A 48,276-nucleotide genomic window follows, 5' to 3' on the forward strand; every position below is an offset into this window, starting at 1 on the left:
CCCCTACGGGCAGCCTCCTCCGGCCGCCCCCGCCCGGACGAACAAGTGGGCGATCGCCTCTCTCGTCACCGGAGTCCTCGGCCTGGTGGTGCTGGGGGTCATCTTCGGCATCGTCGCGCTCCTGCAGGCCGGAGGGCGCGGGGAGAAGGGCAAGGGCCTGGCCGTCGGCGGCCTCATCGCGTCCGCCGTGTGGACCGTGGCGGGGGTGGTCGCCCTCCTCCTCACCGCCGGTTCGGTCCTCATCGTCGACCGCGACGAGTCCGGGCAGGTCACCGGGGAGGGCCGGGTGCTCGTCGTGGCCCTGCGGACCGGTGACTGCTTCACCGGGTTCGACGGGGACACGACCAAGATCCTGGTGACGGCGCTGCCCTGCTCGCAGCCGCACGACGGCGAGGTCGTCGCCAAGCTGCGGCTGTCCGGCGACGGGTATCCCGGCGACGACAAGGTGTCCGAGCAGGCGGACAACGCCTGCTTCGAGAAGAGCATCCAACTCCAGAAGAGCCGGCACTCCAAGGACCTGGAGCCCTACAACCTCTGGCCCAGCCGGACGACCTGGCACGACGGCGACCGCGAGGTGGTCTGCCTGATGCGCTACACCGGCTCCGGAACGCTCACATCACCGCTCCGCGAGACCATCGACGCGAGCCGGAGGCTCTGGGACGAGCTGACCGCCGGGGACTGCCTCGGGAAGTGGGACGACGAGTCGTACACGCAGCGCACCGTCTCCTGCACCGAGCCGTACTGGATCCAGGTGTACGCGACCTTCGCCCTGAAGGCGGGCCCGTATCCGGGGCAGAAGGCGATGGACCGCACCGCCCAGCGCGGCTGCGAGCGGCGGCAGGAGAAGGTCTTCCGCGGCCACCGCCTCCCGGACCTGATGTGGTGGCTGTACCCCGAGGAGGTCGAATGGGACGCCGGCCACCGCACCGCCGTCTGCTTCGCCGAAAGCGAAGGCCGCCCCCTGAAGAAACCAATGCTCCCCAGCTGACCTGCCCCGACACCAGCACGCCGGGCAGCCCGAAACCAGCGTGCCGCCGGTGCCCGTGAAGGGGCACCGACGGCACGTGGTTCCGGCGGTGGCGGCGTCAGACGACGGCGCCCGAGCTGTCGGAGGTGCGGTGGACGGGTGCCTTCGGCTTGTCCTTGGGCTGGGGCGGCGGGGACTTGGCGTACTTCTCCAGCACGATCGCCACCGGTGTCGCGGTGAACACGCTGGAGTAGGTCCCGACCACGATGCCGATCAGCAGCGCGATGGCGAAGTCCATCAGCGAGTCACCGCCGAGGATGGCCAGCGCCCCCAGGATGAACAGCGCGCCCATACCGGTGTTGATCGTCCGCGGGACGGTCTGCAGGGTGCCCCTGTTCGCGATGTCGGCGAACTTGCCCTTCGGGTTGTCGCCCCACAGTTCCCGGATGCGGTCGAACACCACCACCGAGTCGTTCACCGAGTATCCGATGATCGTGAGCAGCGCGGCCAGGAAGACCCCGTCGATCGGTTTGCCGAGCCAGGCGAAGACACCCGTGACGATCATGATGTCGTGGAACATCGCGACCACCGCGCCGGTCGCGAACGTCCAGCGGAATCTGATCGTCAGGTAGGCGAGCTGGGCGAGCAGCGCGACGCCGAGGGCGATCAGCGCCTTGGTTCGCAGCTCGTCGCCGAGGCTGGGCCCGATCAGCTCGTCACGGACCTTGGTGGCCCCGCCGCCCTCCTTGCCGAGGGCTTCCTGGATCTTCTTCTCCTCCTCGTTGGTGAGGTCGCTCGTCCGGACGGAGATGTCGGACTCGCCGGAGCTCTGCACGACGGCGCGCGGGAACCCGGCGTCGGAGACGGCCTGGCGGGCGTCGTCGATGTCGAGCGGGCGGCTCGTGGAGTACTCGACGATGCGGCCGCCGGTGAACTCCACCCCGTAGTTGAGGCCCTGGGTGAAGATCCCGAGCGCGGCGGCGGCGACGGCGGCCCCGGAGATGGCGAGCCACAGCCGGCGGCGCTTCATCAGGTCGGGGCCGCGTTCGTTCAGCCACCGCCGGATGCGCCCGGCGCCGCTGAGGCCGCCGGCCCTGCCCTTGGTGAGCTTGGGGAACCGCGCGGCGGCGGCGTCGGTGAGGACGCGGCTCACCAGCATCGCGGAGATGAGGGAGCCGACCACGCCGATGGTGAGGGTGACACCGAAGCCCCGCACCGGCCCGGACGCCAGGAAGAACAGCAGCGCGCCGGCGAGCAGGGTGGTGACGGCGGTGTCGGCGATCGCCGACCACGCCTTGTTGAACCCGGTGGCGAGCACCGTGCGCGCCCTGCGGCCCGGGGCCGCCGCGAGTTCCTCTCTCGCGCGTTCGAACGCGAGCACGTTGGCGTCGATCGCCATGCCGATGGCCAGGACGAACCCGGCCAGGCCGGGCAAGGTCAGTGTCGCCCCGATCGCGACGAGGGCGCCGTAGGAGATCAACGCGTAGCCGGCGAGGGCCACGGTCGCGAGGAGGCCGACGAGGCGGTAGACCGCGACGATGAACAGCCCGGTCAGGATGATCCCGATGACGGCGGCCTTGGCGCTGGCCTCGATCGCCTCGTCGCCCAGCGTCGGGCCGACCACCCGCTGCTCGATGATCTTCACGGGCACGGGGAGCGCGCCGCCCTCGATGAGGGCCGCGAGGTCCTTGGCCTCGTCGGCGCCGAAGTCGCCGGTGATCTGGGTCGATCCGCCGGTGATGCCGACGCCGCAGGGCACGCTCTGGGTCACCTGCGGCGAGGAGATCACCTTGCCGTCCAGGACGATCGCGATCCGGCGCTCGTCGCCGACCGCGCAGGCGGCCTTGGCCGTCAGCTGCTCCCAGGTCTTGCCGCCGCTGCCTTTGAAGTCGACGTTGACGGCCCAGCCGCCGACGTTCTGCGGGTCGAAGGAGGCGTTCGCCTCGCCGATGCCCTCACCGGTGAGCGCGGCGGGCCCGATCAGGATGGGCTGGCCGCTCTCGTCGGGGAGGACCTGCTGGCCCTTCGCCTTGTCGGGCTGCTGGCCGGTGTTCGGGAGCACGGGGTGCGCGGTGAGCTGGGCGGTCTTGCCGATCGCCTCGGTCGCCCGGGTCGGGTCCTGGACGTCGGGCAGCTCGACGATCAGCCGCCGGTCGCCGGACCGCGTGATCGACGACTCGGCCACGCCGAGGGCGTCGATGCGGCGCCGCATGACCTCCAGGGCGCGGTCGGTGGACTCGCGGTCGGCCTTGACCGTCGGCGAGTCCTGCGTTTCGAGGACGATCTGGGTGCCGCCGCGCAGGTCGAGGCCGAGGCGGGCTTCTTTGGTGTACGCGAAGTAGAAGGATGTGGCGAGCACTGCCAATGCCAGTACCGCCCGCACCAGGTTGGCGCGGTTCAAAAGGGGACCTCCACGGAGCTTCGGCTCCGCGCGGCTGCGCGCGGAACCGCGGACGAAAGGGTCAGGTGCGCGTGGAGGCGGGCGGGGCTCGGCCGCGCGGGGCGCCGCCCGCCGCGAGGTCGGGCGCGGCGCCGGCGGCCGGCGGGGGCCGGATGGCGCGCACGGACGGCGGCCGGACATCGGTGCCGGGCAGCGGGAGCGCCGCGGGTGCGGGCTTCGCTTCGGGCGCGTCCGGCGCGGCGACCTGCCGCGTCGGCGCGGTGGCCACGGTGCCGCCGGTGGCCGCGGTCTGCGCGTGGCCGCCCGGGTGCGGTTTCGCGGAGGCGCGGCCGCGGGTCGGCGTGTGCTGGGCCACCCAGGTGCGCACGGCGGAGATCGTCCCGGTGGCGGAGTTCCCGGTCTGCGCACCGGATCCGGTCCCGAACCCGGTGGGCGCCGCCACGAGGCCGAGGAGCCCCAGCGTGAGGACGAGCAGCCGGGCGAGGGGGAGGATCGGACGCGGTAGCTCGCGCATTCCGCTCCTCCACTCGGCTCGGTCAGGATGCTCGGTCGTGCCCGTGCTGATGGCCCGTGGTGATGGCCCGTGGTGATGGCCCGTGGTGATGGCCCGTGCTACTACCTGATGGCGGTGCCGCCCACGATGCCGGGACGACGGCGGGCGGTCCAGTCAACCTAGCCCAGGTTCAGGTCAGGGGAGCACGGTTCGCACCCCGTTGACAAAACACGGGACGGATTTCCCGTCAAGGTGAGCCGCCGTGACAATGCCGTGCCCCTCCCCGCCCCGGCGCGCGTGCCAGCGAACATGAACGGGTGTCCGAATGCGGCCAGGCCGCAATCGGCCTGCAGCCATTGCCCGGCCGTCAAAAGCGAATTACTTTCGCGTACGCCCACCCCGAACCGGACAGAGGAGTATCCGGTGGCACGTTTTAGACAGGTCGCTGTCCTCGGCACCGCGGCGCTGGCCGCCTTCGCACTGACAGCCGCCCCCGCCTCCGCCGCTACCACCACCATCCGCGCGGGCTCGGCGACCGCCGACCCCTACTCCGGCAACGTCCAGGCGTCGCTGCTCGGCGAGGCCTCCGTCTCCGCGTCGATCGGCAGCGGCTCGTGCAGCGAGTCCACCATGACCGGGTCGATCAACTCCGACGGCACCGGCCTCGCCATCGCCGGCGCGAGCTTCAGCGAGTGCTCCGGCACCTCCGACGTGAGCATCACCACGATGAACCTGCCGTGGACCGGCGGCGCCGTCGCGCACGACCCGGCCGGGACCAACGGCCGCGACGCCACGGTCACCATCGCCAACTTCAGCGTCCGCGCGGTCGTGGACCTGTTCGGCGGGATCGGCTGCAACTTCGGCGGCACCCTCACCGCCAACGGCTACAACGGCGACAACCCCGCGCGGCCGGACACCAGCAGCGGCGAGGCCCAGGTCGGCGTCAGCAACGCCACGGTGAACAGGCAGTCCGGCAGCCACTGGCTCTGCCCGTCCACCGCCCAGGTGACCGCGACGTACGCGCTGCAGGGCGAGACCAGCGCCGGCTCCGGCACGTACGACCAGTCCCTGTACGTGACGGGCTGACGCTCCCGCAAGCTCCCCTACACGCTCCCGCCAAGCGTCCGCTCCCAGGGACGCGCTCCCATGAAGGATGCGGGCCGCCCCCCAGCCGGGGGGCGGCCCGTAGCGCTCTTCCGGCCCGCAGCCTTTACCGCCAGGGCGCGCGGCCGCCGCTCAGCAGCCGACGAGCTGCGCGGCGAGGAACGACTCCACCTGGCTCAGCGCGATGCGCTCCTGGCTCATCGAGTCGCGTTCCCGGACGGTCACCGCCTCGTCCTCGAGCGTGTCGAAGTCGACCGTGACGCAGAACGGCGTGCCGATCTCGTCCTGGCGGCGGTACCGGCGGCCGATGGCGCCCGCGTCGTCGAAGTCGACGTTCCAGTTGCGGCGCAGCTGCGCGGCGAGGTCGCGGGCCTTCGGGGACAGGTCGGCGTTGCGCGACAGCGGCAGCACCGCGACCTTGACCGGGGCGAGCCGCCGGTCGAGCCGCATGACCGTGCGCTTCTCCAGCTTGCCCTTGGCGTTGGGCGCCTCGTCCTCGGCGTAGGCGTCCATCATGAACGTGAGCGTGGCGCGGTCGACGCCCGCCGACGGCTCGATCACGTACGGGGTGTACCGCTCGCCGGACTCCTGGTCGAAGAACGACAGGTCGGCGCCCGACGCCTTCGAGTGCGTCGTCAGGTCGAAGTCGGTGCGGTTGGCGACGCCCTCCAGCTCGCCCCACTCGCCGCCGGCGAAGTCGAACCGGTACTCCAGGTCGACGGTGCGCTTGGAGTAGTGCGACAGCTTCTCCTGCGGGTGCTCGTAGAACCGCAGGTTCTCCTTGCTGACGCCGAGGTCGACGTACCACTGCATGCGCTCGTCGATCCAGTACTGGTGCCATTCCTCGTCGGTGCCGGGCTTGACGAAGAACTCCAGCTCCATCTGCTCGAACTCGCGGGTCCGGAAGATGAAGTTGCCGGGCGTGATCTCGTTGCGGAACGACTTGCCGATCTGACCGATGCCGAACGGCACCTTGCGGCGCGCGGACTGCTGGACGTTCAGGTAGTTGATGAAGATGCCCTGCGCCGTCTCGGGACGCAGGTAGGCCAGCCCGGACTCGTCCTCGACGGGGCCGAGGAAGGTCTTCAGCAGCCCGTTGAACATCCGCGGCTCGGTGAACGAGCCCTTGACGCCGCAGTTCGGGCAGCTGATGTCGGCCAGGCCGTTCGCCGGCGGGCGGCCGTGCTTCTCCTCGTACGCCTCCTCCAGGTGGTCGGCCCGGAAGCGCTTGTGGCAGGACTGGCACTCGGTGAGCGGGTCCACGAACGCCTGGACGTGGCCGCTCGCCTCCCACACCTCGCGCGCCAGGATGACGGACGAGTCGAGGCCGACGACGTCGTCGCGGCCCTGCACCATGGACTTCCACCACTGGCGCTTGACGTTGTTCTTCAGCTCCACGCCGAGGGGGCCGTAGTCCCAGGACGCGCGGAGCCCGCCGTAGATCTCGCTCGACGGGTAGACCAGGCCGCGCCGTTTGGCGAGGTTGACGATCGTGTCCAGCACATCGGAACGGCGTGCCATGAGAGATTCTCCATCCAACTGGCGGTCGGCGGGACAGTGAGTGCGCCCCGTTCCCGCGGCGACGGCGGGCGGGGGCGAATGTGATCCCCGGTGATGACGCCCGCGGCGCGATCCTCCGCGGCGCCGGCGAGCGTTCCCAGCTTAGGGCACCATGGCGCCTGGTAGGTGTACTTAAAAGGCGAGGCCGTCGGCGATGTTGCTGTCGATGTTGAGGGTGACTCCGCCGTGCGTTTCGTAGTGGTCGCCCCGGTACTGCTTGATGCGGCGGTGCGGGCGCCACCAGTCGTCGGGGATGTACGGGTCGCCGTACACCTGGGCCTTGCCGTTCCAGTGGGCGAACCAGACGCATTCGGGCTTGCCGATGCCGGTGGCGCTGCCGACGTCCCGGATGCCGGACGTGACGCTGCTGTAGAGGCAGGGCGTGTACCCCTCCACCTTCAGCCGCCGGACCCAGCTGTCCACGAACCGCAGCACCGCGGCCTTGCACGCCTTCTTGCGGCCCGCGTACGCCTCCATGTCGAAGTAGATGGGCGCACCGGCCGGGATGCCGAGCGCCCCGGCCTTGCGGGCGGCGTCCGCGGCCGCCTTACGGCCCTGGTTCGCGGCGTTCTTGGCGGTGAACCGCTGCGGCCGGCTGCCGCACGGGGCCTGCAGGCCGACGTAGGTGGGCGTGATCCGGTATCCCATCTCGCGGACCTCGCGCACCCACCGCTCGGTGAGGTTGGGCTGCGCGCAGCCGCGCGCGGCGCCGCCGATGTAGATGTTGGTGACCTTGAACGACGGCCGCCACGCCTTCATGGCCGCGATGGACGGTGCCGCGCAGGTGTCGAATCCCTTGCCCCGCACCCACTTCTTGGTCGCGGCCGGCGCGGCACCCGCCTGCGTCCCGCTCGCCCGGGGCGTGCTCGACTCGGAGGGGCTGGGCTGAGGCGAACCGGGCAGGGGCGAACTCGGCCGGGCCGGTTCCGCCACGGACGGGCTCGGCGGAAGCGGGCTCGGCTCGCGCGTACCGGGCGACTCGTGCCCGGCACCCGCCCGCGGCGTCTCGGGGACGCGCGACGCCGCGGGCGGCCGTCCCGTCAGCCTGGCGCCGCGGAGCATCCGCTGGAGCGCGGCCGGGTCCGTCCCGTACACGCCGGTGATGGTGACTCCGGCCTCGCGGAGGTCGAGCCGCAGCTCCTGGTCGACGGTCTGCGGAACCGTGAGCCGGGCGAGCGAGTCGCCGGTGACGAGCCGGCCGGCCGGCGGCGCCGAGCCGCCGGAGGGCTGGATGTGCACGGCCTCGGTGCGGCCGACGATGCGGGCCGGGCAGTCGGGTTCGGGGCCGGGGCGGCCGAGGTAGAGGGCGCGCCGGTCGTAGCGGACGCAGCGCAGCGGGTCCCGGTCGAGGTCGTGGACCTCCCAGTCGGCCGGGACGGGTATCCGCAACCCCCGGTACTCGACGACGCGGGACGCGCGCACGCCCGCCGCGTCGCCGGCCGGCCCGGCGTCGCGCGCCAGCGCGGAGGCCCGCTCGGACGAGGACCGCGACGGGTCCGTGCCGAGCACGGCGAGGGCGGGTGCGGCGGCCGCCGCCCCGCACAGGACGACGCTGAACAGGACGCCACGGCGCATCAGTTGTCCCCCGGAGAACACGGGTCCCCGGGTGGTCGTCCCCCGCCGGACCCACGGCATGATCGTGATGCCGCAAAGATGACCTTGCGGGGGGACGCGAAACCGGCGCCGGGCGCTTCTTGCCGCAGCCTTGACCTGCGAGATCAGGTGCGCGGCGGGGTCAGGCGGAGCTGACGACCTCGTAGGCGCCGGGCTCGTCGACGGCCATGGCGGCGAGCGGGATGAACTGCAGCCGCACCTCGTACGCGCCGAGCGCGCGGCGGTAGTGCCCGGCGCCGTCCCACTCGGTGACCAGGGCCCACAGCCCGGGGTCGTCGACGGTCCGGGCGAGCCGGCCGGAGCGGAAGCCGGGGCTGGCCGCCAGCGCCGTCAGCACCGCGCCCATGCGCCCCGCGAAGTCGTCGGAGTCCTCGCCCGGCACGCGGTACCGGGTTATCGCGATCATCCGTCAATCTTGGCAGCCGTTCCGCCGTGGTCCGTCCCGGCCTCCCCCGGAAGGGCGCCGGGTCGGTACGTTGGGGCACGTGAATGCGCGAGGCGACCAGGCGGGGACGCAGTCGACCGGGCTGCGGGCGACGATCGAGCGGTGGAGCGCGGCACCGGTGGTGTTCCTGCACCGGATACCGCGCTGGACGCTGCTCGCCGCGGTGTTCGTCCTCCTCGCGATCGGCATGATCGGGACCGGCTGGGTGGCGGCCGCGGGGCTGCTGGTGCTGGCGGCGGCGCTCGCCTGGTTCGCCTACCTGAACTGGCCCGCGCTGGACGGTTCGGGAAGAATTCTGCGAATCGTGACGCTGGTGGTTCTGGTGGGATTCGCCGTTGGACGCGGCATTGAACGGTTTTGACAACCGTTTTCATCTTCGTCCATAATTGCGAAGTGCCACTTCCTCCCGTCCCCGCACGCCGGGCGCTGCGCGCCCTTCCGGCGGCGCTGGCCCTCGCCGGGGCCGCGTCCGGGCTGACGGCCTGCGCCGGCGCCGAGGCGGACGTCCCACCAGGCAAGACGGTCGTGGTCGCGTCGATCTACCCGGTGGCCTGGCTGGCGGAGAAGGTCGGCGGCGACGCCGTCTTCGTCCGCACGCTCACCGCGCCCGGGACCGAGCCGCACGACCTGGAGCTGACCACCCGCAAGGCGGCCGCCGTCGTGGACGCCGACTTCGCCGTCCACGTCGGGGGCGTCCAGCCGGCCGTGGACGACGCCGTCCGGCGGCACGCGAAGGAGAACTCCCTGGACGCCGCGACCGTGGTCGAGACGCTGCCGCCGCCGGACGAGACCGACGACGCGGAGGCGCACGACGGCGTCCGCCACGAGGAGTCGGACCACGACCCGCACATCTGGCTCGACCCGACCCGCATGGCGACGGTCGCGACCGTGCTCGGCGACCGGCTGGCCGACACCGACCCCGCGCACGCGTCGCGCTACCGGGAGCGCGCCGCCGCCACCGCCGCCGAACTGGCCGCGCTGGACCGCGGGTTCCGGGCGGGCCTGGCGACCTGCAAGCGGCGGGAGATCATCACCGCGCACGCCGCGTTCGGCTACCTCGCCGACCGCTACGGGCTGCGGCAGACCCCCGTCGCCGGCGTCGACCCGGGCGCCGAGCCCACCCCGCGGAGGCTGGCCGACCTGACCCGGCGGGTGTCCGCGACCGGCGCCACCACGATCTTCACCGAGACGCTGGTCAGCCCGAAGGTCGCCGAGTCCCTGGCGCGCGCGGCGGGCGTGCGCACCGCCGTGCTCGACCCCATCGAGGGCATCGAGGACGGCTCGTCCGACGACTACCTGACGATCATGCAGCGGAACCTGGGGACGCTGCGTCCCGCGCTGGAGTGCACATGACGGATCCGCGGCACGCACCGCCGTTCGAGATGACCGGGGCGCTCGTCCGCCGCGACGGCCGCGAGGTCCTCGGCGGCATCGACCTGCGGGTCGACGCCGGCGACGTGCTCGCCGTCCTCGGCCCGAACGGCTCGGGAAAGTCCACGCTGGTCAAGGCGCTGCTCGGGCTCGTCCCGCTGGCGGCCGGCCGCACCGAGATCTACGGCGAGCCGCCCGCGCGGTTCCGCGGCTGGCAGCGGATCGGGTACGTCCCGCAGCGGCTGCCGGCGGGCGGCGGCGTCCCGGCGACCGTCCGGGAGGTCGTGGCGTCCGGGCGGGTGGCGCGGCGGTCCCGGTGGCTGCCCGCCCTGCTCGGCGACCGGGCGGCCGAGCGGGACGCCGTGGACCGCGCCCTGAAGGCGGTGGGCCTCGCCGACCGCGCCCGCGACTCGGCCCACCTGCTGTCGGGCGGCGAGCAGCGGCGCGTGCTGATCGCCCGCGCCCTCGCCGGCGAACCCGACGTGTTCGTGATGGACGAGCCCACCGCGGGCGTGGACACCCGCAACCAGGCGGCGCTCGCGTCGGCCCTGCACGAGCTCACCCGCGGCGGCCGCACGGTCGTCCTGGTGGCGCACGAGCTCGGCCCGATGGAGCCGCTCCTCACCCGCACGATCGAGCTGGGCCAGGGCCGCGTCGTCCGGGAGACCCGGGCCGGCGACGCGCACGAGACGACAGCGACGGGAAGGCCCGCATGAGCGAGATGCTGCAGTACCCCTTCATGCGGGTCGGCCTGGTGATGGCGGTGCTCATCGGCCTGGCCGCGCCCGCCGTGGGCACGTTCCTCGTCCAGCGCAGGCTGTCGCTGCTCGGCGACGGCATCGGGCACATCGCGCTGACCGGCATCGGGCTCGGCCTGCTCACCAGCACCTCCCCCGTGCTCGGCGCGCTGGTCGTGGCGGTGCTCGGCGCCGCCGCGATCGAGATCCTGCGCGCCCGGAGCCGCAGCGGCGCGGACGTCGCGCTGGCGCTGCTGTTCTACGGCGGCCTCGCGGGCGGTGTCATCCTCACCAGCGCGGGCGGCGGCAGCGGGACGGCCCTGCACGCGTACCTGTTCGGCTCGATCACCAGCGTGACCGTCACCGACCTGTACCTGGTCGCGGGCCTGGCCGCCGCGGTGCTCGCGATCGTCGCGGTCTTCGGCCGCGAGATGTTCCTGCTGTGCCAGGACGAGGAGCTGGCGCGCGCGTCCGGGCTGCCCGTCCGCTTCCTCAGCGTGCTGATCGCCGCGACCGCCGCGGTCACCGTCGTGATCTCCATGCGCGCGATCGGGCTGCTCCTCGTCAGCGCGCTGATGATCGTCCCGGTGGCGGCGGCGCAGCAGCTCGCCCGCGGATTTCGGGGGACCATGCTGGTGGCCATGGCGGCCGGTGTACTGTCGGCCGTGTCGGGCCTGGCGGGCTCCTTTCAGTACGATCTGCCCCCGGGCCCATCGATCGTGCTGCTGGCGCTCGCGCTGTTCGCGGTCGCGGTCGCCGGGGGCTCGGCGATGCGCCGCAGGCGTGCGCGGGCCGTCCCGGCCGGGGCCACCGCCCCCGCCGCGGCCGGCCAGGGCGCCGACACGCGCGTGGACGCCGAGGCGGAGGTGCTAGGGGGATGACGACGGCCCGCCGTAACGCGGTGCGGCAGGTGCTCGCCGGTTCCGAGGGGTTCCGCAGCGCGCAGGACATCTACGCCGACCTGCGCGCCGACGGTTCCAAGATCGGCCTCACCACGGTGTACCGGGCGCTGCAGGCGCTCACCGACGCCGGTGAGGTCGACGTCCTGCGCACGGACGAGGGCGAGGCCGTCTACCGGGCCTGCCGCACCGAGCAGCACCACCACCACCTGGTGTGCCGCCAGTGCGGGCGGACGGTCGAGGTCGAGGGCCCGGCCGTGGAGCGCTGGGCGGACGCGATCGCCGCCGAGCACGGCTTCAGCGACATAACGCACACCGTCGAGGTGTTCGGCACCTGCGCGGAGTGCACCAGGAAGGCCCGCTGACGCTACCTGCGGGTTCATGATCCGCCCGGGCCGGGACATGGGAGGATCGGGGCATGGCTACGACACGAACCGCTAACGCGCACTGGGAAGGGCCGCTCACCAGCGGCCGGGGGACCGTCTCCCTGGACTCCTCGAAGCTCGGCACCTACGACGTGACCTGGCCGGCGCGCTCCGAGGAGCCGAACGGCAAGACGAGCCCCGAGGAGCTCATCGCCGCGGCGCACTCCACCTGCTACTCGATGGCGCTCTCGCACGGCCTCGCCGGCGCGGGCACGCCGCCGGAGAAGGTGGACACCAAGGCCGAGGTCACGTTCCAGCCGGGCGAGGGCATCACCGGCATCCACCTGACCGTCCGGGCCAGCGTCCCCGGCCTCTCCGCGGCCGACTTCGAGAAGGCCGCCCAGGACGCCAAGACCGGCTGCCCCGTCAGCAAGGCCCTGACCGGCACCAAGATCACCCTGGACGCCGCCCTCGTCTGACGAGAACGACGCCCGCTTTCGGCGTTCAGGCGCTCCCAGGCGTCTGAACGCCGAAAACCGCATTGGGCACGGCGCCGCCGTAGCGGCGGTCCCTGGACGCGTAGATCTCGCAGGCGTGCCAGAGGTGGCGGCGGTCGAAGTCGGGCCAGAGGGTGTCGAGGAACACCATCTCCGCGTACGCCGACTGCCACAGCAGGAAGTTGGAGGTGCGCTGCTCCCCGGACGAGCGCAGGAACAGGTCCACATCCGGGATGCCGGGTTCGTCCAGGTAGCGGGCGAAGACCTTCTCGGTGATCTTGTCGGGGTTGAGCCGGCCGGCGCGGACGTCCCGGGCGATCGCGGCCGCCGCGTCCGCGATCTCCGCGCGCCCGCCGTAGTTCACGCAGAACTGCAGGGTGAGGACGTCGTTGCCGCGCGTCATCTCCTCGGCCGTCTCCAGCTCGCTGATGACGCTGCGCCACAGCCGCGGCCGCCGGCCCGCCCAGCGGACCCGGACGCCCATCGAGTGGAGCTGGTCGCGGCGGCGGCGGATCACGTCCCGGTTGAAGCCCATGAGGAAGCGCACCTCGTCCGGGGAGCGCTTCCAGTTCTCGGTGGAGAAGGCGTACGCCGACAGGTACGGGATGCCGAGCTCGATCGCGCCCATGATGACGTCGAAGAGGGAGTCCTCGCCGCGGGTGTGCCCCTCGGTGCGCGGGAGGCCGCGCTCCTTGGCCCAGCGGCCGTTGCCGTCCATCACGATGGCGACGTGCCGCGGCACCAGGTCCGCGGGGATCGGGGGCGGGACGGCGCCGTCCCGATGCGGCTCCGGCGGCGAAACGGCCCTGCTCAAACTCTCTCCCTGGGGATGTCGGTGTCGTCGGCCGGCGCTTCCCTGGCGGGTGCGGCCTCGTCGGCGGGCCCGGTGTCGCGCTCCACATGGCGGAGGGACCGGATCCCGTGCTCCAGATGCCACTGGAGGTAGGCGGCGACCAGGCCGCTGGTCTCCATCCGGTGGCGCTGCTCGCTGGCGTCGGCGTACTCCCAGTCGCCGCGCAGCAGCGCCAGCATCAGCGCGAACGTCGGCGGCGCCGGGGTCGCGGCGCCGGGCCGGCGGCAGTTCGCGCAGACCGCGCCGCCCGCGGCGATGGCGAACCCGCGCAGGCCGCCGCGGACGCCGCAGCGGCAGCACTCGTCGAGGGCGGGGGCCCACCCGGCGACCGACAGCGAGCGCAGCAGGAAGGCGTCCAGGACGAGCCGCGGGTCGTGCGCGCGCTCGGCGAGCGTGCGCAGCCCGCCGACCAGGAGCAGGAACTGCCGCAGCGCGGGCTCGCCCTCCTCGGACGTGAGCTTCTCCGCGGTCTCCAGCATCGCCGTCCCCGCGGTGTAGCGGGGGTAGTCGGTGACCAGGGCCTCCCCGTACGGGCGCAGCGTCTCGGCCTGGGTGATCAGGTCGAGGGAGCGCCGCTCGTACAGCTGGAGGTCCACGTGGGTGAACGGCTCCAGCCGCGCCCCGAAGCGGGACTTCGTCTTGCGGACCCCCTTCGCCGCGGCGCGGATCCGGCCGGTGCGCCGGGTCAGCACCGTCACGATGCGGTCGGCCTCGCCCAGCTTCTGGGTGCGCAGGACGATGCCTTCGTCGCGGTAGAGGGTCACCCGTTCATTCTGACGCACGGCACCGGATGCCCCGGCGGGCGGCCGGGTCATCTCCCCCGGATCTTCACAAGTCCGCCCGGACCATAGCACTGTGCTGGATAACAATTACATACCGTGACCAGATTCGGCCGTCTCGTCCCGCCGGAAGTTATGGCTTGAACCATCCGGAGCTGGCAGCGTTGGGGCATGAGATGCCCCATCGTTCCGCGGCCCGCGCCGAACGCACACCCGACGACGCCGGAGATCCGGCCGGGAGCAGGTGTCCACATGGAGGCGAACGGATAGCGCAGTGAGAGTGACAGTCGTCCGCAGCGGAGGATTCGCGGGGATCGAGCGCCGCGCCGAGTCCGACAGCGCCAGCGACCCCATGCTGACGAGGCTCGTCGGCCGCGTCGACCTGACCGCGGTCCCGCCCCCGGGCCGAATCCCCGACCAGTTCCTGTACGAAATCGACATAGACGGCGACCGGACCACGGTCGGTGAGGCCCAGCTGCGGGGGGCGCTCCGCGAACTCGTCCACCACGTCCTCGGGCGCGCGTGACCCGTCCGGCCGCCTCGCCGCGGGCCGTGCCCGGCCGAGCCGTCCCGGGCGCCCGGCGCTGGTGCCGCCGGGCGCCCGTCACACCGGCTACTTCGCCTGCGGGCGGGCCACCCGGTTCACCGCGGACAGCATCGCCTTGAGGGACGCGGTGACGATGTTCCCGTCGATGCCCACGCCCCACACCGACGTGCCGCTCCCGTCACCGAACCGCACGTCGCACTCGACGTAGGCGGCGGCGCGCGCGTCGCCGCCGGCGCTCATCGCGTGCTCGGCGTAGTCCAGGACGCGGACGTCGACGCCGACGGTCGCGAGGGCGTCCTCGAACGCCGAGACGGGGCCGTTGCCGACCCCCTCGATCTCGCGGATCTCGCCGTCGATGCGGACGTCGCAGCTGATCGCGTCCTTCTCGTCCACCCGGGACGTCGTGCGGTGCGCCAGCAGCCCGACGCGGGGGCCGCCGGTGAGGAACTCGCTCTGGAAGATCTCCCACATGCGCTCGGCGGTGACCTCGCCGCCCTCGGTGTCGGTGTGCTCCTGGACGACGCGGGAGAACTCGATCTGCAGCCGGCGCGGCAGCTCCAGGGAGTGCTCGGTCTTCATGATGTAGGCGACGCCGCCCTTGCCGGACTGGCTGTTGACCCGGATGACGGCCTCGTAGGTGCGGCCGACGTCGTGCGGGTCGATCGGCAGGTACGGGACCTCCCAGGGGTGGTCGTCGACCGTCGCCCCGGCCGCCTCGGCGTCCCGCCGCAGGTGGACGAAGCCCTTGTTGATGGCGTCCTGGTGCGACCCGGAGAACGCGGTGTACACCAGGTCGCCGCCGTAGGGGTGCCGCTCGTGGACGGGCAGCTGGTTGCAGTACTCGACCGTCCGGCGGATCTCGTCGATGCCGGAGAAGTCGATCTGCGGGTCGACGCCCTGGGTGAACAGGTTCAGGCCCAGCGTGACCAGGCAGACATTGCCGGTGCGCTCGCCGTTGCCGAACAGGCAGCCCTCGATGCGGTCGGCGCCCGCCAGGTAGCCCAGCTCGGCGGCGGCCACGGCGGTGCCGCGGTCGTTGTGCGGGTGCAGCGACAGGATGACGGAGTCCCGGTAGGCGAGGTTCCGGTTCATCCACTCGATCTGGTCGGCGTACACGTTCGGCGTGGCCATCTCGACCGTCGCCGGCAGGTTGACGATGACCTTCTTGTCCGGGGTGGGCTTCCACACGTCGTTGACGGCGTTGCAGACCTCGACGGCGTACTCCAGCTCGGTGCCGGTGAACGACTCCGGCGAGTACTGGAAGGAGATCTCGGTGTCGCCCATGTCCTCGGCGAGCTTGGCGCACAGCTTGGCGCCCTCGACGGCGATCGCGGTGATGCCGTCGCGGTCCTGCTCGAACACGACGCGGCGCTGCAGCGTGCTGGTCGAGTTGTACAGGTGGACGATCGCCCGCTTGGCGCCGCGCACCGACTCGAAGGTCCGCTCGATGAGCTCGGGACGGGCCTGCGTCAGCACCTGGACGACCACGTCGTCGGGGACGCGGTCCTCCTCGATGATCTGCCGGACGAAGTCGTAGTCGGTCTGGCTGGCCGCCGGGAAGCCGACCTCGATCTCCTTGTAGCCCATCCGTACCAGCAGCTCGAACATGCGCAGCTTGCGGTCGGCGTCCATCGGGTCGATCAGGGCCTGGTTGCCGTCCCGCAGGTCGACGGCGCACCAGCGCGGCGCCTCGGTGATGACGGCGTTCGGCCAGGTGCGGTCGGTCAGCTTGACCGGGGCGAAGGGGCGGTAGCGCTCGAAGGGCATACCGGAGGGCTGCTGTGGCGGAAACATCCGATGAGAACTTTCTGCTCGAACCTCGCGGCCGACGGCACGTCGCAGTCCCGCAGCGAGGGAGCCGGCCTGATTACAGGCCCCCGCTGCGGCCGCTAAGGAGGAGCAGCTCACGGAACACGTCCGCCAACGTAACAGACACCATCCGCCTTACGGAAACCGGCGTCCGCATACTGAGACAACGAGGACCCCTGCTGTCTCATGGGGAACGGTGCCCGCGCCGCGCGGCATTCCCCGGGCGCGTCAGGGGACGAGCACGGAGAGGCAGGTCACGCAGCCGTCGAGGGCCTCGAACTCACTGATGTCCACGCTCGTGACGCGCAGCCCGTCGGCGGCGAGCCGGGCGGCGGTGCGCGGCGCGGACGACGCCATCAGGACGTGGCCCGGCCCGAGCACGACGACCTGGGCGCCGGTCGGTTCGCGGGGCACCCGCAGGCACGGCAGCACCGAGGTGTCCACCATCTCGGGGACGCCGATCAGGCCGCCGTCCGGCAGCGCGGTCATCGCGGACTTCAGGTGCAGGCAGCCGTTGATGTCCACGGGGACGACCCGCCGCCCGCCCACGAACCTCGCGAGCTGGCAGATGCCCTCCTCGTTGGTCCGGGTGCCGCGCCCCACGTAGACGGTGTCGCCGGCCTGCAGCACGTCGCCGCCGTCGAGGGTGCCCGGCGCCTCGATCCGCTCGATCCGCAGGCCGAGCTCCCGCGCGGCCAGCTCCGCGCCGGCGAGCTCGCCGCGGCGGCGCTCCTCCCCCGACCGGCCGAGGACGGCGACGTCGCCGCAGACGACCAGCGCGTCCTCGACGAACACGGCGTCGGGATGGTCGTCGGCGGGGGCGACCGCCCGCACCCGCCGGCCGGCCGACCGCAGCGCCGCGACGTACGCCTCGTGCTGGCGGGCGGCGAGCGCCACGTCCACGGGACGGCGGGCGGCGTGGGTGACGATCCCCTCGGCCAGCCGCGGTCCGGGCGCGCGGACCAGCGCCCGCCCGCCGACGCCCCGCTCGGCGCCGCCCGGCCGCACGGCGGGCCCCGTGCCGATGACGGGGGTCATGTCAGCGCGACGCCCCTTCGGTCGTCACGATCACGCCGAGCGCGTAGGCCGGGGACATGCCGAGCAGGTCGGCGATCGCGTGCAGCTCCCGGCGCTCCCCCTCGCCGAGCGGGCCGTCCGCCAGCCCGATCCGGACGGCCTGCGCGAGGAACCACTCCTTGGCCTCCACGGCGAGCTGGGCGCCGGCGCGGACGACCTCCTTCTCCAGGAAGGTGCGCCGCTCCGCGAGGTCGGCGTTGACGGCGGCCTCGTCGTAGCCGGGCTCGCCGTAGCCGGTCACGACCGCGGCGGCGCGGGCGCGGGCCGCGGGGTCGGCGGGGTCGCCGGCGCGGAGCACCAGTGCCGCGGCGGCGCGCATTCCCGCGGCGAGGGTCTCGGCCATCTGCCGCGCGGTCGGCGTCCGCAGCGCCGCGACCGGGAAGCGGCCCCGGCACGTCCGGCACTCCACGGCCTCCCGGAGCCGCCACAGCGGCACCAGCGGGACGAAGAAGATCGAGAAGCAGCGACGCCCGGCGCGCCTCCGGAAGGCACGGTCGCCCCCGCACTGCGGGCAATGGAACGTCCCCTCGCCGACGGTGCGGGACACCGCCGTAAGGCCGAAAACGAGCAACACCGGGGATCTCCTCCCATAACGGACTCCGTTCCAAACTACCGAGCCGCACGACCCGACGTGGTCGTACCAGGCAATGCCGTTCGTGCATTTACGCTGGGTCCATGACCGGTGACCTGGGTTCCGAGGCGGGCCGCCAGCGGTCGCGCCCGTCCTTCCTGCCGCCCGTGGACGGCTATCCGCCACCTCCGGAGGGCATGTGGGAACCCGCTCCCGCACCCGCCGCCCCGGCGTCCGGGAGCCGGCGCGGCACCGCCTGGATCGTCGCCACGATCGCCGCCGCGGCGGTCCTGCTGGTGTCGGCGTTCCTGCCGTGGGCCCACGCGCAGATCATCGTGGAGCTGTTCGGGCGGCCGATCGGCCGCGACCTCGGCAGCCTGGCGGGCATCGACGCCGACACCCTGGTCGTCGCCGTCCCGGTGCTGGCCGTGGCCGCGATCGCGCTCGCCGCCTGGGACCTGATCGGGCGGGACGCGCGGATCGGGTCGCTCGCCGCGATCCCCGGCATGCTCGCGCTGCTCGTCTGCGGCATCTTCGTCGTGCGGCTCGGCGACGTCCGGGACAACCTTCCGCAGACCGGCCTGGACTTCGGCTACCAGATCAGCATCCGGTACGGCTGGTACCTGGCCGTCCTCACGTCACTGCTGGTGGCCGGGTTCAGCCTCGCCCGCACCATCGCCGACCGGATGTCCAAGGGGCGGCAGGGCCGGTACGGGGCGCAGCAGGAGCAGCCGTACCCCGACCAGCAGTACCCAGAGCAGTACCCGGACCAGCAGTACCCGGAGCAGCAGTACAACCCGGCCGACCCGGACGCCGTCTGGCCCCGGGAGGACCGGGCGTGGGGGCGCCCGGCCGGGGACGAGCCGCCGGGCGAGCCCGGGGAGCCGAAGAAGGATCAGTCGTAGAACCCGAGGCGGCGCAGCTGCTTGGGGTCGCGCTGCCAGTCCTTCAGGACGCTGACGCGCAGGTCGAGGAAGACCTTGCTGCCGAGCAGCGCCTCGATCTGCCGCCGCGCCGCCGCGCCCACCTCGCGGAGCCGCGCCCCCTTGTGCCCGATGATGATGCCCTTCTGGCTCGGGCGCTCGACGAACAGGTGCGCGTAGATGTCGACGAGGTCGTCGCGGCCCTCGCGGGGGCCCATCTCGTCCACGACCACGGCGATGGAGTGGGGCAGCTCGTCCCGGACGCCCTCCAGGGCCGCCTCGCGGATCAGTTCGGCCACGAGGAGCTGCTCGGGCTCGTCGGTGAGGTCGCCCTCCGGGTAGAGCGGCATGCCGTCCGGCAGGTGCGAGATCAGCAGGTCGCCGACGAGGCCGACCTGGAAGCCGGTCTCGGCCGAGCACGGCACGATGTCGGCGAACTCGCCCAGCTCGCCGACCGCGAGGAGCTGCTCGGCCACCCGCTCCGGCGGCGCGAGGTCGGCCTTGGTCACGATCGCGACGACGGGGGTCTTCTTCACGCCCGCCAGCTCGCGGGCGATGTACCGGTCTCCGGGCCCGACGGGCTGGTCGGCCGGCACGCAGAAGCCGATGACGTCCACCTCGGTGAGCGTGGACCGGACCAGGCTGTCGAGCCGCTCGCCCAGCAGCGTCCGGGGCTTGTGCAGGCCCGGGGTGTCGACGACGACCAGCTGCGCGTCGGGCCGGTGCACGATCCCCCGGATCGCGCGGCGCGTCGTCTGCGGCCGGCTGCTGGTGATCGCCACCTTGGTCCCGACCAGGGCGTTCATCAGGGTCGACTTGCCGACGTTGGGCCGCCCGATGAAACAGGCGAACCCGGCCCGATACCCCTCGCTCACGCCATTGCCCATCATTGTCACCGCTCAATTGTCGCCCATGTTCCGGGCAGGAACGGCCCGCGCCGTGCCCGGCCGGCGTTCTAGGCGGCGGGGGTGCCCAGGGCGGTCATCGCCGTGTCGGCCCTTTCCGTCCACAATGAGGCGCCCAGGCGGGCCGCCACCTCGGCCGCCTTCCGGTAGTGGGCGGCGGCGGTGTCGGCCGGGCGGCCGAGGAACTTCGCGAGATCGCCCAGTATCTGCGACACGGGGCCGAGGGTCCCGATGGCGGTCGCGCCGCCGGTGAACTGCTCCGCGAACGGCAGCAGCGCCGCGTAGCACTCCTCGGCGAGGCCGCGGTCGCCGAGCGCGATCGCGCGCAGCGACCGCATCGGCATGGTGAGGTCGAAGAAGTAGTCGAGGCGGACGGGGCCGGCCCCGGCGACGATCCGCTCGGCCTCCGCGGTGCGGCCGGCGGCGATCAGCGCGAGCGCGTGCAGGTCGGCGGTGGCCCCGACGTGGGCCCACTGGCGGTGGAGCCAGGCGGAGCCGTCCAGCATCTCCGCGGCCCTGCCCTGGACGAGCCGCAGGCAGAAGACGCCGAGGACCCCCACGGCCTGCTCGCTCGCCCAGATCCTCGTCCGGCCGATGGCGTCGGACAGCCGCTCGTACGTGCGTTCCGCCTCCTCGAACGTGGCGGTGAAGGCGTGCGTCAGCCCGGCGTACCAGCCGCCGATCTCGGCGAGCAGCGGCAGCCCGTACTGGTCGGCGAGCCGCCGCCCCTCCTCCAGGTGCCGCTGCGCGGTGGGCGGGTCGAGGGCGGAGATCGCCGCCTGCTGGAGCTGCAGGTGCGCGAGGACGAGGTAGGTGCCGAGGTCGTGCCGGGTCGCGAGGTCGAGCAGCTCGGAGGCGAGCCGGTACCGCCGGGCCAGCCCGTCCGCGGTCCGGTAGCTGTTGACGTAGGCGCCGTTCAGCGCGACGGCGAGCAGCTCCGGGACGCCGAGGGCGCGGGCGGTGCGGACCGCCTCGACGGACGCGGTGACCCCCCGGTCGTGCGGCTCGCCCTCCAGCTCGATCGCCAGCGTGGTCAGCAGCCGGACGCGCAGTTCGCGCTCCTCGCCGGGGAGCCGGGCGAGCGCCTCCTCGGCGGCCTCCACGACGGCGTGGTCGAGGGTTCCGTACTCGCGGCTCGTCCACAGCGTGGGGACGTCGAAGCTCGCGATGATCCGGGCGAGCAGCCGGACGTCGCCGGAGGCGCGGGCGTCGGCGATGGCGGCCAGCCGCCGGTCCCGGGCGTCGACGACGTTCCCGGCGAGCGCGGTCGCCCTGATCGCGGCGACCTCCGCCGCCAGCCGGTCGCGGGCCGCCCCGGGGCCCTGCCCGCGGAGGGTCTCGACGGCGCGGACCCACAGGTCGGCGGCGGTGCCGTGCGCGAAGCGGGCCTCGGCGGCCCGCGCGGCGCGGCGCGCGTACCGGACGGCCCGGTCGGGGTCCGTGCCCGCTTCGAGGTAGTGGTGGGCGATCGCGGCGACCTCGCCGGGGGCGTGCCGTTCGAGCGCCGCGGCGACGCGGCCGTGCAGCCGGGTGCGGCGGGCCCGGGAGATCCCGTCGTAGAGGGTGTCGCGGACCAGCGCGTGCGCGAACCGCATCCGGCCGGGGGCCGGCTCGGTGACCAGGCCGCTGTGCAGCCCGGCCTCGACGGCGTCGATCACGGTCTCCTCGTCGCCGGCCAGGTCGGTCAGCACGTCCAGGCCGGCGTCCCGGCCGACGACCGCCGCGTCGCGCAGGACGGTCTGCACGGGCCCCGGGAGCCGGGCGATGCGGCGGCGCAGCACGTCGCCGACTCCGGCGGGCACCCGGCGGGTCGCGGCGGGCAGGCCCTCGGCGTCGATGAGGCGGGCCGTCTCCCGGGTGAAGAACGGGTTGCCGCCGGTCCGCTCGGCGATGGCGGACAGCTCCGCGTCGCCGAGCTCGGTGGCGCCGGCGCCCCGGACGAGGGCGGCGACCTCGTCCGCCGACAGGCCGCCGAGTTCGATCCGCAGCGGCTCGTGCCGGGCGAGGTGGGCGAGCGCGGTCGCCAGCCCGCCCCCGACCTCGGTCTGCCGGAAGGTCGTCAGCAGCAGGACGGGGCGGTCCCGCAGCCGCCCGGCGAGCCGGACGAGCAGCGCGAGGGTCTCCTCGTCCGCCCAGTGCAGGTCGTCGAGGACGAGCAGGAGCGGCGCCGTCTCCGCGACCCCGGCGAGGTAGTCGCCGACAGCCAGGTGCAGCCGGAACCTGCCCGTGCTGACGTCGGCGTCCCCGCCCGCGGTGAAGGCGTCGCCCAGCAGCGGCCCCAGGCGCGCGGCCAGGCCGGCGCCGGGCGGCACGGCGGTGGCGAGCTCGCGCAGCAGCTCGGCCCAGGGCCAGGCGGCGGGGGCGCCCCCGGTCTCCTGCGCCCGGCCCCACGCGCAGGTCCAGCCGCGCCCGGCCAGGTCCCGGGCGAACCGCTCGGCGAGCGCGGTCTTGCCCATGCCCGCGTCCCCGGCGACGAGGACGGTACCGCCCCGCCCGGCGGCGGCGTCCCGGGCCGCGTCGTCCAGCCGGGCCAGCTCCGCGACGCGTCCGACGAAGGCGGGCGCCTCCCGCTCGGGGCCGGGCACCGGCCGCAGGACGGGCCGCGCTTCGCTAAGCACCGCCCTGCCCCGGGCGGGCGGTCCCGGGTCGAGCGACTGGGTCAGGATGCCGGTCTCAAGGCGGCGCAGTGCCGGGCCGGGATCGACGCCGAGTTCCTCGGTGAGGGTCGTACGGGCGCGGCGGAGCGCGGCGAGCGCGTCCCCCTGCCGTCCCGCGCGGTAGAGGGCCAGGGCCAGCAGCCGCCACGCCTCCTCCCGCAGCGGGTCGGCGGCGGCGTGGGCCTCCAGGTCGGGGACGGCCTCCGCCGCGGACGCGAGCCGCAGCATCGCCTCGGCGCGGCGCTCCACGGCGAGGCGGCGGCGCTCGTCCAGGCGGGCGGCCTCGGCGGCGGCCCACGGCAGGTCGGCGAACTCGGCGTACGCGGGGCCGCGCCACTCGGCGAGCGCCGCCTCGGCACGGCGGCGGGCCGCCGCCGGGTCCGCGTCCAGCAGTTCGGCGGCCTCGTTGATCAGGGTGTCGAACCGCCAGGCGTCGACGCTCGCGTCCGGCAGCCGGAGCGCGTACCCCGGCGGCTCGGTGACCAGGACCGTCGCCGGCGTGCGTGGCGGCCGGTCCGGTTCCAGGGCCCGGCGCAGGTGGGAGACGAACGACTGGAGCCCGGCGGCGGCGCGGGACGGCGCCGTCCCCGCCCACAGGTCCTCGACGAGCCGGTCGGCGGTCACCATCCGGCCCCGCGCGGTCACGAGCCGCGCGAGGACGGAACGCTGCCGGGGCCCGCCGAGGTCGGCGGGCTCTCCCGCAACCTCGGCGGCGAAGGCCCCGAGAACGCGTACGACAGGCGGCATGTCCCGTTCAGCCTAACCGGGACATGCCCGCCCATCGCGGCCACTCCCCCCGCCGTCACGCCGTCACGCGCGGCTGGGTTCGGGCTCCCGTTCGGGCACCGCCGGGGGCGCGGATCCGCCGTGCACGTCGATGTCCGGCAGGATCCGGGCGAGCGGCCGCGGCAGCCACCAGTTCGCCCGCCCGAGCAGCGACATGGTCGCGGGCACCAGCACCAGCCGGACGACCGTCGCGTCGAGCGCCACGGCGACCGCGAGGCCGACGCCCATCTGCTTGACGACCAGCCCGGGGTCGGCGGCGAACCCGAGGAACACCGCCACCATGATCATCGCGGCGCTAGAGATCACCCGGCCCGTCGCGGCCAGGCCGGTGGACACCGAGCCCCGCGCGTCGCCGCTCCGCAGCCACGCCTCCCTGACCCGCGACAGCAGGAAGACCTCGTAGTCCATCGAGACGCCGAACAGCACCGCGAACAGCAGCAGGAGGATGAAGCTCGACACCGGGACGCTGTGCGGGAGGCCGAGCAGCTCGGCGCCCCAGCCCCACTGGAACACGGCCGTGAGCACCCCGTACGCGGCGCCGATCGACAGCAGGTTCATCGCCGCGGCCTTCAGCGGGGCCAGCACCGACCTGAAGACGATCATCAGCATGAGGAACGAGGTTGCGACGACGGCGCCGATCACGGGCCAGAGCCGGTCCGACAGCGTCCGGGACAGGTCCACGTACGCGGCGGTCAGCCCGGTGATCTCCGAGCCGGGCGGCAGCACGTCGGCGCGGATCCGGTCGACGAGGCCGGTCACCCGCTCGTCCTGCGGCCCGTACTCGGGCGTCACCATGATCACCGCGGCGTCGCCGCCGCCGGACAGCCGGGGCTGCGCGACGTCCGTGACGCCGTCCGTGGCCGCCAGCCGCTCGCCCAGGCCGGGCAGGGCCTCCCGCTCCACCTTCGTGAGGTCGACGGCAACGGCCAGCGGCCCGTTGGCGCCGGGGCCGTAGGCGTCGGCGGTCAGGTCGTACGCCTGCCGGACGGTGTTGGACGCCGGCTCGCTGCTGGCGTCGCTGGGCCAGGTGCGCATCCCGAGCGCGGGCGCGGCCAGCGCCAGCATCAGCACCGACGCGGCCAGCAGCCACGGCCAGGGGCGCCGCCCCACGTGCTCCGCCCACCGCCGGATCCGCGGCGACTCCACGACGATCTTCGCGCCGGCGGCCCGGTCCCGGCGGCGCAGCACCCGGCGCCCCGCCAGCCCCAGCACGGCCGGGAGCAGCGTGACCGCGCTCAGCATCGTCGTCGTGACGACCAGCCCGGTCGTGAACCCCATCGTCATGAACACCGGGATCCCCGACAGCACCAGCCCGCACAGCGCCAGCAGCACCGTGCACCCCGCGAAGATCACCGACTGGCCGGCGGTCGCGTTGGCCCGCGCCACCGACTCGGGGACGGTGAGCCCCTCCGCCATGCCCTCGCGGTGCCGGGTCAGGACGAGCAGCGCGTAGTCGATGCCGACGCCCAGCCCGACCATGGTCGCCAGCGTCGGCGCCGTCGTCGCCACGTCGGTGACCGCGGCCAGCAGCGTGATCCCCGACACCCCGGCGCCCAGGCCGGCCAGCGCCACCACCAGCGGCAGTCCCGCCGCCACGACCGAGCCGAACGCCAGCAGCAGGATCACCAGCGCGGCCCCGACACCGATCGCCTCGGCGACGCCGCTCGGCGCCGTCACGTTCTCCGGCACCTGGCCGCCGAACTCGACCTGGTGACCGGCGTCCGTGAGGCCGTCCGTGGCGGTCCGCAGCAGGTCGAGGGTCTCCCCCGGCTCCAGATCCGTGACCGGCACCGAGTACCGGACGGTCATCAGCGCGGTCGACCCGTCCGGGCTCGGCACCGGCGGGTCCACGACGCTGACGTGCGGCATCTCGCGGAGTTCCCCGGTCGCCGCCGCCAGCGCCGCCTGGTCGACCGTCCCGGAGCGCGCGTGCACCACGACCCTGGCGTCCGCCCCCGACAGCGCGGGGAAGCGCTCCTCCAGCAGGTCGGTTGCCTGCTGCGACCCCGTGCCCTCAAGCGTGTAGTTGTCGTGCAGGGCGCCTCCCGCGACGCCCGCTAGGCCCGCCAGCACCGCGACGATCGCCAGCCAGGCGGTGATGAACCGCCAGGGCCGCAGCGCGGCGGCCTTCCCGAGCCGGTAAAGCAGACGGGACATCTTCTCTCCCCCAGATGAGCGTTGCCGTACGCACCGAGGATCACTCGCGGCCCTTGCCGCCCGCTTGGCGGTGACTTGCGAGTGGCCGGGACGGCCGCAAGTGCCGCTTGCGATACCCGTACGCTGGGGGACGTGAGCGAGCTGAACCCCGAGGACGCGAAGATCATCACCCTGGCCAGGGCGGCGCGGGCCCGCAGCGGCGCCCCGGAGGGCGCCGCCGTCCGCGACGAGACGGGCCGCACCTACGCCGGGACGAGCGTGGACCTGCCCTCCCTGAAGCTCTCGGCCCTCCAGGTCGCGGTCGCGATGGCCGTCTCCTCCGGCGCCGGGGACCTGGAGGCCGCCGCCGTCGTCACGGCCGCCGACGCCCCCGCCCCGTCCGACCTCACCACCGTCCGCGACCTGGGCGCCAAGGCCCCCGTCCTCGTGGCAGGGCCGGACGGAAGCCTCAAGACGACGCTCTGACCGGCCCGGGGCCGCCGGCTCCGCTCAGCGGGCCTGGTCGGCGCTTCCGGCGTCCGCCTCGGCCGCCGTCCCGCCGTCCAGGCGCCGCACCAGCACGGTGCCGACGCGGTTGCGGCGCCCGGCGATCGTCTCCGCCTTGAGGGACAGGACCGGGCCGCCGTCGTCGCGGGCGCCGACCTCGGCCGTGGAGCCCTCGATGGGGACGCGGCCGAGCGCGTGGGCGAGCAGCCCGCCGACGGTCTCGACCTCCTCGGTGTCCATCTCCACGTCGAACAGCTCGGCGAGGTCCTCGACGGGGAGGCGGGCGGTGACCCGCGCGGCGCCGTCCGGGAGCCAGGTCACCGGCGGGGTCTCCCGGTCGTACTCGTCGGTGATCTCCCCGACGATCTCCTCCAGGATGTCCTCGATGGTGACCAGGCCGGCGGTGCCGCCGTACTCGTCGATGACGACAGCGAGGTGGATCTGCCGCGCCTGCATCTCCCGCAGCAGCTCGTCGATCGGCTTGCTGTCGGGGACGTAGGTCGCGGGCCGCATCACCGAGTCGACCGTCTCCACCGACTCGCCCTCGCGGTGCTCCTGGCTGCGGCGGACGACGTCCTTGAGGTAGGCGATGCCGACGACGTCGTCCTCGTTCTCGCCGACGACGGGGATGCGGGAGAAGCCGCTGCGCAGCGCCAGCGACATCGCCTGCCGCAGCGTCTTGCCCCGCTCCACGAACACGATGTCGGTGCGCGGCACCATCACCTCGCGGACGAGGGTGTCGCCCAGCTCGAACACCGAGTGGATCATCTCCCGCTCGACCGGCTCGATCAGGCTGCGCTGCTCGGCCAGGTCGACGAGGTCGCGCAGCTCCGCCTCGGACGCGAACGGGCCCTCCCGGAACCCCTTGCCCGGGGTGAGGGCGTTGCCGAGCGCGATCAGCAGCCGGGGCAGCGGCCCGAACACCCGGGTCACCGGGTGGATCACCGCGGCGCCGGCCAGCGCGATCCGGTCCGCGTGCTGGATGCCGAGCGTCCGGGGCGCGACGCCGATCACGACGTAGCTGACCAGGATCATCGCCGCGGCCGCGGTCACGTACGCGCGCCAGGTCTCGTCCAGCCAGGAGATGCACAGGTCAGCGACGATCACGGTGGCGACCAGCTCGCACGCGATGCGCAGCAGCAGCACCATGTTGACGTAGCGGGCGGGGTCGGCGACGACCTCGGCCAGCCGCTTCGCGCCGCGCCGCCCCTCCCGGACGATCTCCTCCACGGTGACGCGCGACACGCGGGCCAGCGCCGCCTCCGTGCTCGCGAGCAGGCCGGCCATGAAGACCAGGCCCACCGCCAAAGCGGACAGCCACGCCTGCGAGGTGCTCATCAGCCGCCGCGTTTCTCCCGCCAGGAGGTCAGCAGCCCGGCCTGCAGGCCGAACATCTCCCGGTGCTCCTCAGGCTCGGCGTGGTCGTAGCCGAGCAGGTGGAGGATGCCGTGCGCGCACAGCAGCTCGAGCTCGTCCCCCGTGCTGTGGCCCGCCTTGCGCGCCTGCTTCTCGGCGACCGCCGGGCACAGGACGACGTCGCCGAGCAGCCCGGGGTCGGCCTCCTCGTCCTCGTCGCCGCCGGTCATGTGGCCGGGGCGCAGCTCGTCCATGGGGAACGACAGGACGTCCGTGGGGCCGGGCTCGTCCATCCACTTCTCGTGCAGCTCGGTCATCGCGGCCTCGTCGACCAGCAGGATCGACAGCTCCGCCAGCGGGTGGACGCGCATGCCGTCCAGAACGTGCCGGGACAGGTCGGCGATGGCCTTCTCATCGACCTCGGCGCCCGACTCGTTCAGCACCTCGATGCTCACTACCGCCCCCGCTTGCGGGACCCGCCGCGGCCCGCGGCGTCCCGCTTGAACTCCGGCACCTGCTTCTCGGCGTGCCGGTTGTAGGCGTCGACGATGTCGGTGACGAGCTTGTGCCGCACCACGTCGCGGCTGTCGAGGCGGCAGAAGTGGATGTCCTCGACGCCGTCCAGGATGTCCTGGACGACGCGCAGCCCGCTCTGCTGCCCGTTCGGCAGGTCGACCTGGGTGACGTCGCCGGTCACCACGACCTTCGAGCCGAACCCGAGCCGGGTCAGGAACATCTTCATCTGCTCGGGCGAGGTGTTCTGCGCCTCGTCCAGGATGATGAACGAGTCGTTCAACGTCCGGCCGCGCATGTACGCCAGCGGGGCGACCTCGATGGTGCCGGCGGCCATCAGGCGCGGGATCGAGTCGGGGTCGACCATGTCGTGCAGCGCGTCGTAGAGCGGCCGCAGGTACGGGTCGATCTTCTCGTAGAGCGTCCCGGGCAGGAACCCGAGCCGCTCCCCCGCCTCGACGGCGGGCCGCGTCAGGATGATCCGGTTGACCTGCTTGTCCTGCAGCGCGCGGACGGCCTTCGCCATCGCCAGGTACGTCTTGCCGGTACCGGCCGGGCCGATCCCGAACACGATCGTGTGCTTGTCGATCGCGTCGACGTAGCGGCGCTGGTTCAGCGTCTTCGGGCGGATCGTGCGGCCCCTGCTGGACAGCACGTCCAGCGTCAGGACCTCGGCGGGACGCGCGTCGCCCTCGCCGCGCAGCATCGCCAGGCTGCGCTCGACGGCGTCGGGGGTGAGCTGGGTGCCGCCCTTCAGCAGGGCGAGCATCTCGGTGAAGAGCTTCGAGACGAGGTCGGTCTCCGTCTCGGCGCCCGTCACGGTGATCTCGTTGCCGCGGACGTGGATGTCGATGCCCTCGCCGAACGCCTGCTCGATCACGTGGAGGAGCTCATCCCGGGAGCCCAGCAGGCTCACCATCGAATGGTCGTCCGGCACCACGATCCTGATCTGGGACTGCGAGCCTGTGCGGTCGTCACGCCCCTCGCGTGCTGACCTGGGGTGAGTTGATTCGACCATCAGCCGGGCCTTGCGGCCTCTCAGACCTGCCTTCTGTCCGCTCCGGGTGTCCAGGTGTGTCGGTTCCATCGTACTGGCCGCCCCCGACACGACGCGGATGGTTTTTCCCGCGGTGCCCGGCACCCGGCACGGCCGGGCTGTAGGTCAGCCGGGCGGCCAGTTCATGCCGCGGCCGCCGAGGACGTGGCCGTGCACGTGGAACACGGTCTGGCCGGCCTGCGCGCCGGTGTTGAACACGAGCCGGTAGCCGGTGTCGGCGATGCCCTCGTCCACCGCGACCCGGTGGGCCTCGCGCACCATCTCGGCGAGCAGCTCGGCGTCGGCGGCCGCGAGGTCGCCGACGGTCGCGTGGTGCGCCCGCGGGATCACCAGCACGTGCGTGGGCGCCTGCGGGTTGATGTCGCGGAACGCCACCGTGCCCGCCGACTCCCGGACGACCTTCGCGGGCACGTCCCCGGAAACGATCTTGCAGAACAGGCAGTCGGTCATCCCTCTCCCCTCGCCGGCGGCACGCGACCGCCCCGGAATCCTATCGAGACCCGTCGCGGGTCCGCTCCCCGGCGGCTCCCCGGCGGCCCCGCAGCGGACCGCCGCGGCGGGGATTCGGCGATCGACCTCGCGTACTGGTCGGCATTCTCACCGCCCACTCGTTATGGTGGTCAGCTCAGGGCGTACCCCCCGGTTCGCAAGGCATTGCGGCACGCCTGGATCCGGCGGGGCGCGCCTGATCCACGCCGTTCCGAAGCGACCGTAGGAATGAGCGGCCGGTGAACGGCAAAGGCGGCGGACAGGTGACCGAGGCAAACCAGGACATGCCCTTTCGTAAACCCACCGACGAGGGCGCGCGTCCAACTGACGTGACCGAGACCCTCGTGGCCAGGGGCACGGCGGGGGCGGTGGCCGTCGCCTGGGACGCCGATCAGGCGGTGACCGCGCTCTACAGCGCCAACTACCGTTCGCTGGTGCGGCTCGCCGCCATGCTCGTCCGGGACGCGGGGACGGCCGAAGAGGTCGTCCAGGACGCGTTCGTGGCGATGCACGGCGGCTGGCGGCGCCTCCGGGACCCCGACAAGGCCCTGTCGTACCTGCGCCAGTCGGTGGTGAACCGGTCGCGGTCGGTGCTCCGGCACCGCGCCGTCGTCGAGAAGTACGCCCCGAAGGGCCTGCCGGACGCGCCGAGCGCGGAGGCCGGGGCCATCGGGGAGCTGGAGCGGTCGGCGGTCATCGACGCGCTGTCCCGGCTGCCCGCCCGCCAGCGGGAGGCACTCGTCCTCCGCTACTACGCCGACCTGTCCGAAGCGGAGATCGCCGGCGCGATGGGCATCTCCCGCGGCGCCGTGAAGAGTCATACGGCACGCGGCATGACCGCGCTGAGAAACGTCCTGGAGCAATTCTCATGACCACCGACCCCCACGACGAGCACGGCGAGATCCTCCGCCGTGCCCTGCACGCGGAGGCGGACACGGTCAACCCCGCGGGCGACGGCCTGGAGCGCATCCGGGCCCGCATAGCCGACGGATCCGGCCGCCGGTTCGGGCTGGGGCGCTTCGGGCCCGGCACGTTCGGGCTCGGCGGCTTCGGGTTCGACCGGCTCACCGTCGGCTGGGCGCGTCCCGTGCTCGCCGTCGCCGCCGCGGTGGCGATCGCCGGGCTCGGCGTCACCGCGCCGCAGACCATCGATCTCATCCAGCAGTCCGTGGGCAGCAAGGGCCCGTCGGACGACGGGCACGACCACGCCGCCGGCAGCCACACCGCGACGGGCGGCGAACCGCAGTTCCCCGACCCGGTGACGCCCGGCGGCTCCGCGTCCGGCGCCCCGAGCAGCCCGGAGACGCCGAGCTCCAGCTCCTCGCCGGGGCTGTCGTCCTGCAGCATCCAGCCGCCGCCCGGCACGCCCACGGTCGCCGCGTCGCCCGGCACGAAGCAGGAGGACGCTCCGGCGGCCGCGCCGTGCCCCAGCGACAGCCCGTCGCAGCAGCCGAGCACGACGCCGACCCCGCCGACGTCCACGACGCCCGAGCCGGAGCAGCCCACCCAGGCGCCGAGTTCGCCGCCGCCCAGCGAGACCTCGCAGGGCGCCGGGCAGGGCGCCGGGTCCGCCGGAGCGGCCGGCACCCCCTGAGCAGGGCGCGCCCCGGAGGCGCTCCTACCAGCGGCCGGCCGCTGCCAGCATGACGGCGGCGGCCGCCACTCCGGCCGTCGACGTCCGCAGCACGGTGGGGCCGAGGCGCACCGGGCGCCCGCCCGCCGCGGCGAACCGCTCCAGTTCCTCGGCGGTGATGCCGCCCTCCGGGCCCACCACCAGGACGATCTCGCCGTCCGCGGGCGGCGCCACGGCGCTGAGCGGCGTGTCGGCCTCCTCATGCAGGACGAGCGCCAGGGACGCGGCCGCGATCCGCTCAGCGGCGCCGGCGGTGGACGCGAGGTCCGCGACCAGGGGCAGGCGGCTCCGCCTGGCCTGCTTGCCGGCCTCGCGGGCGGTGCCGCGCCAGCGGCCGAGGGCCTTCTCGCGGCGTTCCGGCCGCCACTGGGTGACGCAGCGCGCCGCCGCCCACGGGACGATCTCGTCCACGCCGACCTCGGTCATCGTCTCGACCGCCAGCTCGCCCCGGTCGCCCTTCGGCAGCGCCTGGACGACCACGATGCGGGGCGACGGCTGCGGGTGCCGGTGCCGGGCCAGGACGTCCAGGGTGAGGGACGTCCGGCCGGTCCCGGTGACGACGCACTCGGCCAGCAGGCCCTCGCCGTCGGTCAGGTCGACGCGCTCCCCCGGCTTCAGCCGCCGCACGGTCGCGGCGTGCCGCCCCTCGGCGCCGTCGAGGACGACGGTGCCGCGCCGCAGCGCGTCCGTCCCGGCGATGAAGACCGGCGGGCTCATCCGCCCGCTCCCGCCCTCGCTCCGGGGGAGGTGGCTTCGCTCATGGGTGTCCCGTACCGCCCTGCTCCGGTTCGCCGCGGCGGCCCTCCCGATAGGCCGCCGCCGCTGTCCTTCAGTGCTGGTTGAAGACGTCCTTGAGGCGGGAGAACATGCCGCGCTGGCCCGGCGCGAACTTGCCGGGCGGGCGCTCCTCGCCGCGCAGCGCGGCCAGCCGCCGCAGCAGCTCCTCCTGCTCCTCGTCCAGCCGGTTCGGCGTCTCCACGTTCACGTGGATCATCAGGTCGCCGCGGCCGGACTCGTTCAGGTGCCGCACGCCCCGGTTGTAGAGCGTGATGACCTGCCCCGACTGCGTGCCGGGCTTGATGTCGACGCTCTCGGCGGCGTCCAGGGTCTCGATGGTGACGCTGGTGCCGAGCGCCGCCGCCGTCATCGGGATCTCGACCGTGCAGTGCAGGTCGTCGCCCTCCCGCTCGAAGATCGGGTGCGGCCGCTCCACGATCTCCAGGAACAGGTCGCCGGGCGGTCCGCCGCCGGGGCCGACCTCGCCCTCGCCGGCGAGCTGGATGTGGATGCCGTTCTCCACCCCGGCCGGGATCTTGACCTTGACGGTGCGCCGGGTGCGGACCCGGCCGTCGCCCGAGCACTCGGTGCACGGGTTGCGGATCACCGAGCCGAACCCGCCGCACGCGGGGCACGGCCGGGCCGTCATGACCTGGCCGAGGAACGAGCGCTGGACCTGCTGCACCTCGCCGCGCCCGTGGCACGTGTCGCACGTGTCGGGGTGGGTGCCGGGCGCGCAGCCCGACCCCTCGCAGTTGGTGCAGGCGACCGCGGTGTCGATGGACAGCTCGCGGGTCGTCCCGAACGCCGTCTCGCTCAGGTCGAGCTCCACCCGCAGCGTCGCGTTGCGGCCGCGCCGCGCCCGGGACCGGGGGCCGCGGGACGTCGCCGTGCCGAAGAACGCGTCCATGATGTCGCTGAACGGGAACCCGGCGCCGCCGAAGCCGCCGGCGCCCGCCCCGCCCCCGGACGCGAACGGGTCCGCGCCGAGGTCGTACATCTCGCGCTTCTTCGGGTCGGAGAGCACCTCGTAGGCCTGGGTGATCTCTTTGAACTTGTCCTGGGTCTCCGGGTCCGGGTTGACGTCCGGGTGGAGTTCCCGCGCGAGCCGGCGGTACGCCTTCTTGACCTCGTCGGGGCTGGCGTCCCGGCGGACGCCCAGGGTCGCGTAGTAGTCGTTGGCCACCTTACGACCCCGCCAGGATCTGTCCCACGTAGCGTGCCACTGCCCGTACCGCTCCCATCGTGCTGGGGTAATCCATGCGTGTAGGCCCGAGCACACCAAGCCGGGCCAGTGTCAGGTCGCCCACGCCGTAGTCGGCGGCGACGACCGAGGTCGATCGGAGCCCCTCGTCGGGGTTCTCGGTGCCGATCCGCACCGTAACTGTAGAGGAATCGCCGGTCTCGCCGAGCAACCGCATCAGCACGACCTGCTCCTCGAGCGCCACGAGAACCTCCCTCAGGCTCTGCGAGAAGTCGACGGCGGCCAGGTTGGCGGCGCCGGCGAAAACGATCTTCTCCTCGTGCTTCTCGACGAGCGTCTCCAGCAGCACCGACAGCACCGCCGCAGCGAGCGGCCGGTCCGCGGGACCGACCTTCTCGGGGAGGTCGGCCACCGCCGTCGGCACATCGCCGAGTCCGAGCCCGTCAAGACACGTGTTGAGCAACGCCCGCAGGTGCCCGATCGATTCCTCCGAGACGTTGCCGCTCGTCTCGATGACCCGCTGCTCCACCCGTCCCGTGTTGGTGATCAGGACGAGCAGCAGCCGGCCCTCCGCGACCGGCACCAGTTCCACGTGCCGCACCGACGAGCGGGTCAGCGACGGGTACTGCACCACGGCGACCTGCCGGGTGAGCTGGGCGAGCAGCCGCACCGTCCGGCCGACGACGTCGTCGAGGTCGTAGGCGCCCGTCAGGAACGTCTCGATCGCGCGGCGCTCGGCGACCGACAGCGGCTTGATCGTGGACAGCCGGTCGACGAACAGCCGGTACCCCTTGTCGGTGGGGACGCGCCCCGCACTGGTGTGCGGCTGGGCGATGTACCCCTGCTCCTCGAGCACCGCCATGTCGTTGCGGATCGTGGCCGAGGAAACGCCGAGGTTGTGCCGGTCCACCAGGGCCTTGGAGCCCACGGGCTCGTTGGTGGAGACGTAGTCCTCGACGATGGCGCGCAGGACCGCCAGTTTCCGGTCGTCCAGCACCGTGTCACCTCCTTCATCCCCTGCCATGGGCCCCCGATCGCTCAACGCGGCGGCCCCGGGGCCTCCGCACCCGCGCTGCTGGCACTCAATACTCCCGAGTGCCAAGTGTACGACCCGGAAGGCCGGTCCGGAGTGCCCGTGCCCACCCCGCACGGTCGCGCGATCCTACCCGTACCGGACGCGGCCGCCACGCCGAAGGACGAGGAACGACGCCGCACGGGCGCTTCGCCGGGTTAATGTGCGGACCCGTGCGGAGTAAGGACTACGGAAACGACGTGCTGGCCGGCGACTGGCGCAGGCCGCGCAAGGGGCAGATCCCCGAGGTCCCGGCCGAGCCCGGCCTGGTCGCGGAGGACCCCGGCAGCGGCTTCTGCGGCGCGGTCGTCGCCTGCGACAAGTTCGGCGTCACCCTGGAGGACCGCTTCGGCAAGCGGCGCGTGTTCCCGCTCGCGAAGGCCGGCTTCCTGATCGACGGCAAGCCGGTGACCCTCGTCCGGCCGAGCGCCGCGCCCCGCGGGCCGGCCCGGTCCGCGTCCGGCTCCATCGCCGTCCAGGGCCTGCGCGCCCGGGTCGCCAAGGAGAGCCGCATCTACGTGGAGGGCGTCCACGACGCCGAGCTGGTCGAGAAGATCTGGGGCCACGACCTCCGCGTCGAAGGCGTCGTCGTCGAGTACCTCGAAGGCGTCGACGACCTGCCCGCCATCGTCGAGGAGTTCGGCCCGGACGAGGACCGCCGCCTCGGCGTCCTCGTCGACCACCTCGTGGACGGCTCCAAGGAGTCCCGGATCGCCGCCCAGGTCTCCTCACCCCACGTGCTGATCACCGGCCACCCGTTCATCGACATCTGGGAAGCCGTCAAGCCCGCGGCCGTCGGCATCCCTGCCTGGCCCCGCATTCCCCGCGGCATCCCATGGAAAGAGGGCATCGTCGCCGAACTGGGGTGGGGCGACGACACCGGCGCCGCCTGGAAACACATCCTGAGCAAGGTGAACACCTACACAGACCTGGAACCAGCCCTACTAGGCCGGGTGGAAGAACTAATCGACTTCGTCACAGTGTCTGCCCAGGGGGGCGACCCTCTGGAACCCCCGTGACGAGCCGCGGGTCGTGCGGCCTGCGCTCGCCGCACTCGCTCCGGCCGCACGACCCGTGGGCGATCATTTGGGTGGGCGTGCCGCTGGAAAAGCAACCGGGTGATCGTTGCCTCGGATCAGGTCAGGGTGTGGGTTACGGCGTCGGCCAGGAGGCGGCCGCGTCTCGTCAGTACTGCGCGGCCCTGTTCGTAGGGGGCCGGCTGGATCAGGCCGTCGTCGATGGCCTGGCGGACCGCCTTGTCGTCCAGGAGGTCGGTGGGGCAGCCCTGGGCCAGGCGTAGTTCCAGCATGATGCGCTCGATGCGCTGGTCCTCGTCGTCCAGGACCTCCCGGGCGTGGGCGGGGGTCGTGCCCTCCGCGAGACGGGCGGCGTAGGCGGCGGGGTGCTTGACGTTCCACCAGCGGGTTCCGCCGACGTGGCTGTGCGCGCCCGGTCCGACGCCCCACCAGTCGGCGCCCGTCCAATACAGCATGTTGTGGCGGCAGGCGGCGTCCGCGCCGGTGGCCCAGTTCGAGATCTCGTACCAGCGCAGGCCGTGCTCGGCCAGCAGCGCGTCCGCGATCAGGTAGCGGTCGGCCATGGCGTCGTCGTCGGGGGCGGTCAGTTCCCCTCGCCTGACCTGCGCGGCGAGCCGTGTGCCGTCCTCGACGATGAGCGCGTACGCCGACACGTGATCGGGTTTCGTCGCCAGGGCGGCCTCCAGGGACGCCCTCCAGTCGTCGTCGGTCTCCCCTGGCGCCCCGTAGATGAGGTCGAGGTTGATGTGCTCGAACCCGGCCTTGCGCGTCCAGTCGACCACCTGCGGGATGCGTCCCGGCGTGTGGCTGCGCTCCAGGACGGCGAGGACGTGCTCGCGCGCGCTCTGCATGCCGTATGAGATGCGTGTGAAGCCGACCTCGCGCAACCTGGCCACGTACGCCTCGTCCACGGACTCCGGGTTGGCCTCCGTGGTCACCTCGGCGTTCTCCGCCAGCCCGAACTCGTTCCTGATCGCGTCGAGTACGCGGCCCAGGTGGTCGGCGGGCAGCAGCGTCGGTGTACCGCCGCCCACGAAGACGGTCTCGACGGGCAGGTCGGCATCGCCCAGCACTCGCCGAGCCATCCGCACCTCTGCAATGGCCGTGTCGGCGTAGGAATCGCGTTCGGCACCCGGACCCAGCTCCGTCGCCGTATAGGTGTTGAAGTCGCAGTAGCCGCACCGCGTCACGCAGAACGGCACGTGCACGTAGAACGCGAACGGGCGCGTCCCGAGCCCCTTCCGAGAACGGCCGGGCAGCGCACCGTCCGCCGGTACGGGATCACCATCGGGAAGAGTTGAGGGCACCCCTCAAGTCTGCCCGGCTCAACCGCCTGCTCTGTCCGGTGCGTTGAGCTTGTCGCGGAGCCAGTCCGGGATGTTCTCCTCGGTGCGGGGGAAGCGGTCCAGGTCCAGCGCGTAGGCGGAGGGCGTCAGGGGCGGGGTGAAGTCGGGTTCGCCGTCGTAGTCGAACTCCGCGCTGAAGTGCCCCGAGCGCTCGATCTGCAGGCGGGCGGTGAACCAGGCGCCCTTGTCGCGGCGGTACATGACGCGGCGGAGCTCGTCCATCTTGCCCACGGCCTGGCCCGGAGGCATGGCCTGGCGGCGCTCTCCGTCCGGGCCCTCGACCTCCAGGGAGGCGCTGTCGATGCCGACCGTGGCGCGGAACTCGAAGTCGAGCCTCTCCCAGCCGGACGGGGCCGCGGATCGCAGCGCGCGGACGGCGCCGTTCACCGTCTCCCGCTCCTTCGGAGAACGCAGAACCTGCTCGGGGTGGGTCACGCTACCTCCGGGAGGTCGTCAATGTCGGCCGATCGGAACGGTACCCGTCCGACCGTATCGATATACGGACCCGCGCCGAGCGCACGGCCCCCGTGTCGTTCGCATTGATCATCGATCGGGCCGGCGCCACGGGCAAAGCAAACAAACACAGCAAGTGGACAGCTCAGTGGATAAGGTCATCTGAATGCGGGATGAGGGTGCGGCGGAGCGGGGACGGGCGCCCGCGCGGGTGGTGCTCCGCGGTGAGCCCGGCGGGTGGCACTACGTGATCGTGGACGCCGCGGGCGCCGAGCGGCGCCGGTCCTTCCCCGTGGCGGGCACGCGCTGGCGGACGGGTGCGGTGTCCGGGCCGGAACCGGCTTGGTGGCGGCGCAGGCTCGCGGAGACGGCGGAGACGCTGCGCGAGGTCGTCGCGGAGCGGCTGACCGACGCCACGTTCCGCGACCTCGGCGTCGAGGCGGACATCACCTGGTTCGCGGTGGACGAGCCCGTCGTGTGGGAGGGCCTGGTCACGCTGCGGGAGGCCGACCCGGCGCGCTTTCCCGGCCAGGTCGCGCCGTTCGTGATCGCGCTGCAGCCCGGGCGCGGCGCGCTGCTGCCCGACGCGAGCCTGCTGTTCTCCACGCGGGCCGCGGACGCCTGGAGCACCCTCGCCGCGCTCGCCGAGCGCTGCGGCACCCCTCCGCCGGAGGCGTCGCTGCTGTGCGGTTGGGCCGGTCACCGCAGCGTCCGGGTGGGGCGCGGGAGGCTCGCGCTGTCCACCGTCCGGGACGAGGACGGCGTGGAGCGGCTCGCGGAGATCTGCGCGTTGCGGCCGCCCGGCTGGAGCGGCAATCCCGAGCTGCGGCCGCGCTTCGAGAGCGTCGACCTGCTCGACGAGCCCGCCGGGGACGTCGTCGCCCTGCTGCGGGAGCTCGGGCACGAGATCGTCCGGCGGGGCCGGACGGCGCGGCTGCCCGCGTCGGGTCTCACCCTCTACGAACCCGACGACGCGGAGGCCGCCACGGAGCGGTTCACCGGCGTGTCCCTCCGGCCGCCGGCCGCGGCGGCGCCGCTGTGGGGCCCGGTCCGGACGCCCGACGCCGCCGAGGCGCCCTAACCCCCGAGCGAGCCCCTGCCAACCCGACACTCAGCGGGGATCGGGCCGTCACCGGATCGCGACCCCGCCGGTCTAGCTTCGGCGATCATGAGAAGCCGTGCGCGTCATGCCGTGCTCGCCTTGGCCGGTGCCGCCCTCGCCGGCGCTCCGCTCGCCCTCGCCGCGCCCGCCGGTGCAGCGGCGGCCGGCACGATCGTCGTCGACCGCGGCGGTCCCGCCCGGTCGCTGCCGTTCACCGCCGCCCGGGACGGCGAGGCCGTGATCTCCTTCGCCGCGTCCGCCCCCGGGGTGTCGTGGGGCAGCGCGGGAGCCGAGTCCGCCGTGGTGTCGGTCGCGGTGGACGGGCGCCACGTGACCGACCTGGTCGTCCCGTCGTCCGACCCGGTGGACCGGAGCCTCGGCCTCGGGCACGTCCGGAAGGGCGACCATGAGGTGACGCTGCGGTTCGCCAAGGGCAGCGCCCCCGCGGCCGACCGCGTCAGGCTCGGGCGCACCCGCGTGCGGATGCCGGACGACGCACTGGCCCTGCGGCACGCCCCCATCGTCGTCGGGCGGACGGGGTGGCCGTTCGGGAACCCGTACCAGAACGCCACCACCGACACCCCGCTGCTCGCCTGGCACGAGACGCGGCCGGCCGCGACCCCCGGGCACCGGGTCATCGAGTACTCCATGGTGTGGAGCAACGAGGACGGCGGCACGGACACCCCCGCGCTGATGGCCCGCTGGGGCCGCACGACCGACATCGAATGGGTGTACCGGGTCGAGGTGGACGCGTCGGGCGGGCGCGTGGACGGCACCGCCGTCTACCAGGCGCCGCTGCACCTGACGTTCCAGTTCACGGGCCGCTTCGAGGGCGACCACCCGCTCCTGCAGACCTGCACCGAGAACAACAACATGTGCGACGTCATCTCCCCTGACCCGCCGCTCCGCTTCCTGCTGGACGCGTCCAGGACCCGTCCGCAGGGACGCGCCCGCGAGGCCGTCATGGACCGTGACCCGTGGACGTACCGGGTCGCGGCCCAGGAGATGGTGCGCGAGGGGAAGATCGAGCAGCCGTCCGACCCGGCGACGCGGGAGGTCGGCGACCAGCGCACGTACCTGTTCGTCGAGTTCGCCAAGACGACCGGTGCGCCGACCGCGTGGGGGTCGGCGCCGGGTGTGGCGCTCGGCGTCCGGCTCAAGGCCGACCCGTCGACGCTCTACCGGTCCGACCACGACCAGCCGACCTGGTCGGTCGAGCGCGACGGCGCCGTCGCCACCACCGTCGAACTCCCGGAAGGGACGGCGATGTCCGACATCGCGTCGATCGAGGCGCTGCGCAGGCCGGTCGGGCTGGGCGACAATGGCGCACCGGCCACGGTCACCTCGATCAACCGGGGCTTCTTCCTAAACGACTCGTATCTGCCGCAGCCGTCGGCCGTCTCGTGGCAGGGCTCGGTGACGCTCACGCGGGCGAACCCGTCGGCCGTCCTCTGGCGTCCCGGGCTGGGCTGACACAGGCCGCCTGTGGCGAGAACCGGCCACGGGCTAAGGGAAAGCGGGAACTTCCCCGAACTCCGGGTGCGTCCAAGGAGTCATACACTTCACCAATAGGTCGCACAGCGAACGTGCAGAGCGAACTTAGGAGAGGACGTCCGCCATGGCCTACGGGCCTCCCCCGTCGCCCGGCCAGGGTCAGCCCCAGCAGGCTCCGTGGCAGCAGCCCGGAAACCTCTGGCAGCAACCGCAGCAGCCCCACCAGGCGCCGCAGCAGCCCCACCAGCAGCCCGGCCCGGCCTGGCAGCAGCCACAGCCTGGCGGGAGCACAGCCCAGATGCCCGGCAACTACGGCCCGGTCTCGGACGACGAGAAGACGTGGTCGCTCATGGCGTACGTGGGCCAGTTCCTCGTCGGGGCGATCGCACCGGCCATCGTCTACGTCGGCAAGGCGCGCTCACCGTTCGTGCGCCGGCACGCCGTGCAGGGCCTCAACATGGGCATCGCGGCCATCGCGGTGTGGTTCGTGGCCGGTCTGCTGTCACTGGCCGTCGAGGTGCTCATCTGGGTGCCGCTGCTCTTCACGGCCGCCGTGATGTTCTTCCTCGTGTTCGCGGCCCGCGCCGCCAACCGCGGCGAGTTCCGCCGCGTACCGCCGGCCGTCGCCTGGCCGCTGCTGAAGAAGTAGTACCGCTCGTTACAGGAGCCCCTGCCTCGGCAGGGGCCCGCCGGGCCGGTTCCTACTTGCGCCCCTTGTCGGTGGACTCGCCGCCGCCCGTGGACAGCGCCGCGACGAAGGCCTCCTGCGGGACGTCCACCCGCCCGATGGTCTTCATCCGCTTCTTGCCCTCCTTCTGCCTCTCCAGCAGCTTCCGCTTGCGGGAGATGTCGCCGCCGTAGCACTTGGCGAGGACGTCCTTGCGGATGGCGCGGATGTTCTCCCGGGCGATGATCCGGGCGCCGATCGCCGCCTGGATCGGCACCTCGTACTGCTGCCGCGGGATGAGCTCCTTGAGCTTGGACGTCATCATCAGCCCGTACTCGCGCGACTTCTCCTTGTGGACGATCTGGCTGAACGCGTCCACCGACTCGCCCTGCAGCAGGATGTCGACCTTCACGAGGTCGGACTCCTGCTCCCCGCTGGGCTCGTAGTCCAGCGACGCGTACCCGCGGGTCCGCGACTTCAGCTGGTCGAAGAAGTCGAAGATGATCTCGGCGAGCGGCAGCGTGTAGCGGATCTCCACGCGGTCCTCGGAGAGGTAGTCCATGCCGAGCAGCACGCCGCGGCGGCCCTGGCACAGCTCCATGATCGCGCCGATGTGCTCGGCCGGGGTCAGCAGCGTCGCCCGCACCACCGGCTCGTACACCGTGGCGATCTTGCCCTCGGGGAACTCGCTGGGGTTGGTGACGGTGTGCTCCGTCCCGTCCTCCATCACGACGCGGTACACGACGTTCGGGGCGGTCGAGATCAGCGAGAGGGCGAACTCGCGCTCCAGCCGCTCGCGGACGATCTCCATGTGCAGCAGCCCGAGGAAGCCGCAGCGGAACCCGAACCCGAGCGCCGCCGACGTCTCCGGCTCGTAGATCAGCGCGGCGTCGTTCAGCTGCAGCTTGTCGAGCGCGTCGCGCAGCTCGGGGTACTGGTCGCCGTCCAGCGGATAGAGCCCGGAGAACACCATCGGCTTCGGGTCGCGGTAGCCGCCGAGCGCCTCGGGCGCCGGCCGCGACGCGCCGGTCACGGTGTCCCCGACCCGCGCCTGCCGGACGTCCTTCACCCCGGTGATCAGGTAGCCGACCTCGCCGACGCCGAGGCCCTGCACCGGCTTCGGCTCGGGGGAGATCACGCCGACCTCCAGCGTCTCGTGCGCCGCCCCGGTCGACATCATCATGCTCTTCTCGCGCCGCGACAGCCGCCCGTCCATGATCCGGATGTAGGTGACCACGCCGCGGTAGGTGTCGTACACCGAGTCGAAGATCAGCGCGCGGGCGGGCCCGTCGGGGTCGCCGACCGGCGCCGGCACGTCCTGGACGATCTTGTCGAGCAGCTCGCGGACGCCCTCGCCGGTCTTGCCCGACACGCGCAGCACGTCCGACGGCTCGCAGCCGATGATCCCGGCCAGCTCCTCGGCGTACTTCTCCGGCTGCGCCGCCGGAAGGTCGATCTTGTTGAGGACGGGGATCAGGTGCAGGTCCGCCTCGAGCGCGAGGTACAGGTTGGCGAGCGTCTGCGCCTCGATGCCCTGCGCCGCGTCCACCAGCAGGACCGCGCCCTCGCACGCCGCGAGCGACCGCGACACCTCGTAGGAGAAGTCGACGTGCCCGGGGGTGTCGATCAGGTTGAGGACGTGGTCGACGCCGCCGGACGTGTAGGGCAGCCGGACGGCCTGGCTCTTGATCGTGATGCCGCGCTCGCGCTCGATGTCCATGCGGTCGAGGTACTGGGCGCGCATCTGGCGCTCCTCGACCACGCCGGTCAACTGCAGCATCCGGTCCGCGAGGGTCGACTTGCCATGGTCGATGTGCGCGATGATGCAGAAGTTGCGGATGATCGCGGGATCGGTCTTGTCAGGCTCGGGCGCTGCCACCGGGGTCCGTTCGAAACTCACTGGATGGACAAGGACATGTGTACATCCCATGGTCCCATGCCACGTGCGATGCTCTGTGCACGGTTCGGTTTGGGCACGGCCCCGGTGATTGGTAGGCTGTGCGACTGCGTGTGGCGTAGCGTCGTGCCCCGGGGGGCACCGTCCGCCCCCCGTTCAGACCTTTCGTCAGAGCCTGCCGTGGCGCAGGCGAGGATCGCGATCAAGCTGAGGCACTGCAGACGTGGCTAACATCAAGTCCCAGATCAAGCGCAACAGGCAGAACGAGAAGGCCCGCGTGCGCAACAAGGCCGTCAAGTCCGAGCTGAAGACGGCGATCCGCAAGTTCCGCGAGGCCGCCGACGCCGGCAACGTGGACGACGCCGTGGCCGCGCAGCGGCACGCCGCGCGCAAGCTGGACAAGGCCGTCAGCAAGGGCGTCATCCACAAGAACCAGGCCGCCAACCGCAAGTCGGCGATCGCCAAGCGCGCCGCCGCGCTGCAGGCCGAGTAAGCACCAGGCACGGGGCCGGCCGGTTAGTCGCGCCGGCCCCGGCGCATGTCCATGGACGAGCGGCGCGCGGTGCGGATCTCCAAGTACCTCGCGAAGCACCTGCGGCACCGCCCCGAGCGGATCGGCCTCACCCTCGACCGCGGCGGCTGGGCCGACGTCGGCGAGCTGCTCGCGGCCTGCGCCGCCCACGGGTTCCCGCTCACCCGCGCCGAACTCGAACACGTCGTCGCGGTCAACGACAAGCAGCGGTACGTCCTCGACGGGGACCGGATCCGCGCCGCCCAGGGCCATTCGGTCCAGGTCGACCTGGGCCTTTCTCCCGCGTCCCCGCCGGACCTCCTCTACCACGGCACCGTGGGCCGCTCCGTGGCGGCGATACTGCGTGACGGACTGCTGCCCATGGGGCGGCACGCCGTCCACCTCTCCCTCGACCGCGAGACGGCCCGCCGCGTCGGTGCCCGCCGCGGCGAACCCGTCGTCCTCGTCGTCGAGGCCGGGCGGATGGCCGCCGACGGGCACGAGTTCCGCGTCAGCGAGAACGGGGTGTGGCTGACCGAAGGCGTCCCGCCGGAATATCTTCGCGAATGACCTCGGCTGCCGCCGCCCAGTCCGGGACGTGCCGCACCCACGGGGGCCCTTCCTCCGGCCCGAACAGGTACCGGTGGGGGACGACGTCCCGGATGGCCGCGTGCACGTCCAGCCGGTCGTCGATCATGTGGGTGATCCCGAGTTCCCGGCAGTGCCCCGCCTTCTCCGCCCGCCGCCGGCAGAACCGGACGTTCTCCCTCGGCAGGCCCGTCCGCGCGTAGAAGTCGTGGTGGTCGAGCCAGGCCAGCGTCCGCCGCCGAATGCGGTCACCGCACTTGGAGATGATCCAGGCCCGGCCGCCGAAAGCCTCGACCAGCCCCGGCAGCACGTCGTACACGCCTTCGGTCGCCGGCGAGGCGAGCGCCTGCTCGAAGCTCCCGTCGAGGAAAACGGTGTCCTGGGGGCCGGACGCCAGCAGCCCCCCGTGGATGACGCGGCCGAAGTCGACGCCGAGCCGCGGTTCGTAGTTCATGCCCCCACCCTCGGACCCGCGGCCCTAGAACAGAACTATCAACCTCTCCGCAAGCTATAGTCACTACCTATGGAACTGAGCCGCCTCTCGACGGACGCGCTCGCCTCCTTCGCCGTCTTCGCCGACCACCTCAACTTCACGCGCGCCGCCGAAGAGCTGCACATCTCGCAGCCCGCCCTCCACGTCAAGGTGCAGAAGCTCGCCGAGACCCTCGGCCGCGCCCTCTACACCAGGCACGGCCGCCGCCTCGCCCTCACGCCCACCGGCGTCGAGGTCGCCCGCTTCGCCCGCGAACTCGACGCCCGCGTGGCGGCGTTCCTCGCCGGCGTGCACGGCACCGCGCCCACCCGCGTCCCGACCCTCGCCGCCGGCGAAGGCGCCTACCTCTACCTCCTGGGCGACGTCGTCCGCCCCGGCATCCGCCTGATCAACGGCGACCGCGCCCGCACCCTCGCCGCCGTCCGCACCGGCCGCGCCGACCTCGGCGTCTCCGTCCTGGACGTCACGCCGACGGACATCGAGGCCGTCCCCCTGGCCACCTACCCGCAGGTCCTCGTCATGCCGGACGACCACCCCCTCGCCGAGCGACCGGACCTCGCCCTCACCGACCTCGCGGGCGCCTCCCTGGTCGCCCCGCCGCCCACCGGCCCGCACCGCATCGCCCTCGAACGCGCCCTCCGCTCCGCCGGCGTCCCGTGGTCACTCGCCGTCGAGGCCGAGGGCTGGCCCCTCACCCTGCACTTCGTCTCCCTGGGCATCGGCGTCGCCATAGTGAACGGCTGCGTGACCCCGCCCCCGGGCCTCGTCACGCGCGAGATCATCGACCTGCCCGCCGTCCCGTACCACGCCCTGCACCTCCCGTCCCGCGCCGACGACCCCCTGGTCACCGGCCTCCTGTCCGAGATCCGCACCGCTCTGGGGAAAGACAATGCACTTTGAGACCACCGTCGACATCAACGCCACTCCCGAAACCGTCTGGAAGCTCCTGATCGACGTAGAACGCTGGCCGGACATGACCGCCTCCATAAACCGCGTGGAACTCCTCGACGAACCCATCGCCCTGTCCGCCCGAGCCCGCGTCCACCAGCCCAAACTCCCCGCCGCCATATGGACGGTCACCGCCTTCGAGGAGAACGAGACCTTCACCTGGGAATCCCGCTCCCCCGGCGTGACCACCACCGCCGCCCACGAACTGGCGACCACCCCCAACGGCACGGTCACCGTCCACCTGACCCTCGACCAAAAGGGCCCCCTGGCCCCCTTGTTCGCACTACTAACGGGCCGCCTAACCCGCCGCTACGTAACCATGGAAGCCACCGGCCTAAAAACCAAAGCCGAAACCCCCTGACCCACACCGGGATTTGTATCTCAGGAGGACGGCGCGCGGCGGGAGCCGGTGGTCAGCCGCGGGCGGCGACTATTTCGGCGACGGTTTTCTCTAGGGCGTAGGCGGGGTCGGCCGAACCGCCCTTGACCTGTTCGTCGGCCTTGGCGACGGCCGTGAGGGCCTGGGCGACGCCGTCCGCCGACCAGGCGCGCAGCTGCTTCTGGACGCGGTCGATCTTCCACGGCGGCATGCCGAGGTCCTTCGCCAGGGCGGCGCCGCGCGCACCGCGCGGTGCGCCGCCGACCTTCGCCAGGCCCCGCACGCCCTGGGCCAGCGCGCTGACGATCAGGACCGGCGCCACACCCGTCGCGAGCGCCCAGCGGAGCTGCTCCAGGGCCTCGGCGAGCTGCCCCTCGATCGCCTTGTCCGCCACCGTGAACCCGCTCACCTCGGCGCGGCCCCGGTAGTACCGCGCCACCGCGGCATCGTCGACCTTGCCCCCGGTGTCCGCGACGAGCTGGTTGCCGGCGGCCGCGAGTTCCCGCAGGTCGTTGCCGACGGCCTCGATCAGCCCGCGCGCCCCGTCCGCCGAGATCTTCCCGCCCGCCCGGCGGACCTCGGCCCGGACGAAGTCGACCCGCTCCCCCACCTTGGTGACCTTCGGGCACGCGATCCTGCGCGCCTTGAGCTTCGTCAGGCCGTCGACCAGCGCCTTGCCCTTGGCCCCGCCGTGGTGGACGGCGACCAGCACCACGTCGTCCGCGGGCTGCTTGGCGTAGGCGAGCACCTCGGCCGTCAGATCCTTCCCCAGGTCCTGCGCCGCCCGCAGCACGAGCACCTTCCCGCCACCGAACAGCGAGGGCGACGTCAGCTCCGCTATCCGCCCGGGCTCCAGGCCCCCTGGGCCGAGGTCGATCACCTCGGCCTCCGGGTCGTCCGCCCTGACAGAGGCGACGACATCACCGATGGCCCGCTCCACGAGCAGCTCTTCGTCTCCGACGATCAGGATGTTGGGCTCGACCGACACCCCAGCAGCATGCCACGCCCAACCCCCCACCCGCGCCAAGACGCCGACGCGGGACCGGCGGGCTGCGGGGGGCGTGGGTCAGTGGCTGGGGACTACAGCTATGCCGGTTCTGGTACGGGTTATGGCTATGTCTCCTTCCTGGTCGGTGCGGTGGATCCGGGTGCCGAGGCGTTGGAGGAGTCCGAGGGTCGCCGGGGACGGGTGGCCGTAGTCGTTGTCCTCGCCTACGGAGATCAGGGAGACGGAGGAGCGGGCGGCGGCCAGGAAACCCGCGGCCTGCCCGCGCGCGCCGTGGTGGGGGACCTTGAGGACCTGGACGTGCGGGACGGTCGTTGTCAGGGCGCGTTGGGCCTCCTCTTCGATGTCGCCGGCCAGGAGGGCGCTGAAGCCGGGGCTGCGGGCCACGACGACCACGCTGGCGTTGTTGATCGTGGTGCCGTCGTCTCCCGGCGTGAGGGCCGGGCCTGTCCGGGGGGCGAGCACCGAGAGGGTCAGGTCGCCGATGCGCCATTGCTGGCCTGCCTCGGCGTGGTGGGTGTGGAGGTCGGGGGCGAGGCGCGCCTCCCGGCCCGAGGTGCGGGATGTCGTCAAGATCGCGTGGACTCGGCGGCCGTTCCTGACACCGGACGTGCCGTTGATGTGGTCGGCGTGGGGATGGGTCAGGACGATGAGGGGGACGTCCTCCACATCGAGGCGGCGGAGGCATCGGTCTACCAGCGCGGGGTCAGGGCCGGTGTCGACGACGACGGCCTGGGCGGGTGCGGTGTACAGGACCAACGCGTCGCCCTGGCCCACGTCGCAGGCGACCATCTGCCAGCCGGGCGGCGGCCAGCCCGGGGCCGTCACCCGCATGGCGATGACCGCCGCCATGATCCCGATCATCGCGGCGGCGGTGAGCAGGCGCAGGCGGCGGCTCCGCAGGATCAGGAGGGCGATCCCGGCCGCGAGGAGCAGCGTCATGGCCCCAAGGCCGCCGCCCGTCCACGGAATCGTGGCGTAGGGCAGCGCGGCGGCGGTGCGGGCCACCCGGATGATCCAGCCGACCGCAAGGCCCGCGGGCCACACGATGCCCTGCGCCATGGGGACGGAGATGAGGGCGGTGATAGCGGCGAGTGCGCCCAGCAGGGTCGCGGGGGCGACTGCCGGAGCGGCCAGCAGGTTGGCGAACACCGCGACGACGCCTATCTCGCCCGAGAGCATCACGAGAACCGGGGACACCGCGACCTGGGCGGCGGCCGCGACCGCGAGGGCGTCGGCCAGGGGGCCGGGCAGCCGGCGGGCCAGCCGTTCCCGCCAGCGTGGCGCCAGCACGAGCAGGCCGGCGGTCGCCAGGACCGACAGCGTGAACCCGTAGGAGCGCGCCAGGGCGGGGTCGATCAGCACGAGGAGCAGCACGGCGGCGGCGAGGGCGGGGATCCCCTGGCGCTGCCGCCCGGTGACCAGGGCCAGGAGGCCGATGAGGCCCATGACGGTCGCCCGCAGGACGCTCGGTTCCGGACGCGCGACCAGGACGAAGGCGAGCACCGCGACGACGGCGACGGGCGGAGCGCGCCGGCGGCCGAGGCCGAGGAGGCGGCACAGGCCGAGGACGGCTCCGATCACAATCGCGAGGTTCGCGCCGGACACGACCATCAGGTGGGTGAGCCCGGCGGTGCGGAAGTCCTCGGCCAGGGCGGGGTCGAGGCCGGACGTGTCGCCGACGACCATGCCGGGCAGGACCCCGCGCTGGTCGGGCGGGAGACGTGCCACCGCGGCCCGCAGCCGCGCCCGCACGTGCTCGGCCGCGCGCTGCATCCGCGACGGCGGCCCGAGAACGGTCGGCGGGCCGCGGACGATCACGACCGCCGCGAGGAGGTCGGCGCCCTCGGGCGGCACGAATTCGCCGTGGAGCCGCACCCGCTGGCTCGGCACCATGCGGAGCCAGCGGGCGTCGTCCGCGATCAGCAGCACGGACACGCGGACCTCGGCACGCGGGACCACCTCCGCGCGCGCCCGGAGGATGATCACCTTCCGGCCGTTCCCCGCTTTCGCCCGGGGATCGCCGGTGACGACCGCTTCGGCCGTAGCGAACCGTCCGTCGCGGGCGAGGTCGCGCACCGGTCCGGTACCGACGGCCGTGGCCCGTAACCCCACTCCGGCCGCGGACGCGGCCGCGCACACGAGCACCACCCCGACCAGCCTCCGCCGCGCTCCCATCACCCCCAGCCGCCCGCCGGCCAGTAGGTAGAGGGCTGTGAGGGTTGCGATGGCGGCGATCGTGTAGGTGAGG

General features: G+C 73.0%; 47 protein-coding genes. 21 read left to right on the plus strand and 26 right to left on the minus strand.

Annotation, left to right across the window (positions count from 1 at the left end; genetic code table 11):
* Positions 1-988: DUF4190 domain-containing protein (locus tag E1266_RS09430; RefSeq protein WP_132045863.1), on the plus strand; the 988-nt coding region annotated here is incomplete at its 5' end.
* A 97-nt stretch (positions 989-1,085) separates the two neighbouring features.
* Here E1266_RS09430 and secD read toward each other — a convergent pair.
* Complete coding sequence (secD, locus tag E1266_RS09435; protein ID WP_207945517.1) at positions 1,086-3,368, minus strand: protein translocase subunit SecD; 2,283 nt, start codon at positions 3,366-3,368, stop codon at positions 1,086-1,088.
* Positions 3,369-3,429: 61 nt separating this feature from the next.
* Positions 3,430-3,882: a hypothetical protein gene (locus tag E1266_RS09440; RefSeq protein WP_132045866.1), complete on the minus strand. Its 453-nt coding sequence runs from the start codon at positions 3,880-3,882 to the stop codon at positions 3,430-3,432.
* Positions 3,883-4,284: 402 nt separating this feature from the next.
* Between E1266_RS09440 and E1266_RS09445 the strand changes: the two genes are divergently transcribed.
* The gene (locus E1266_RS09445; RefSeq protein ID WP_132045868.1) at positions 4,285-4,947 is read left to right on the plus strand and encodes a hypothetical protein; all 663 of its coding nucleotides are present in this window, start codon (positions 4,285-4,287) and stop codon (positions 4,945-4,947) included.
* Between the two features lie 150 nt (positions 4,948-5,097).
* Here E1266_RS09445 and E1266_RS09450 read toward each other — a convergent pair whose 3' ends face one another.
* The 3 genes from E1266_RS09450 to E1266_RS09460 all read right to left on the minus strand — a co-directional run bounded on the left by E1266_RS09450 (position 5,098) and on the right by E1266_RS09460 (position 8,545).
* Complete coding sequence (locus tag E1266_RS09450; protein WP_132045870.1) at positions 5,098-6,486, minus strand: glycine--tRNA ligase; 1,389 nt, start codon at positions 6,484-6,486, stop codon at positions 5,098-5,100.
* Positions 6,487-6,657: 171 nt separating this feature from the next.
* Complete coding sequence (locus tag E1266_RS09455; RefSeq protein ID WP_132045872.1) at positions 6,658-8,100, minus strand: DUF1906 domain-containing protein; 1,443 nt, start codon at positions 8,098-8,100, stop codon at positions 6,658-6,660.
* A 160-nt stretch (positions 8,101-8,260) separates the two neighbouring features.
* Positions 8,261-8,545 carry an antibiotic biosynthesis monooxygenase family protein gene (locus tag E1266_RS09460; RefSeq protein ID WP_132045874.1) on the minus strand — a complete coding sequence of 95 codons (285 nt, stop codon included), beginning with the start codon at positions 8,543-8,545 and terminating at the stop codon, positions 8,261-8,263.
* Between the two features lie 79 nt (positions 8,546-8,624).
* On the opposite strand from E1266_RS09460, the gene E1266_RS09465 reads away from it, so the two are divergent.
* Genes E1266_RS09465 through E1266_RS09490 form a run of 6 tightly spaced genes read left to right on the plus strand, consistent with a single transcriptional unit; the run spans position 8,625 to position 12,435 of the window.
* Complete coding sequence (locus E1266_RS09465) at positions 8,625-8,945, plus strand: DUF6703 family protein (protein ID WP_132045875.1); 321 nt, start codon at positions 8,625-8,627, stop codon at positions 8,943-8,945.
* Between the two features lie 32 nt (positions 8,946-8,977).
* The gene (locus tag E1266_RS09470; RefSeq protein WP_243718320.1) at positions 8,978-9,937 is read left to right on the plus strand and encodes a zinc ABC transporter substrate-binding protein; all 960 of its coding nucleotides are present in this window, start codon (positions 8,978-8,980) and stop codon (positions 9,935-9,937) included.
* Positions 9,934-10,671 (plus strand): ATP-binding cassette domain-containing protein, encoded by a 738-nt coding sequence (locus tag E1266_RS09475; RefSeq protein WP_132045877.1) that lies wholly within the window; start codon positions 9,934-9,936, stop codon positions 10,669-10,671. Before E1266_RS09470 ends, E1266_RS09475 begins: the two co-directional genes overlap by 4 nt.
* Complete coding sequence (locus E1266_RS09480) at positions 10,668-11,573, plus strand: metal ABC transporter permease (RefSeq protein ID WP_132045879.1); 906 nt, start codon at positions 10,668-10,670, stop codon at positions 11,571-11,573. Before E1266_RS09475 ends, E1266_RS09480 begins: the two co-directional genes overlap by 4 nt.
* Complete coding sequence (locus tag E1266_RS09485; RefSeq protein ID WP_132045881.1) at positions 11,570-11,956, plus strand: transcriptional repressor; 387 nt, start codon at positions 11,570-11,572, stop codon at positions 11,954-11,956. Before E1266_RS09480 ends, E1266_RS09485 begins: the two co-directional genes overlap by 4 nt.
* Positions 11,957-12,009: 53 nt before the next feature.
* On the plus strand, positions 12,010-12,435 hold the full coding sequence (locus E1266_RS09490) for an OsmC family protein (RefSeq protein ID WP_132045883.1): 426 nt from the start codon (positions 12,010-12,012) through the stop codon (positions 12,433-12,435).
* 25 nt (positions 12,436-12,460) lie between these two features.
* Here E1266_RS09490 and E1266_RS09495 read toward each other — a convergent pair whose 3' ends face one another.
* Positions 12,461-13,267 carry an isoprenyl transferase gene (locus E1266_RS09495; protein ID WP_132045885.1) on the minus strand — a complete coding sequence of 269 codons (807 nt, stop codon included), beginning with the start codon at positions 13,265-13,267 and terminating at the stop codon, positions 12,461-12,463.
* On the minus strand, positions 13,264-14,070 hold the full coding sequence (recO, locus tag E1266_RS09500) for a DNA repair protein RecO (RefSeq protein ID WP_243718321.1): 807 nt from the start codon (positions 14,068-14,070) through the stop codon (positions 13,264-13,266). The genes E1266_RS09495 and recO overlap by 4 nt, the downstream gene beginning before the upstream one ends.
* Before the next feature lie 289 nt (positions 14,071-14,359).
* On the opposite strand from recO, the gene E1266_RS09505 reads away from it, so the two are divergent.
* Positions 14,360-14,611: a protealysin inhibitor emfourin gene (locus tag E1266_RS09505; protein ID WP_243718322.1), complete on the plus strand. Its 252-nt coding sequence runs from the start codon at positions 14,360-14,362 to the stop codon at positions 14,609-14,611.
* A gap of 87 nt (positions 14,612-14,698) precedes the next feature.
* Here E1266_RS09505 and leuA read toward each other — a convergent pair whose 3' ends face one another.
* From leuA to E1266_RS09520, 3 genes are all read right to left on the minus strand, one after another.
* The gene (leuA, locus tag E1266_RS09510; protein ID WP_132045889.1) at positions 14,699-16,426 is read right to left on the minus strand and encodes a 2-isopropylmalate synthase; all 1,728 of its coding nucleotides are present in this window, start codon (positions 16,424-16,426) and stop codon (positions 14,699-14,701) included.
* A 243-nt stretch (positions 16,427-16,669) separates the two neighbouring features.
* Positions 16,670-17,479 carry a dimethylargininase gene (ddaH, locus tag E1266_RS09515; protein WP_132045891.1) on the minus strand — a complete coding sequence of 270 codons (810 nt, stop codon included), beginning with the start codon at positions 17,477-17,479 and terminating at the stop codon, positions 16,670-16,672.
* Between the two features lies 1 nt (position 17,480).
* On the minus strand, positions 17,481-18,092 hold the full coding sequence (locus E1266_RS09520; protein WP_132045893.1) for a TerB family tellurite resistance protein: 612 nt from the start codon (positions 18,090-18,092) through the stop codon (positions 17,481-17,483).
* 101 nt (positions 18,093-18,193) lie between these two features.
* Here E1266_RS09520 and E1266_RS09525 point away from each other — a divergent pair, with 101 nt between their 5' ends.
* Positions 18,194-18,994 (plus strand): hypothetical protein, encoded by an 801-nt coding sequence (locus tag E1266_RS09525; RefSeq protein ID WP_132045895.1) that lies wholly within the window; start codon positions 18,194-18,196, stop codon positions 18,992-18,994.
* Here E1266_RS09525 and era read toward each other — a convergent pair.
* The 3 genes from era to E1266_RS09540 form a co-directional block, all read right to left on the minus strand.
* Entirely contained in the window at positions 18,985-19,887 is a 903-nt protein-coding gene (gene era / locus E1266_RS09530; RefSeq protein WP_243718323.1) for a GTPase Era, read from the minus strand. The two genes, E1266_RS09525 and era, sit on opposite strands and share 10 nt — an antisense overlap.
* Positions 19,888-19,967: 80 nt before the next feature.
* Positions 19,968-23,321, minus strand: a complete 3,354-nt coding sequence (locus E1266_RS09535; RefSeq protein WP_132045899.1) for an AfsR/SARP family transcriptional regulator — start codon at positions 23,319-23,321, stop codon at positions 19,968-19,970.
* A 63-nt stretch (positions 23,322-23,384) separates the two neighbouring features.
* Positions 23,385-25,517: an MMPL family transporter gene (locus E1266_RS09540; protein ID WP_132045901.1), complete on the minus strand. Its 2,133-nt coding sequence runs from the start codon at positions 25,515-25,517 to the stop codon at positions 23,385-23,387.
* 132 nt (positions 25,518-25,649) lie between these two features.
* On the opposite strand from E1266_RS09540, the gene E1266_RS09545 reads away from it, so the two are divergent.
* Positions 25,650-25,982: a cytidine deaminase gene (locus tag E1266_RS09545; protein WP_243718325.1), complete on the plus strand. Its 333-nt coding sequence runs from the start codon at positions 25,650-25,652 to the stop codon at positions 25,980-25,982.
* Between the two features lie 24 nt (positions 25,983-26,006).
* On the opposite strand, the gene E1266_RS09550 is transcribed toward E1266_RS09545, so the two are convergent.
* The 4 genes from E1266_RS09550 to E1266_RS09565 form a co-directional block, all read right to left on the minus strand.
* Complete coding sequence (locus tag E1266_RS09550) at positions 26,007-27,341, minus strand: hemolysin family protein (RefSeq protein ID WP_207945518.1); 1,335 nt, start codon at positions 27,339-27,341, stop codon at positions 26,007-26,009.
* Positions 27,341-27,814 (minus strand): rRNA maturation RNase YbeY, encoded by a 474-nt coding sequence (gene ybeY / locus E1266_RS09555; RefSeq protein ID WP_132045903.1) that lies wholly within the window; start codon positions 27,812-27,814, stop codon positions 27,341-27,343. Before ybeY ends, E1266_RS09550 begins: the two co-directional genes overlap by 1 nt.
* Positions 27,814-28,791, minus strand: coding sequence for a PhoH family protein (locus tag E1266_RS09560; RefSeq protein ID WP_347876708.1), 978 nt, complete (start codon positions 28,789-28,791; stop codon positions 27,814-27,816). Before E1266_RS09560 ends, ybeY begins: the two co-directional genes overlap by 1 nt.
* A gap of 243 nt (positions 28,792-29,034) precedes the next feature.
* Positions 29,035-29,379 (minus strand): histidine triad nucleotide-binding protein, encoded by a 345-nt coding sequence (locus E1266_RS09565; RefSeq protein ID WP_132045907.1) that lies wholly within the window; start codon positions 29,377-29,379, stop codon positions 29,035-29,037.
* A gap of 368 nt (positions 29,380-29,747) precedes the next feature.
* On the opposite strand from E1266_RS09565, the gene E1266_RS09570 reads away from it, so the two are divergent.
* Together E1266_RS09570 and E1266_RS09575 are read left to right on the plus strand one after the other, a co-directional pair.
* Complete coding sequence (locus tag E1266_RS09570; protein ID WP_243718326.1) at positions 29,748-30,290, plus strand: SigE family RNA polymerase sigma factor; 543 nt, start codon at positions 29,748-29,750, stop codon at positions 30,288-30,290.
* Complete coding sequence (locus E1266_RS09575; RefSeq protein ID WP_132045909.1) at positions 30,287-31,012, plus strand: hypothetical protein; 726 nt, start codon at positions 30,287-30,289, stop codon at positions 31,010-31,012. Before E1266_RS09570 ends, E1266_RS09575 begins: the two co-directional genes overlap by 4 nt.
* 24 nt (positions 31,013-31,036) lie before the next feature.
* Here the strand turns inward: E1266_RS09575 and E1266_RS09580 are convergent, their stop codons facing one another.
* The 3 genes from E1266_RS09580 to hrcA all read right to left on the minus strand — a co-directional run bounded on the left by E1266_RS09580 (position 31,037) and on the right by hrcA (position 34,029).
* On the minus strand, positions 31,037-31,768 hold the full coding sequence (locus E1266_RS09580; protein WP_132045911.1) for a 16S rRNA (uracil(1498)-N(3))-methyltransferase: 732 nt from the start codon (positions 31,766-31,768) through the stop codon (positions 31,037-31,039).
* Between the two features lie 112 nt (positions 31,769-31,880).
* Entirely contained in the window at positions 31,881-33,014 is a 1,134-nt protein-coding gene (dnaJ, locus tag E1266_RS09585; RefSeq protein WP_132045913.1) for a molecular chaperone DnaJ, read from the minus strand.
* A 1-nt stretch (position 33,015) separates the two neighbouring features.
* Complete coding sequence (gene hrcA / locus E1266_RS09590; RefSeq protein ID WP_132045914.1) at positions 33,016-34,029, minus strand: heat-inducible transcriptional repressor HrcA; 1,014 nt, start codon at positions 34,027-34,029, stop codon at positions 33,016-33,018.
* Positions 34,030-34,277: 248 nt separating this feature from the next.
* Between hrcA and E1266_RS09595 the strand changes: the two genes are divergently transcribed.
* Positions 34,278-35,123, plus strand: a complete 846-nt coding sequence (locus E1266_RS09595; protein WP_243718327.1) for a DUF3097 domain-containing protein — start codon at positions 34,278-34,280, stop codon at positions 35,121-35,123.
* A gap of 116 nt (positions 35,124-35,239) precedes the next feature.
* Here the strand turns inward: E1266_RS09595 and hemW are convergent, their stop codons facing one another.
* Positions 35,240-36,448, minus strand: coding sequence for a radical SAM family heme chaperone HemW (gene hemW / locus E1266_RS09600; protein ID WP_132045918.1), 1,209 nt, complete (start codon positions 36,446-36,448; stop codon positions 35,240-35,242).
* An 18-nt stretch (positions 36,449-36,466) separates the two neighbouring features.
* Complete coding sequence (locus tag E1266_RS09605; protein ID WP_132045920.1) at positions 36,467-36,922, minus strand: hypothetical protein; 456 nt, start codon at positions 36,920-36,922, stop codon at positions 36,467-36,469.
* A gap of 184 nt (positions 36,923-37,106) precedes the next feature.
* On the opposite strand from E1266_RS09605, the gene E1266_RS09610 reads away from it, so the two are divergent.
* From E1266_RS09610 to E1266_RS09620, 3 genes are all read left to right on the plus strand, one after another.
* Positions 37,107-38,021: a hypothetical protein gene (locus E1266_RS09610; RefSeq protein ID WP_132045922.1), complete on the plus strand. Its 915-nt coding sequence runs from the start codon at positions 37,107-37,109 to the stop codon at positions 38,019-38,021.
* An 87-nt stretch (positions 38,022-38,108) separates the two neighbouring features.
* Positions 38,109-39,515 (plus strand): hypothetical protein, encoded by a 1,407-nt coding sequence (locus tag E1266_RS09615; RefSeq protein WP_132045924.1) that lies wholly within the window; start codon positions 38,109-38,111, stop codon positions 39,513-39,515.
* 319 nt (positions 39,516-39,834) lie between these two features.
* Positions 39,835-40,185 (plus strand): DUF4870 domain-containing protein, encoded by a 351-nt coding sequence (locus tag E1266_RS09620; RefSeq protein WP_165966000.1) that lies wholly within the window; start codon positions 39,835-39,837, stop codon positions 40,183-40,185.
* A 52-nt stretch (positions 40,186-40,237) separates the two neighbouring features.
* On the opposite strand, the gene lepA is transcribed toward E1266_RS09620, so the two are convergent.
* A complete protein-coding gene (gene lepA / locus E1266_RS09625; RefSeq protein ID WP_243718328.1) occupies positions 40,238-42,082 on the minus strand; it encodes a translation elongation factor 4 in 1,845 nt (614 codons plus the stop codon).
* Between the two features lie 241 nt (positions 42,083-42,323).
* Between lepA and rpsT the strand changes: the two genes are divergently transcribed.
* Positions 42,324-42,593, plus strand: coding sequence for a 30S ribosomal protein S20 (gene rpsT, locus E1266_RS09630; RefSeq protein WP_132045929.1), 270 nt, complete (start codon positions 42,324-42,326; stop codon positions 42,591-42,593).
* Positions 42,594-42,644: 51 nt separating this feature from the next.
* Positions 42,645-43,181 (plus strand): RNA 2'-phosphotransferase, encoded by a 537-nt coding sequence (locus E1266_RS09635; RefSeq protein ID WP_132045931.1) that lies wholly within the window; start codon positions 42,645-42,647, stop codon positions 43,179-43,181.
* Here the strand turns inward: E1266_RS09635 and E1266_RS09640 are convergent.
* On the minus strand, positions 43,123-43,653 hold the full coding sequence (locus tag E1266_RS09640) for a hypothetical protein (RefSeq protein ID WP_207945519.1): 531 nt from the start codon (positions 43,651-43,653) through the stop codon (positions 43,123-43,125). The genes E1266_RS09635 and E1266_RS09640 overlap by 59 nt on opposite strands.
* A gap of 69 nt (positions 43,654-43,722) precedes the next feature.
* Between E1266_RS09640 and E1266_RS09645 the strand changes: the two genes are divergently transcribed.
* Both E1266_RS09645 and E1266_RS09650 read left to right on the plus strand, forming a co-directional pair.
* Positions 43,723-44,592, plus strand: a complete 870-nt coding sequence (locus E1266_RS09645) for a LysR family transcriptional regulator (protein WP_132045933.1) — start codon at positions 43,723-43,725, stop codon at positions 44,590-44,592.
* Positions 44,582-45,001 carry an SRPBCC family protein gene (locus E1266_RS09650; RefSeq protein ID WP_132045935.1) on the plus strand — a complete coding sequence of 140 codons (420 nt, stop codon included), beginning with the start codon at positions 44,582-44,584 and terminating at the stop codon, positions 44,999-45,001. Before E1266_RS09645 ends, E1266_RS09650 begins: the two co-directional genes overlap by 11 nt.
* Positions 45,002-45,053: 52 nt before the next feature.
* On the opposite strand, the gene holA is transcribed toward E1266_RS09650, so the two are convergent.
* Positions 45,054-46,007 (minus strand): DNA polymerase III subunit delta, encoded by a 954-nt coding sequence (gene holA, locus E1266_RS09655; protein WP_132045937.1) that lies wholly within the window; start codon positions 46,005-46,007, stop codon positions 45,054-45,056.
* 78 nt (positions 46,008-46,085) lie between these two features.
* A partial coding sequence (locus tag E1266_RS09660; protein ID WP_132045939.1) for a ComEC/Rec2 family competence protein occupies positions 46,086-48,276 on the minus strand: 2,191 nt, incomplete at its 5' end.

Origin of the sequence: Actinomadura sp. 7K534 (assembly GCF_004348575.1) — a bacterium.
Taxonomy (GTDB): Bacteria; Actinomycetota; Actinomycetes; order Streptosporangiales; family Streptosporangiaceae; genus Spirillospora; species Spirillospora livida.

Bases quoted from the DNA above. Each gene is read 5' to 3' on its own strand.
- E1266_RS09580 (WP_132045911.1), bottom strand. From the start codon at position 31,768: ATGAGCCCGCCGGTCTTCATCGCCGGGACGGACGCGCTGCGGCGCGGC.
- E1266_RS09480 (WP_132045879.1), top strand. From the start codon at position 10,668: ATGAGCGAGATGCTGCAGTACCCCTTCATGCGGGTCGGCCTGGTGATG.
- E1266_RS09565 (WP_132045907.1), bottom strand. From the start codon at position 29,379: ATGACCGACTGCCTGTTCTGCAAGATCGTTTCCGGGGACGTGCCCGCG.
- E1266_RS09620 (WP_165966000.1), top strand. From the start codon at position 39,835: ATGCCCGGCAACTACGGCCCGGTCTCGGACGACGAGAAGACGTGGTCG.
- ddaH (WP_132045891.1), bottom strand. From the start codon at position 17,479: ATGACCCCCGTCATCGGCACGGGGCCCGCCGTGCGGCCGGGCGGCGCC.
- E1266_RS09550 (WP_207945518.1), bottom strand. From the start codon at position 27,341: ATGAGCACCTCGCAGGCGTGGCTGTCCGCTTTGGCGGTGGGCCTGGTC.
- E1266_RS09610 (WP_132045922.1), top strand. From the start codon at position 37,107: ATGCGGGATGAGGGTGCGGCGGAGCGGGGACGGGCGCCCGCGCGGGTG.
- E1266_RS09640 (WP_207945519.1), bottom strand. From the start codon at position 43,653: ATGAACTACGAACCGCGGCTCGGCGTCGACTTCGGCCGCGTCATCCAC.
- E1266_RS09490 (WP_132045883.1), top strand. From the start codon at position 12,010: ATGGCTACGACACGAACCGCTAACGCGCACTGGGAAGGGCCGCTCACC.
- E1266_RS09615 (WP_132045924.1), top strand. From the start codon at position 38,109: ATGAGAAGCCGTGCGCGTCATGCCGTGCTCGCCTTGGCCGGTGCCGCC.
- E1266_RS09525 (WP_132045895.1), top strand. From the start codon at position 18,194: ATGACCGGTGACCTGGGTTCCGAGGCGGGCCGCCAGCGGTCGCGCCCG.
- E1266_RS09635 (WP_132045931.1), top strand. From the start codon at position 42,645: ATGGACGAGCGGCGCGCGGTGCGGATCTCCAAGTACCTCGCGAAGCAC.
- E1266_RS09455 (WP_132045872.1), bottom strand. From the start codon at position 8,100: ATGCGCCGTGGCGTCCTGTTCAGCGTCGTCCTGTGCGGGGCGGCGGCC.
- E1266_RS09560 (WP_347876708.1), bottom strand. From the start codon at position 28,791: ATGGTGAGCCTGCTGGGCTCCCGGGATGAGCTCCTCCACGTGATCGAG.
- E1266_RS09460 (WP_132045874.1), bottom strand. From the start codon at position 8,545: ATGATCGCGATAACCCGGTACCGCGTGCCGGGCGAGGACTCCGACGAC.
- E1266_RS09450 (WP_132045870.1), bottom strand. From the start codon at position 6,486: ATGGCACGCCGTTCCGATGTGCTGGACACGATCGTCAACCTCGCCAAA.
- leuA (WP_132045889.1), bottom strand. From the start codon at position 16,426: ATGTTTCCGCCACAGCAGCCCTCCGGTATGCCCTTCGAGCGCTACCGC.
- E1266_RS09485 (WP_132045881.1), top strand. From the start codon at position 11,570: ATGACGACGGCCCGCCGTAACGCGGTGCGGCAGGTGCTCGCCGGTTCC.
- E1266_RS09540 (WP_132045901.1), bottom strand. From the start codon at position 25,517: ATGTCCCGTCTGCTTTACCGGCTCGGGAAGGCCGCCGCGCTGCGGCCC.
- E1266_RS09440 (WP_132045866.1), bottom strand. From the start codon at position 3,882: ATGCGCGAGCTACCGCGTCCGATCCTCCCCCTCGCCCGGCTGCTCGTC.
- E1266_RS09575 (WP_132045909.1), top strand. From the start codon at position 30,287: ATGACCACCGACCCCCACGACGAGCACGGCGAGATCCTCCGCCGTGCC.
- E1266_RS09650 (WP_132045935.1), top strand. From the start codon at position 44,582: ATGCACTTTGAGACCACCGTCGACATCAACGCCACTCCCGAAACCGTC.
- E1266_RS09535 (WP_132045899.1), bottom strand. From the start codon at position 23,321: ATGCCGCCTGTCGTACGCGTTCTCGGGGCCTTCGCCGCCGAGGTTGCG.
- E1266_RS09475 (WP_132045877.1), top strand. From the start codon at position 9,934: ATGACGGATCCGCGGCACGCACCGCCGTTCGAGATGACCGGGGCGCTC.
- E1266_RS09645 (WP_132045933.1), top strand. From the start codon at position 43,723: ATGGAACTGAGCCGCCTCTCGACGGACGCGCTCGCCTCCTTCGCCGTC.